This window comes from Stenotrophomonas sp. CCNWLW57 (assembly GCF_037203925.1).
Taxonomy (GTDB): domain Bacteria; phylum Pseudomonadota; class Gammaproteobacteria; order Xanthomonadales; family Xanthomonadaceae; genus Stenotrophomonas; species Stenotrophomonas rhizophila_A.
The window spans coordinates 459,894-515,335 of the sequence record NZ_JBBCBJ010000001.1; the positions used below are offsets into that span (position 1 = coordinate 459,894).

54 protein-coding genes (2 of these 54 cut by a window edge) are annotated in these 55,442 nt (G+C 66.7%); 23 read left to right on the forward strand and 31 right to left on the reverse strand.

Going from position 1 to position 55,442, the window contains the following annotated elements:
* The 4 genes from mrdA to V9K91_RS02005 form a co-directional block, all read right to left on the reverse strand.
* Positions 1-449: the 5' end (the start) of a penicillin-binding protein 2 gene (mrdA, locus tag V9K91_RS01990; RefSeq protein ID WP_093533961.1), read on the reverse strand. The gene continues 1,615 nt to the left of window position 1, outside the view; only the first 449 of its 2,064 coding nucleotides appear in the window; it begins with the start codon at positions 447-449; the stop codon falls past the left edge of the window.
* A gap of 1 nt (position 450) precedes the next feature.
* Positions 451-936 (reverse strand): rod shape-determining protein MreD, encoded by a 486-nt coding sequence (gene mreD, locus V9K91_RS01995; RefSeq protein ID WP_068854048.1) that lies wholly within the window; start codon positions 934-936, stop codon positions 451-453.
* On the reverse strand, positions 933-1,937 hold the full coding sequence (gene mreC / locus V9K91_RS02000; protein WP_210131082.1) for a rod shape-determining protein MreC: 1,005 nt from the start codon (positions 1,935-1,937) through the stop codon (positions 933-935). Before mreC ends, mreD begins: the two co-directional genes overlap by 4 nt.
* Positions 1,938-2,096: 159 nt before the next feature.
* A complete protein-coding gene (locus tag V9K91_RS02005; protein ID WP_038686189.1) occupies positions 2,097-3,143 on the reverse strand; it encodes a rod shape-determining protein in 1,047 nt (348 codons plus the stop codon).
* A 274-nt stretch (positions 3,144-3,417) separates the two neighbouring features.
* Here V9K91_RS02005 and V9K91_RS02010 point away from each other — a divergent pair, with 274 nt between their 5' ends.
* The gene (locus V9K91_RS02010) at positions 3,418-4,356 is read left to right on the forward strand and encodes a carbohydrate kinase family protein (protein ID WP_068854050.1); all 939 of its coding nucleotides are present in this window, start codon (positions 3,418-3,420) and stop codon (positions 4,354-4,356) included.
* A 274-nt stretch (positions 4,357-4,630) separates the two neighbouring features.
* On the opposite strand, the gene V9K91_RS02015 is transcribed toward V9K91_RS02010, so the two are convergent.
* The 3 genes from V9K91_RS02015 to ubiE all read right to left on the reverse strand — a co-directional run bounded on the left by V9K91_RS02015 (position 4,631) and on the right by ubiE (position 8,316).
* Positions 4,631-5,362, reverse strand: coding sequence for a hypothetical protein (locus V9K91_RS02015; protein ID WP_068854051.1), 732 nt, complete (start codon positions 5,360-5,362; stop codon positions 4,631-4,633).
* Positions 5,363-5,471: 109 nt separating this feature from the next.
* Entirely contained in the window at positions 5,472-7,403 is a 1,932-nt protein-coding gene (locus V9K91_RS02020) for a M1 family metallopeptidase (RefSeq protein ID WP_306987508.1), read from the reverse strand.
* Between the two features lie 151 nt (positions 7,404-7,554).
* Complete coding sequence (ubiE, locus tag V9K91_RS02025) at positions 7,555-8,316, reverse strand: bifunctional demethylmenaquinone methyltransferase/2-methoxy-6-polyprenyl-1,4-benzoquinol methylase UbiE (protein ID WP_306987507.1); 762 nt, start codon at positions 8,314-8,316, stop codon at positions 7,555-7,557.
* A 71-nt stretch (positions 8,317-8,387) separates the two neighbouring features.
* Here ubiE and V9K91_RS02030 point away from each other — a divergent pair, with 71 nt between their 5' ends.
* The 3 genes from V9K91_RS02030 to V9K91_RS02040 all read left to right on the forward strand — a co-directional run bounded on the left by V9K91_RS02030 (position 8,388) and on the right by V9K91_RS02040 (position 9,834).
* The gene (locus tag V9K91_RS02030; RefSeq protein ID WP_068854054.1) at positions 8,388-8,840 is read left to right on the forward strand and encodes a nucleoside deaminase; all 453 of its coding nucleotides are present in this window, start codon (positions 8,388-8,390) and stop codon (positions 8,838-8,840) included.
* A gap of 199 nt (positions 8,841-9,039) precedes the next feature.
* Complete coding sequence (locus V9K91_RS02035; RefSeq protein WP_068854055.1) at positions 9,040-9,372, forward strand: hypothetical protein; 333 nt, start codon at positions 9,040-9,042, stop codon at positions 9,370-9,372.
* A 69-nt stretch (positions 9,373-9,441) separates the two neighbouring features.
* Positions 9,442-9,834, forward strand: coding sequence for a low affinity iron permease family protein (locus V9K91_RS02040; protein WP_336442608.1), 393 nt, complete (start codon positions 9,442-9,444; stop codon positions 9,832-9,834).
* Here the strand turns inward: V9K91_RS02040 and V9K91_RS02045 are convergent, their stop codons facing one another.
* From V9K91_RS02045 to smeD, 3 genes are read right to left on the reverse strand one after another with little or no spacing between them, the layout of a single operon-like run.
* On the reverse strand, positions 9,835-11,229 hold the full coding sequence (locus V9K91_RS02045; RefSeq protein WP_336442609.1) for an efflux transporter outer membrane subunit: 1,395 nt from the start codon (positions 11,227-11,229) through the stop codon (positions 9,835-9,837).
* Complete coding sequence (smeE, locus tag V9K91_RS02050; protein WP_336442610.1) at positions 11,222-14,398, reverse strand: multidrug efflux RND transporter permease subunit SmeE; 3,177 nt, start codon at positions 14,396-14,398, stop codon at positions 11,222-11,224. The genes V9K91_RS02045 and smeE overlap by 8 nt, the downstream gene beginning before the upstream one ends.
* 12 nt (positions 14,399-14,410) lie before the next feature.
* Positions 14,411-15,586, reverse strand: coding sequence for a multidrug efflux RND transporter periplasmic adaptor subunit SmeD (smeD, locus tag V9K91_RS02055; RefSeq protein WP_249833137.1), 1,176 nt, complete (start codon positions 15,584-15,586; stop codon positions 14,411-14,413).
* A gap of 162 nt (positions 15,587-15,748) precedes the next feature.
* Between smeD and V9K91_RS02060 the strand changes: the two genes are divergently transcribed.
* On the forward strand, positions 15,749-16,417 hold the full coding sequence (locus V9K91_RS02060; RefSeq protein ID WP_068854060.1) for a TetR family transcriptional regulator: 669 nt from the start codon (positions 15,749-15,751) through the stop codon (positions 16,415-16,417).
* A 424-nt stretch (positions 16,418-16,841) separates the two neighbouring features.
* Here V9K91_RS02060 and hslU read toward each other — a convergent pair whose 3' ends face one another.
* The 8 genes from hslU to V9K91_RS02100 all read right to left on the reverse strand — a co-directional run bounded on the left by hslU (position 16,842) and on the right by V9K91_RS02100 (position 24,414).
* Positions 16,842-18,182 (reverse strand): ATP-dependent protease ATPase subunit HslU, encoded by a 1,341-nt coding sequence (gene hslU, locus V9K91_RS02065; RefSeq protein ID WP_176472600.1) that lies wholly within the window; start codon positions 18,180-18,182, stop codon positions 16,842-16,844.
* A gap of 193 nt (positions 18,183-18,375) precedes the next feature.
* Complete coding sequence (gene hslV, locus V9K91_RS02070) at positions 18,376-18,927, reverse strand: ATP-dependent protease subunit HslV (protein ID WP_017356659.1); 552 nt, start codon at positions 18,925-18,927, stop codon at positions 18,376-18,378.
* A 91-nt stretch (positions 18,928-19,018) separates the two neighbouring features.
* A complete protein-coding gene (gene xerC / locus V9K91_RS02075; protein WP_093533981.1) occupies positions 19,019-19,909 on the reverse strand; it encodes a tyrosine recombinase XerC in 891 nt (296 codons plus the stop codon).
* Positions 19,910-19,931: 22 nt separating this feature from the next.
* Positions 19,932-20,609 carry a DUF484 family protein gene (locus V9K91_RS02080; RefSeq protein ID WP_068854063.1) on the reverse strand — a complete coding sequence of 226 codons (678 nt, stop codon included), beginning with the start codon at positions 20,607-20,609 and terminating at the stop codon, positions 19,932-19,934.
* Complete coding sequence (gene dapF / locus V9K91_RS02085; protein WP_249833138.1) at positions 20,606-21,457, reverse strand: diaminopimelate epimerase; 852 nt, start codon at positions 21,455-21,457, stop codon at positions 20,606-20,608. Before dapF ends, V9K91_RS02080 begins: the two co-directional genes overlap by 4 nt.
* Positions 21,450-21,695: a lipoprotein gene (locus tag V9K91_RS02090; protein ID WP_068854065.1), complete on the reverse strand. Its 246-nt coding sequence runs from the start codon at positions 21,693-21,695 to the stop codon at positions 21,450-21,452. Before V9K91_RS02090 ends, dapF begins: the two co-directional genes overlap by 8 nt.
* A 127-nt stretch (positions 21,696-21,822) precedes the next feature.
* Positions 21,823-22,239, reverse strand: a complete 417-nt coding sequence (locus V9K91_RS02095; protein ID WP_095362982.1) for a YbaN family protein — start codon at positions 22,237-22,239, stop codon at positions 21,823-21,825.
* 57 nt (positions 22,240-22,296) lie between these two features.
* Positions 22,297-24,414 (reverse strand): S9 family peptidase, encoded by a 2,118-nt coding sequence (locus V9K91_RS02100; RefSeq protein WP_249833140.1) that lies wholly within the window; start codon positions 24,412-24,414, stop codon positions 22,297-22,299.
* Positions 24,415-24,511: 97 nt separating this feature from the next.
* On the opposite strand from V9K91_RS02100, the gene V9K91_RS02105 reads away from it, so the two are divergent.
* Positions 24,512-25,699, forward strand: coding sequence for a pyridoxal phosphate-dependent aminotransferase (locus tag V9K91_RS02105; protein ID WP_249833141.1), 1,188 nt, complete (start codon positions 24,512-24,514; stop codon positions 25,697-25,699).
* Between the two features lie 135 nt (positions 25,700-25,834).
* On the opposite strand, the gene V9K91_RS02110 is transcribed toward V9K91_RS02105, so the two are convergent.
* On the reverse strand, positions 25,835-27,928 hold the full coding sequence (locus tag V9K91_RS02110) for a prolyl oligopeptidase family serine peptidase (protein ID WP_336442612.1): 2,094 nt from the start codon (positions 27,926-27,928) through the stop codon (positions 25,835-25,837).
* Between the two features lie 34 nt (positions 27,929-27,962).
* Positions 27,963-28,319 (reverse strand): hypothetical protein, encoded by a 357-nt coding sequence (locus V9K91_RS02115; RefSeq protein WP_093533995.1) that lies wholly within the window; start codon positions 28,317-28,319, stop codon positions 27,963-27,965.
* A 164-nt stretch (positions 28,320-28,483) separates the two neighbouring features.
* On the opposite strand from V9K91_RS02115, the gene V9K91_RS02120 reads away from it, so the two are divergent.
* Positions 28,484-29,086, forward strand: coding sequence for a lipocalin family protein (locus V9K91_RS02120; protein WP_068854071.1), 603 nt, complete (start codon positions 28,484-28,486; stop codon positions 29,084-29,086).
* On the opposite strand, the gene V9K91_RS02125 is transcribed toward V9K91_RS02120, so the two are convergent.
* From V9K91_RS02125 to V9K91_RS02145, 5 genes are all read right to left on the reverse strand, one after another.
* Positions 29,087-29,389, reverse strand: coding sequence for a HigA family addiction module antitoxin (locus V9K91_RS02125; protein WP_083214286.1), 303 nt, complete (start codon positions 29,387-29,389; stop codon positions 29,087-29,089).
* A gap of 11 nt (positions 29,390-29,400) precedes the next feature.
* On the reverse strand, positions 29,401-29,679 hold the full coding sequence (locus V9K91_RS02130) for a type II toxin-antitoxin system RelE/ParE family toxin (protein ID WP_068854073.1): 279 nt from the start codon (positions 29,677-29,679) through the stop codon (positions 29,401-29,403).
* 132 nt (positions 29,680-29,811) lie between these two features.
* Positions 29,812-30,501 carry a methionine ABC transporter permease gene (locus V9K91_RS02135; protein WP_217535714.1) on the reverse strand — a complete coding sequence of 230 codons (690 nt, stop codon included), beginning with the start codon at positions 30,499-30,501 and terminating at the stop codon, positions 29,812-29,814.
* Complete coding sequence (locus tag V9K91_RS02140) at positions 30,498-31,505, reverse strand: methionine ABC transporter ATP-binding protein (protein WP_249834390.1); 1,008 nt, start codon at positions 31,503-31,505, stop codon at positions 30,498-30,500. Before V9K91_RS02140 ends, V9K91_RS02135 begins: the two co-directional genes overlap by 4 nt.
* A gap of 132 nt (positions 31,506-31,637) precedes the next feature.
* Positions 31,638-32,534 carry a DMT family transporter gene (locus V9K91_RS02145; protein ID WP_095362990.1) on the reverse strand — a complete coding sequence of 299 codons (897 nt, stop codon included), beginning with the start codon at positions 32,532-32,534 and terminating at the stop codon, positions 31,638-31,640.
* A gap of 79 nt (positions 32,535-32,613) precedes the next feature.
* Between V9K91_RS02145 and V9K91_RS02150 the strand changes: the two genes are divergently transcribed.
* The 3 genes from V9K91_RS02150 to V9K91_RS02160 are packed head-to-tail and all read left to right on the forward strand — an operon-like array spanning position 32,614 to position 34,490.
* Entirely contained in the window at positions 32,614-33,096 is a 483-nt protein-coding gene (locus tag V9K91_RS02150; RefSeq protein ID WP_249833144.1) for a YajQ family cyclic di-GMP-binding protein, read from the forward strand.
* Positions 33,097-33,102: 6 nt separating this feature from the next.
* Positions 33,103-33,696: a DUF1415 domain-containing protein gene (locus tag V9K91_RS02155; protein WP_249833145.1), complete on the forward strand. Its 594-nt coding sequence runs from the start codon at positions 33,103-33,105 to the stop codon at positions 33,694-33,696.
* Entirely contained in the window at positions 33,687-34,490 is an 804-nt protein-coding gene (locus V9K91_RS02160; RefSeq protein ID WP_249833146.1) for a glucose 1-dehydrogenase, read from the forward strand. Before V9K91_RS02155 ends, V9K91_RS02160 begins: the two co-directional genes overlap by 10 nt.
* Before the next feature lie 104 nt (positions 34,491-34,594).
* Here the strand turns inward: V9K91_RS02160 and V9K91_RS02165 are convergent, their stop codons facing one another.
* Together V9K91_RS02165 and V9K91_RS02170 are read right to left on the reverse strand one after the other, a co-directional pair.
* A complete protein-coding gene (locus V9K91_RS02165) occupies positions 34,595-36,625 on the reverse strand; it encodes a M3 family metallopeptidase (RefSeq protein WP_249833147.1) in 2,031 nt (676 codons plus the stop codon).
* A 117-nt stretch (positions 36,626-36,742) separates the two neighbouring features.
* Entirely contained in the window at positions 36,743-37,855 is a 1,113-nt protein-coding gene (locus V9K91_RS02170) for a PLP-dependent cysteine synthase family protein (RefSeq protein ID WP_093534005.1), read from the reverse strand.
* Between the two features lie 103 nt (positions 37,856-37,958).
* On the opposite strand from V9K91_RS02170, the gene gloA reads away from it, so the two are divergent.
* From gloA to V9K91_RS02200, 6 genes are all read left to right on the forward strand, one after another.
* Entirely contained in the window at positions 37,959-38,486 is a 528-nt protein-coding gene (gloA, locus tag V9K91_RS02175) for a lactoylglutathione lyase (protein ID WP_249833148.1), read from the forward strand.
* Between the two features lie 92 nt (positions 38,487-38,578).
* Positions 38,579-39,007 carry a VOC family protein gene (locus V9K91_RS02180; protein WP_068854082.1) on the forward strand — a complete coding sequence of 143 codons (429 nt, stop codon included), beginning with the start codon at positions 38,579-38,581 and terminating at the stop codon, positions 39,005-39,007.
* A gap of 90 nt (positions 39,008-39,097) precedes the next feature.
* Entirely contained in the window at positions 39,098-40,405 is a 1,308-nt protein-coding gene (locus tag V9K91_RS02185; protein ID WP_093534009.1) for a putative DNA modification/repair radical SAM protein, read from the forward strand.
* Positions 40,402-41,868 carry a UdgX family uracil-DNA binding protein gene (locus tag V9K91_RS02190; RefSeq protein WP_249833150.1) on the forward strand — a complete coding sequence of 489 codons (1,467 nt, stop codon included), beginning with the start codon at positions 40,402-40,404 and terminating at the stop codon, positions 41,866-41,868. The genes V9K91_RS02185 and V9K91_RS02190 overlap by 4 nt, the downstream gene beginning before the upstream one ends.
* Before the next feature lie 248 nt (positions 41,869-42,116).
* Complete coding sequence (locus V9K91_RS02195) at positions 42,117-42,260, forward strand: hypothetical protein (RefSeq protein WP_249833151.1); 144 nt, start codon at positions 42,117-42,119, stop codon at positions 42,258-42,260.
* The gene (locus tag V9K91_RS02200) at positions 42,257-42,961 is read left to right on the forward strand and encodes a hypothetical protein (protein WP_249833152.1); all 705 of its coding nucleotides are present in this window, start codon (positions 42,257-42,259) and stop codon (positions 42,959-42,961) included. Before V9K91_RS02195 ends, V9K91_RS02200 begins: the two co-directional genes overlap by 4 nt.
* A 40-nt stretch (positions 42,962-43,001) precedes the next feature.
* On the opposite strand, the gene V9K91_RS02205 is transcribed toward V9K91_RS02200, so the two are convergent.
* From V9K91_RS02205 to glmS, 3 genes are all read right to left on the reverse strand, one after another.
* The gene (locus V9K91_RS02205) at positions 43,002-43,433 is read right to left on the reverse strand and encodes a CBS domain-containing protein (protein ID WP_095362998.1); all 432 of its coding nucleotides are present in this window, start codon (positions 43,431-43,433) and stop codon (positions 43,002-43,004) included.
* A 228-nt stretch (positions 43,434-43,661) separates the two neighbouring features.
* The gene (locus tag V9K91_RS02210) at positions 43,662-44,120 is read right to left on the reverse strand and encodes a DUF2846 domain-containing protein (RefSeq protein ID WP_095363106.1); all 459 of its coding nucleotides are present in this window, start codon (positions 44,118-44,120) and stop codon (positions 43,662-43,664) included.
* A 211-nt stretch (positions 44,121-44,331) separates the two neighbouring features.
* Entirely contained in the window at positions 44,332-46,173 is a 1,842-nt protein-coding gene (glmS, locus tag V9K91_RS02215) for a glutamine--fructose-6-phosphate transaminase (isomerizing) (RefSeq protein WP_336442614.1), read from the reverse strand.
* A gap of 203 nt (positions 46,174-46,376) precedes the next feature.
* Between glmS and V9K91_RS02220 the strand changes: the two genes are divergently transcribed.
* The 7 genes from V9K91_RS02220 (at position 46,377) to V9K91_RS02250 (ending at position 54,132) form a co-directional block, all read left to right on the forward strand.
* A complete protein-coding gene (locus V9K91_RS02220) occupies positions 46,377-47,645 on the forward strand; it encodes an efflux RND transporter periplasmic adaptor subunit (RefSeq protein WP_093534630.1) in 1,269 nt (422 codons plus the stop codon).
* A 32-nt stretch (positions 47,646-47,677) separates the two neighbouring features.
* The gene (locus V9K91_RS02225) at positions 47,678-48,397 is read left to right on the forward strand and encodes an ABC transporter ATP-binding protein (RefSeq protein ID WP_336442615.1); all 720 of its coding nucleotides are present in this window, start codon (positions 47,678-47,680) and stop codon (positions 48,395-48,397) included.
* A gap of 11 nt (positions 48,398-48,408) precedes the next feature.
* On the forward strand, positions 48,409-49,710 hold the full coding sequence (locus V9K91_RS02230) for an ABC transporter permease (RefSeq protein ID WP_068854091.1): 1,302 nt from the start codon (positions 48,409-48,411) through the stop codon (positions 49,708-49,710).
* Between the two features lie 16 nt (positions 49,711-49,726).
* Positions 49,727-50,947 carry an FtsX-like permease family protein gene (locus tag V9K91_RS02235; protein WP_095362999.1) on the forward strand — a complete coding sequence of 407 codons (1,221 nt, stop codon included), beginning with the start codon at positions 49,727-49,729 and terminating at the stop codon, positions 50,945-50,947.
* 1 nt (position 50,948) lies between these two features.
* Positions 50,949-51,359 carry a PDZ domain-containing protein gene (locus V9K91_RS02240; RefSeq protein ID WP_095363000.1) on the forward strand — a complete coding sequence of 137 codons (411 nt, stop codon included), beginning with the start codon at positions 50,949-50,951 and terminating at the stop codon, positions 51,357-51,359.
* 77 nt (positions 51,360-51,436) lie between these two features.
* Positions 51,437-52,780 carry a sigma-54 dependent transcriptional regulator gene (locus V9K91_RS02245; protein WP_095363001.1) on the forward strand — a complete coding sequence of 448 codons (1,344 nt, stop codon included), beginning with the start codon at positions 51,437-51,439 and terminating at the stop codon, positions 52,778-52,780.
* Positions 52,777-54,132: a HAMP domain-containing sensor histidine kinase gene (locus V9K91_RS02250; RefSeq protein ID WP_249833157.1), complete on the forward strand. Its 1,356-nt coding sequence runs from the start codon at positions 52,777-52,779 to the stop codon at positions 54,130-54,132. The genes V9K91_RS02245 and V9K91_RS02250 overlap by 4 nt, the downstream gene beginning before the upstream one ends.
* Positions 54,133-54,264: 132 nt before the next feature.
* On the opposite strand, the gene glmU is transcribed toward V9K91_RS02250, so the two are convergent.
* On the reverse strand, positions 54,265-55,442 hold the 3' portion of the coding sequence (gene glmU / locus V9K91_RS02255; protein ID WP_095363003.1) for a bifunctional UDP-N-acetylglucosamine diphosphorylase/glucosamine-1-phosphate N-acetyltransferase GlmU. It continues 187 nt past the right edge of the window; 1,178 of the gene's 1,365 nt are visible here — the last part of the coding sequence; its start codon lies beyond the right edge, outside the window; the stop codon is at positions 54,265-54,267.

The following is a 55,442-nucleotide window of genomic DNA, read 5'->3' on the forward strand; positions in this document are numbered from 1 at the left end:
CGGTCGACCGCAAAGCGCGCCATTTCCTCGTCGGTGACCCGCAGCTTCAGCGTCACCGGCAGGAAGCTGCGACGCGCCTTGCGTGACTTGTTGAACGTTTCCAGGTCTTCCGGCGTGATCGTCAGGATCTTTGCCAACCCGGCCAGGGTGGCGTCCATGTCCTTGACCTTGTCCGGGGTGATGTCCAGTCGGAACGCGGGCACGTTTTCGGCCAGCAGCCGCCCGTTGCGGTCATAGATCATGCCGCGCCCGGGCACTACCGGCCGCGGCTTGATGCGGTTGGCTTCCGAACGCGTGGCGTAGGTGTCGTGGTCCAGCACCTGCAGCTTGAAGTACCACCCACCCAGCCCGACCAGGCAGACCAGCACGCCGAGGAAGCCCAGCGCGGCGCGGCGCCGGAACTGCTCGGCTTCGGCGCGCGGATTCTTGGCCTGGCGGCGCACGTACATGTCAGCGCCCGCGACGCCCGAAGCGCACGGCGTCGAGCAGCACGAACACCAGCGGCCACAGCCCCATGCCCAGCAGCGGCGCCCACCAGTACGACCACGGCAGGGTCGGTTCGCCCACGGCGATGTGGACCACGGCGCTGACGATGCGGTCGTTGAACAGCAGGCCCCCGATGGCCAGCACCTGCTGGGACATCGGGAAGAAGCGGATGCGCGCACGGAAGCGCTGCAGGATGAAGGTGAGCATCACCAGCCGCAGCGCCTGTTCGCCGAGCACGCCGCCGTACAGCAGGTCGGCGATCACGCCGCAGGCGAAGGCCACGCCCAGCCCGACCCGGTCCGGCGCCTCGATCACCCAGTACGCCAGCACCAGCGCCAGCCAGTACGGGCGCAGCGGCTGCAGCAGCACCGGCAACGGCAGCAGGCCGAGCAGCAGCGCCAGCACGATGCTGACCGGGAGCACCCAGGGTTTGTCGCGCAGGCGGCTCATGGGGTGGGCCCGGTTGGGGAAGGCTGGGGTGCGGGTTGGGCCGGTTGTGGCGCGGTTTCCGTGGGCCGGCCAACGGCCGGCGCTACCGGGGTTGCCGCCGCAGGTGCAGGCGCTGCCGGTCCGCCGGCGGTTTCGGAAAGCTGGAGGTTGGGCGGGATCCGGATCGCGGCGCCCGGCCTCAGCAGCAGTACGTCGCGGCCGCGGTCGAGCTGGGCGGCGGGCTTGAGTTCGCCGACCAGGAAGGCATGGGTGTCGTCCGGGCGCAGGGCGGTGATCCTGCCGACGGGGAAGCCGGCCGGGAAACGGCCGCCCAGCCCGGAGGTGACGATCTCGTCGCCCACTTCCACCCCGGCGCTGAGCGGAATGTCGCGCAGTTCCAGGGTGTCGCCGCGGCCGTAGACGATCAGGCGCACGCCGTTGCGGGCCACGGTGACCGGCACCGCGTGGTCCGGATCGGTGAGCAGCAGCACGGTGGCGTTGCTGGCGGTGGTGGCGATCACCTGCCCCATCAGGCCGCCGGCGTCGATCACCGCCTGCCCCATGTGCACGCCATCGCGGGTGCCGGCGGCAAGCACCAGGCGCTGCCGGACCGGGTCCAGGTCGATGTCCAGGATCGGGGCCAGCTGCACGTCCAGCCCGCTGCGTTCGGCCACGTTGAGCAGTTCGCGCAGCTGGGCGTTGTCCAGCGCGGCGGTCTGCAGGCGGGTCAGGCGCGCATTGGCGATCAGCAGCTGGTTGCGCAGCTCGCGGTTCTCATCGACCAGCTGGCCGTGGCTGGCCGCATTGTCCTTGACCTGGGTACCAAGCCGGCCCGGCAGGCCCGCCAGCGCCCACACCGGCTGCACCAGCACGTTGGCCTGGGCACGCGCGCGGGCCAGCCAGCCGGCCTGGTCATCGAGCACGATCAGGGTGATGGCCAGGGCCAGGTAGGCGAGCAGCCGCAGGGGGCTGCTGGCATCACCCTGGCGGGAGGCTACGGGAGGACCGGCGTAGGGCGGCACGACTGGCTTCGACTGGACAAGGTGGAAAGGGAGCGCGGGGCCGCCAGGTTCGGCGGCACCGGGATGCGACAACGCCCCGGCGCTGCGATGCCCGGCGTGGCAGGCACGCAGCGGGCATCACGCCGCAGGGGCGCGTCCAACACACAGGACCGGTACGGCTTACTCCGGCGCAAAGAACTCGTTGCCGTGCATGTCCACCAGCTCCAGCGCACGACCGCCACCGCGGGCCACGCAGGTGAGCGGGTCGTCGGCCACCTGCACGTGCAGGCCGGTTTCCTCGGAGATCAGGCGGTCCAGGTCGCGCAGCAGGGCGCCACCACCGGTCAGCACGATGCCGCGCTCGGCGACGTCGGCGCACAGTTCCGGCGGGGTCTGCTCCAACGCCAGCTTGACCGCGCTGACGATGCCCGACAGCGGTTCGTGCAGCGCTTCGAGCACTTCGTTGGAGTTGATCTTGATCATCTTCGGCACGCCCTCGGCGAGATTCCTGCCGGAGATTTCCATCTCGATGACCTCGGCCTGCGGGTAGGCGCAGCCCAGCTCGACCTTGATCCGCTCGGCGGTGGCTTCACCGATCAGCATGCCGTGGTTGCGGCGCACGTAGTTGGTGATCGACTCGTCGAAGCGGTCGCCGCCGATGCGCACCGAGGCCGAATAGACGATGCCGTTCAGCGAGATCACGGCCACTTCGGTGGTGCCGCCGCCGATGTCGATGACCATCGAGCCACGGGCTTCGGTGACCGGCATGCCGGCGCCGATCGCGGCGGCCATCGGCTCTTCGATCAGGAACACGTCACGGGCACCGGCTTCTTCGGCCGATTCCTTGATGGCGCGGCGCTCGACCTGGGTCGAACCGGCCGGCACGCAGACCAGCACGCGCGGGCTCGGGCGCAGGAAGCGCGACTTGTGCACCTTCTTGATGAAGTGCTTGAGCATCGCCTCGGTGTAGGTGAAGTCGGCGATGACGCCATCCTTCATCGGGCGGATGGTGGTGATGTGCCCCGGGGTACGGCCCAGCATCTGCTTGGCTTCGGCGCCGACGGCGGCCACCGAGCGGGTGCCACCGATGGCACGGTCCTGGCGCACGGCCACGACCGACGGTTCGTTCAGCACGATCCCCTGCCCGCGCACGTAGATGAGGGTATTGGCCGTGCCCAGGTCGATGGACAGGTCATTGGAGAACATGCCACGCAGTTTCTTGAACATCTGGGAGTTGATCCTGAGGGGTGTCGCGCCCAACGCGGGATGGCGAAAAATTGGGCAGAATTCGAGGTCGACAAGCCTAGCAATCCCCCTGTGCGCGAGCAAGGAGAAATGTCCGTCAACGCCAGCCTTGGCGGCCATTCAGCCCAATCCGGACAGCCGGGGTTCTGGCCCTGCGGCGCCGCACCCGTTAACCTTTGCGCCATTGGGCGCCTCAGGGCGCCGTTTCGTTGCCCGCCTGCCGGGCCTCAAACCCCTTCCGCATAGGCCTTAATCGATGTCCGCTTTGATCTGTGGTTCTCTTGCCTTCGACACCATCATGGTGTTCCCGGACCAGTTCAAGAATCACATCCTGCCGGACAAGGTGCACATCCTGAACGTGTCGTTCCTGGTGCCGCGCATGCGCCGCGAGTTCGGCGGCTGCGCAGGCAACATCGCCTACAACCTGCACCTGCTGGGCGGCGAGCCGATCCCGATGGGCACGGTGGGCTCGGACTTCGGCCCGTACCGCGAGTATTTCCAGGGCTTGGGCATCGACCTGAGCCGGATCAAGGTGATCGACGAGCTGTTCACCCCGCAGGCATTCATCACCACCGACCACGACAACAACCAGATCACCGCCTTCCACCCGGGCGCGATGATGCGGTCCTACGAGAACCATGTGAAGGACGTGCCGGGCGTGACCCTGGGCCTGGTCGGCCCGGACGGCCGCGAGGGCATGATCCAGAACTCGCAGGAGTTCTTCGAAGCCGGCGTGCCGTTCATCTTCGACCCGGGCCAGGCCATGCCGCTGTTCAACGGGCCGGAGCTGCGCACCTTCATCGAGCAGGCCGACTACGTGGTGGTCAACGACTACGAGTCCAACCTGCTGCAGGAGCGCACCGGCTGGGACGAAAAGGAGATCGTGAGCCGGGTCAAGGCCTACATCACCACCCGCGGCCCCAAGGGCGCGGTCATCCACACCCCGGAAAAGACCTACGACATCCCGCCGGCGCACGAGCGCCGCGTGGTGGATCCGACCGGCTGTGGCGACGCCTTCCGCGCCGGCCTGATCTACGGCATCGAGAAGGGCTACGACTGGCTGACCATCGGCCGCATGGGCAACCTGATGGGCGCGCTGAAGGTGGAGCATCCGGGCACGCAGAACCAGCGGTTCACGTTCGAAGAATTCAACGAGCAATTCAAACAGCAATTCGGTTACGCGCTGGGCGTTTGATTCGCCCGGTGGCGCCGGCCGTTGGCCTACGGCGCATTGTTCCAGGGTCATGAACGCCTGACGCCCGGCTCCGGTTCGTGTCAACGTTGGACGGAATACGGAGGCGGTGATTCTTCCGCCTCCTGATGCTCGGGCCGCGCTACGCGCGGCGTCCGGCCAACGGCCGGACCTACGAATTGCTACGTGCCCATTGGGATCGGGATGAATCAACCATGGGCTCCGGACACCGGTAGCGCCGGCCGTTGGCCGGCCCAGGCGGTGCCTCACCGCTCGGTTAATTCCACCAGTTGGGCATGCGGCTGGCGTCTACGCCGCCGGTTTCGAATACGGCGGTGCGGGTGCCGCCGGCCTTGACCGGGAATTCGATGGTGATGGACCTGGCCTTGCGGGCCAGCTTCCAGAGCGCCTTCTGGTCGGTGATGAACATGGCGATGGCCTCATCCGTCTTGGGGCGCCAGGCGGCCATCGAGATCGGCTTGCCGTCGTCGACCGTCACCTTCACCGTGCACTGCGGGCAGCGGAAATCACCGGCCTGGAGCACCAGGTAGGCGTGGCGCTTCCACTCGGGGTGGTCGCGGAAGATCAGCTGCACCGTCGTCGGGCCGCTGCCGTCCACGTCCACCCGCTCCTTGCTGTAGATCGAGGCCGAGACCTGGTTGCCCTTGCTGCCCACCGGCACCTGGTTGTACTGCCACAGGCCCTGCATGCGGCGCAGTTCGCGCGCGGTTTCGGCCTTGGCCTTGACCTCGGCGTAGCCGGGTTCGATCCGCGCGGCGACGTCCGTGTCCTTGTACTGATCCAACAGCGAACCGCCATGGATGCGTGCACGCTCCCAGTCCTGCCCGGCCACAGCCATGTCGTACTGCTTGGCCACGCCTTCGGCCTTTTCTTCCTGCTGCGCTTTGGCGGCGGCGGTCGCGGCTTCCTGCGCCTTGCGCTCTTCTTCCGGGTTGCTGCAGGCAGCCAGGACCAGTGCACAGGCCGCGGCAAGGATCAGTCGTTTCATTACAGGCTCCAGGTGTCAGCGAGGACGCCAAGAGGCGTCACCTGCCTACTTTAACAATGAAAAACGGCGGGGTTTCCCCCGCCGTTCCTGATCAACGCAGCGCTGGCGGTTACTTGCCCGCGCTTGCCTTGTCCAGCATGTCCTGCACCGATGCCGTGGTGATCGGGTGGTAGCTGGGCTTGGCCTTTTCAAAGGCCGCCTTGGCGAACGCCAGGCCTTCCGGGGTCTTCACCAGTTCGGCGTAGATCGGCAGGATCAGCTTGCGCCGGCCAACGCGTTCGATGAAGGCACCGGCCGCTTCATTGGCCTCCAGATAACCGCTGCGGATCGCCAGCGGGTACCAGCGCATGGCGATCTCGCCATTGGCGGTGCCGGTGAAGGTGTACGCCTTGTCCAGCGCGGCCAGCTTGTCCACGGGCAGGGTCTTGCCCATGCCGTCGATGAAGTGCACCCATTCCTGGGTACCCCACTCGCTGGTGATCTGCGCGCTCGGCAGCGTGCCACTGCCCTGCCATGCAATGCGCGCGGTATCGACGATGGAGAAGTTGCGCGAACGCGCCTTGGTGGCGAACGCCGGAATGCCCGGCTCGTCCAGCCATGCCTTCAGCTCGGCGTCGGTCACCGCGCCGGGCTTCTTGGACAGCAGGTTCTTCTTCAGGTACTCGACGAACTGGTCGGTGTTTGCGCTCTGGAACGCATGGTCATCGAACCAGCCACGCAGGAACGGGTCGAACACTTCACGACCAAAGCGCTGCTCCAGGAACTGCAGGAACCACGAGCCCTTGACGTAGGCGACGTTGCTCAGCGCCTCGTCCGGGTCGCGCTCGGTCAGCGGCGGCAGGGCCAGGGCCTGGTCGGCCGGGCTCATGTCCTTGACCTCGGCCAGCAGGTCGTTCTGGTCGATCTCGCGCTCCATCTCGGCCATTTCCTGGCCATACAGCGCTTCGGTGATGCGGCCCTGCACGTAGGTGGTGAAGCCTTCGTTGAGCCAGATGTCCTTCCAGCTGGAGTTGGTCACCAGGTTGCCCGACCAGCTGTGCGCCAGTTCATGGGCCACCAGCGAGACCAGCGACTTGTCGCCCACGATCACGGTCGGGGTGGCGAAGGTCAGGCGCGGGTTTTCCATGCCGCCGAACGGGAACGACGGCGGCAGCACCAGCATGTCGTAGCGGCCCCAGCGGTATTCGCCATAGAGCTTCTCGGCCGCACCGATCATCTTCTCGGTGTCTTCGAATTCCTTGGCGGCCTTGCCGACCATGGTCGGTTCGGCCCAGACGCCGGAACGACCGGAGATCGGCTCGAACACCAGGTCGCCGGCGGCGATGGCCAGCAGGTAGGACGGAATCGGCTGCGGCATCTTGAAGGTGTAATCACCGTCACGCGCGGCCTTGGGGTCGTTGTCGGCGCTCATCAGCACCATCACGTCCGGGCGCGAAGCCACGTGCGCGCTGTAGGTGAAGCGCACGCTCGGCGTGTCCTGCAGCGGCACCCACGAACGCGCGTGGATGGCCTGGGACTGGCTGAACATGAAGGGCAGCTGCTTGCCTTCGGTCATCGACGGCTCCAGCCACTGCAGGCCCGAGGCGGTCGGCGCGGTGTGGTAGGTCACCCGCACCTTGCCCGGCTGGGCCGGGGCTTCGATGGTCAGCTTGCTGCCGAACACCTTGTCGGCCGGCGCCAGCGCGAACTGCAGCGGCGCGGCGCTGCCATCGGCGGCGACGGCTTCAACCTTCTCGATGGTCAGCTCGCGGGTGTCCAGCACCAGCTGCTTGGCCGCCTTGTCCTTCCACTCCAGGGTGTAGGTGGCGGTGCCGCCGATCTGCCTGCTGTCGAAATCCAGCTTCAGGTCCAGGCCCAGGTCCTTGATGACGACCTTGTCCGGTTCGGCGTAGGAACTTTCATCGTGGCTGCGGTTGACGGCTTTCACGGCAGTGTCGGCGCTCGGCTGGGCGGCGGGGGCTGCGGTCGGGGCGGCGGGCTCTTTGGAGCAGCCGGCGGCAAGCGCGACGGCCAGGGGAATCAGCAGGAACGGGGATCGCATGAATCGGGACCGATCAGGGTGAAACCGCCAGTTTACCCCCGACTTCGCCCGCCCGGGATGTGACCGCCTGCCCCATTCCCCATTCAGTCACCCTCGCACAGCAGGCGCGCCCCACTGGCCGCCTCGGCTCAGCGGGAACGGGACCGGTGTCTCAAACCTTGTAGCCGGAGTGGATCGAGACGATGCCGCCGGTCAGGTTCTTGTAATGGCAGCGCGCGAAACCGGCCTCGCCCATCATGCTCTTGAGCTGCTCCTGCGGCGGGTGCTTGCGGATGCTCTCGGCCAGGTACTGGTAGCTGTCGCCGTCGCGGGCGAACAGCTGGCCCAGCTTGGGCAGGATCTTGAACGAGTGGAAATCGTAGATCGGCTTGAACCAGTCGGCGGTGACTTCGGAGAACTCCAGCACCCGCGCCTGGCCGCCCACCTTGAGCACGCGGTACATCTCGCGCAGGGCGGCATCCTTGTCGGTCACGTTGCGCAGCCCGAAGGCGATGGTCACCAGGTCGAAGCTGGCATCCGGGAACGGCAGCGCCTCGGCGTTGCACTGGACGAAGTCCAGGCCGGCCACCAGGCCGCGGTTGGTCAGGCGGTCGCGGCCCACGGTGAGCATGCCGGCGTTGATGTCGCCGACCACCACCTGGCCGTCGTCGCCCACGCGCTCCTTGAGCAGCGCGGCGATGTCGCCGGTGCCGCCAGCCAGGTCGAGCACGCTGTCACCCGGCTTCACCTGCGCGGTGGCCACGTAGTAGCGCTTCCACGCCCGGTGGATGCCCAGGCTCATCAGGTCGTTCATCAGGTCGTAGTTGCGCGCGACCGAGGTGAACACTTCGCCCACCAGCTTCTGCTTGTCCTTGGCGGCGACATCGCGGAAGCCGAAATGGGTGGTGCCAGTCTTGTAGGGGGATTCGCTCATGGCCCCGATTATCGCACCGCTGGCCGGCCGGCGGCACCTTATGATGGCCCCTTCAGTTGAACGGACCGCCCATGATCACCACCCCCGACTACGCCGCCCTGCTTGAAACCGCCATCGCCGAAGCCCGCCAGGGCCTGGCCGAAGGCGGCATCCCCATCGGCGCTGCCCTGTACCACAACGACGGCCGCCTGCTCGGCTGCGGCCACAACCGCCGGGTCCAGGAGGGCGACCCATCCGTGCACGGTGAAACCGACGCGTTCCGCAAGGCCGGCCGCCAGCGCCGCTACCAGGACACCATCATGGTCACCACCCTGGCCCCGTGCTGGTACTGCAGCGGGCTGGTGCGCCAGTTCAACATCGGCACGGTGGTGGTGGGTGAATCGGTCACCTTCCAGGGCGGTATCGACTGGCTGCGCGAAAACGGCGTGCAGGTGATCGACATGCAGAGCCAGGAATGCATCGACCTGCTGGGCGGATTCATCTCGGCCCATCCCGAGGTGTGGAACGAAGACATCGGCGAGTAAGCGCCGGTTCCTGCGCGGCCGCGTAGCGAAACATGCCAGATGCGCCACACCGCCTGCGTGTGGCGCCACGCAGTCATGAATGCTTCAGTTGAAGGGCAGTGCGCGCACGCGCGCTGCACATCGCCATGACGCGCCATGCACCGGGTTTTACGCACTATCAGGTTGCCTTTCCCTTCCTTCCTTTCGAATCGAAGCAGCCATGTCCTCCGTCCCACGCTCCATTCCCGCCGTTATCAATGTCGAGGCCGAGGTGAACTACTGGCGCGAGAAGCATGTCGCTGACGAGCTGAAATCCGCGTCCTTCGGGCATTACATCCCCTGGATCAAGTTCGCCTGCGATTCGCTGATCACCCACCCCAAGGCCTCCGACGAAGAGCGCGAAGAAGCCTTCCAGCACCAGTACGCGGCGCAGATCATGGCCAAACTCAGCGTGGATGACGCGCGGAAATTCGTCGAGGACGTCTGGGAACACGTCTACCTGATGAGCCAGCACGACCAGAATGCCCGTCCCCGCCTGAGCGCGAGCGCCTGAGCCACGGCTGCACGGCGCCTACACGGGGCGCCTGCCATTGATGGGACCCGTTCCCGCGTTCCGGTTCCCATGAAACTTCGCAGCGTGTTCAACCTTGTCGCCAAGAAGGCGTCCTACGCGGCGGGTACGCCGTGGACCTTCCTCGGTGCGGTCAGCATCGTGCTCATCTGGGCCCTCACCGGGCCCGTATTCAAGTTCAACGACACCTGGCAGCTGGTGATCAACACCGGCACCACCATCATCACGTTCCTGATGGTGTTCCTGATCCAGCACAGCCAGAACGCCGACACCGCCGCCATCCAGATCAAGCTCGACGAGCTGATCCGGGTGACCGCGGAGGCCAACAACGAACTGCTGGATCTTGAAGAACTGGACGAGGAGCGGCTGGAAGAAATCCGCCGCACCTACGAACAGATGGCGCGCGATGCGACCAACGCCCTGGACAAGGTGCGGAATCGGTAATCACCGCGCGGCCACATCCCCGCGTTCATACCACCCGCCACCCAGCACCTTGTACAAGGCCACCTGGTTGGACAACCGGTTCAACTGCGTGGTCACCAGCGACTGCCGCGCGGTGTATGCCGTCCGCCGCGCGTCCAGCAGGGTCAGGAAGCTGTCCAGCCCAGCGTCATAGCGCGCCTGCGACAGCGTCCGTGCCTGCTCGGCCGCCGCCACCAGCGCCTGCTGTGACGCCAGCTGCGCATCCAGGCTGTCGTTGAGCGCCAGTGCGTCGGCGGCCTCGCGGAACCCGGACTGGATCGCCTTCTCGTACTGCGCCAGCGCGATATCGCGGTTGGCATTGGCCACGCCCAGCCCGGCGCGCAGCTTGCCGCCCTGGAAGATCGGCAGGTTCAGCGTGGGCATGAAGCTCCACGCGCGGGTGCCGGCATCGAACAACCCCGACAGCTCCGACGAGGTGGAGCCAACGCTGCCGGTGAGGCTGATCGACGGGAAGAACGCCGCGCGTGCGGCGCCGATGTTGGCGTTGGCCGCCAGCAGCGTGTGCTCGGCCGCCATCACGTCCGGGCGGCGCAGCAGCACCTCACCGGGCACGCCCGCCGGCACCGCGCGCACGGCGGCCACGTCGGTGGCTTCGCTGGCGGGCAGCAACGCCGCGTCGACCGGGCCACCGGCCAGCAGCGCCAGCGCGTTGCGGTCCTGCGCGACCTGGCCTTGGTAGCGGGCAACATCGGTGCGCGCGGTTTCCACCAGCGTGCGGGTCTGGCTCAGTTCCAGCGCCGAGGCACCGCCCAGCTGGTGGCGCGCCTCGCTCAGGCGCAGCGAATCCTCATAGGTGGCCAGGGTGGCCTCGGCGATCTTCAACTGCTCGCTGTCGGCGCCCAGGGTCAACCACGCATTGGCCACTTCGGCCACCAGCGACAGCTGCGCGTTGCGGCGGTTGGCCGCCTCGGCGAAGTACTGCTGCAGCGCCGCCTGGCTCAGGTTGCGCACACGGCCGAACAAATCCAGTTCGAACTCGACCACGCCGAGGTTGGCGCTGAACTGCTCGGTGACCGGCACATCGCCACCGCTGCGGGTCATCTGCCCCTGCACGCCGAGCGCGGGAACCCGGTCGGCACGCTGGATGCGGTACTGCGCACGCGCCTTGTCCACATTGAGCACGGCCACGCGCAGGTCGCGATTGTTCTCCAGCGACTGGGCGATGAGCGATTGCAGCCGCTCGTCGACGAAGTAGTCGCGCCAGCCGATGTCGGCCACCTCCACCGCCGCAGCGGTGGAGGTGGTGGCCGGCCACTGCGCCGGGATCGCCGGGGCGACCTCGGTGCTGCGTGGCTCGAGCATGGCGCAGCCGGAGAGGGCGGCGGTCATGGCCAGGGCAAGGAGAGCCTTATTCATGGGTGTCACCTTCGTTGGAGTTCGTCCCGACCAACGGTCGGGACCCACCGCCCCGGGCGCCGCGGTTGAACAGCTTCTGCACCACCACAAAGAACAGCGGAATGAAGAACAGCCCCAGCACGGTGCCGACGATCATGCCGCCCAGCACGCCCGTACCGATCGCGCGCTGCGCACCCGAACCGGCGCCCGACGCAATGGCCAGCGGCAGCACGCCCAGGCCGAATGCCAGCGAGGTCATGATGATCGGCCGCAGGCGGTCGCGTACCGCGTGCATGGTGGCTTCCAGCACGCCTGCACCCTTCTCCAGGTTTTCCTTGGCGAACTCCACGATGAGGATCGCGTTCTTGCTGGTCAGGCCCACCGTGGTCAGCATCGCCACCTGGAAGTAGATGTCGCGTTCCATCCCACGCAGGGTGTTGGCCAGCACCGCACCGAGGATGCCCAGCGGCGCCACCAGCAGCACCGAGGTCGGCACGCTCCAGCTTTCATACAGCGCCGCCAGGCACAGGAACACGATCAGCAGCGACAGCGTGTACAGCAGCGGCGTCTGCGAACCGGCCTGGCGTTCCTGGTAGGACAGCGCGGTCCATTCGATCTCGAAGCCCGGCGGCAGGTCCTTGGCGATGCGCTCGATCTCGGCCATGGCATCGCCCGAGGCCACGCCCGGTGCGGGCTCACCCTGGATTTCCATCGCCGACACGCCGTTGTAGCGCTCCAGGCGCGGCGAACCATAGTCCCAGCGCTTGGAGGCGAAGGCGCTGAACGGCACCATCTCACCGGCGTTGTTCTTCACCGACCACAGGTTGAAGTCGTCCGGGTTCATGCGGAACGGCGCATCGGACTGCACGTACACGCGCTTGACCCGGCCCCGGTCGATGAAGTCATCGATGTAGCTGCTGCCCCACGCGGCGGCCAGGGTGCTGTTGATCGCGCTGGTCGACAGGCCCAGTGCATTGGCCTTTTCCACGTCCACGTCGATGCGCAGCTGCGGGGTGTCTTCCTGGCCGTTCGGGCGCACGTTGGCCAGCAGCTTGCTCTGCCCGGCGCCGCCGAGCAGCTGGTTGCGCGCGTTGAGCAGGGCCTCGTGGCCCTGGCCGCTGTTGTCCTTCAGGAAGAAGGTGTAGCCCGAGCCGATGCCCAGCTCCGGCATGGCCGGCGGCGGGAAGGCGAAGATGAAGGCGTCCTTGATCTGGCCCAGCGCGCCCATCGCGCGCCCGGTGATCGGGCCCACGCCCTGGTCGGCATCACGGTCCTTCCAGTCCTTGAGCTTGATGAAGGCCATGCCCGCGTTCTGGCCCATGCCGGCGAAGCTGAAGCCCTGCACCGAGAACACCGACTCCACCGCCTCGGTCTCGTTCTGCAGGAAGTGGTCTTCCAGCTTGTACATCGCCTCCAGGGTACGTTCCTGGGTGGCGCCGACCGGGGTCTGCACCAGCGCCATCAGGATGCCCTGGTCTTCATTGGGCAGGAACGAGCTGGGCAGGCGCGCGAACAGCACGCCCATCGCCACGGCCAGTGCCACGAAGATGGCCATGAAGCGCCACGGCCGCGCCAGGATGCCCTTGACCCCGCGCTGGTAGGTTTCGCTGGAACGGTCGAAGCCGCGGTTGAAGCCGCCGAAGAAGCGCCCGGACCAGCCCTTGTGCGCCACGTGGTGCTCGCCCTTCTTCAGCGGCTTGAGCATGGTGGCGCACAGCGCCGGGGTGAGCACGATGGCGACCAGCACCGACAGCGCCATCGCGGATACGATCGTGGCCGAGAACTGCCGGTAGATCACGCCGGTGGATCCGCTCATGAAGGCCATCGGGACGAACACCGCCGACAGCACCAGGCCGATGCCGACCAGCGCGCCGGTGATCTGGCTCATCGACTTGCGGGTGGCCTCCAACGGCGACAACCCTTCTTCGGACATGATGCGTTCGACGTTCTCCACCACCACGATGGCATCGTCCACCAGCAGGCCGATCGCCAGCACCATGGCGAACATGGTCAGCATGTTGATCGAGAAGCCCAGCGCGGCCAGGATGCCGAACGTGCCCAGCAGCACTACCGGTACGGCGATGGTGGGGATCAGGGTGGCGCGGAAGTTCTGCAGGAACAGGTACATCACCACGAACACCAGCACGATGGCTTCGATCAGGGTCTTGATGACGCCCTTGATCGAGACCTGCACGAACGGGGTGGTGTCATACGGCACTACCGATTCCAGCCCGACCGGGAAGTTTTCCTTCAGGTCCTCCAGCGCGGCGCGCACGCCGTTGGCGGTATCCAGCGCGTTGGCGCCGGTGGCCAGGGTGATCGCGATACCGCTGGACGGCTTGCCGTTGTAGCGGGTCACGAAGTCATAGCTTTCGGCGCCCAGCTCGACCCGGGCCACATCGCCCAGGCGCAGCTCGCTGCCATCGGCACCACCGCGGACCAGGATGTTGCGGAACTGTTCCGGGGTCTGCAGGCGGTCCTGCGCGTTGATGGTGGCGTTGAGCTGCTGGCCCTTCACCGACGGCGCGCCGCCGAGCTGGCCGATGGCCACCTGGGCGTTCTGTGCGGTGATCGCCGCGGTGACTTCGTCCACCGACAGCTTGTAGGTGTGCAGCTTGTTGGGGTCCAGCCAGATGCGCATGGCGTACTTGCCGCCGAACACCTGGATGTTGCCCACGCCCGGCACGCGGCTGAGCGGATCGACGACATTGGAGCCGACGTAGTCGGAAATGTCGTTGGCATCCATGCTGCCATCGTTGGAGACGAAGCCGATCACCTGCAGGAAGCCGCTGCTGGACTTGGCCACGTTGATGCCCTGGCGCTGTACTTCCTGCGGCAGCAGCGGCATGGCCAGCTGCAGCTTGTTCTGCACCTGGACCTGGGCGATGTCCGGATCGGTGCCGCTTTCGAAGGTCAGGGTGATGGTGGCCTGGCCGTTGGCCGAGCTGTTGGAGGAGAAGTAGATCAGGCCATCGATGCCCTTCATGTTCTGCTCGATGATCTGGGTCACCGAGTCCTCGACCACCTTGGCCGATGCGCCCGGGTAGGACGCGCTGATCTCGACGGCGGGCGGTGCCACTTCCGGGTACATCGACACCGGCAGCTTGAGCACCGCCAGCGCACCGGCGAGCATGATGATGATCGCAATCACCCACGCGAAGATGGGGCGATCAATAAAGTAACGAGCCATGGAATTCTCCGCTTACTGCTTGTCGGCCGCGGCCGCCGGCGTTGCCGGCTTGGCCGGCGCGGCGCCCATCTCGGTGGCCTGCACGGGCATGCCCGGCTGGATCTTCTGCAGGCCTTCAACGATGACCTTGTCGCCGGGCTTCAGGCCGTCTTCGACCAGCCACTTGCTGCCCAGCGCGCGGCTGACCTTGACCGGGCGCACTTCGACCTTGTTGTCCTTGCCGACCACCATGGCGCTGGTGTCGCCCTTGGCGTCGCGGGCGATGCCCTGCATGGGCACCAGCAGCGCGTTGTCGCGCACGCCACTACCGACCACGGCACGCACGTACATGCCGGGCATCAGCACCTGGTCGGGGTTGGCGACCTTGACCCGCAGCGCGTAGCTGCCGGTGGTGGGGTCGACGCTGACTTCGGAGAATTCCAGGGTGCCCTTGTGGTCGAACTCGGTACCGTCGTCGAGCAGCACGGTCACCGGCAGGCTCTGGTTGTCCTGCAGGCGGCCACTGGCCAGTTCGCGGCGCAGCTGCAGCAGTTCGCTGGCCGACTGGGTCAGGTCGACGTAGATCGGGTCGAGCTGCTGCACCGTGGCCAATGCGTCGGCCTGGCCGGCGCTGACCAGCGCGCCCTGGGTGACGCTGGACTTGCCGATGCGGCCACTGATCGGTGCGGTGATCCGGGCGAAGCCCAAGGTGACGTTGGCGGCGTCCAGGGCGGCCTTGGCGGCGCCGACATCGGCTTCGGCCTGTTTCTGGGCGGCCACGGCGTTTTCCAGGTCCTGCTTGCTGACTGCATCGACCCTGGCCAGCTCGGTGATGCGCTTGGCGCTCAGGCGGGCGGCGTTGGCGGTGGCTTCGGCGCGGGCCAGCTGGGCGCGGGCACTGTTGGCGTCGGCGCGGTAGCTGGCGTCATCGACCTGGTACAGCGGCTGGCCGGCGTTGACCAGGCCGCCCTCGGTGAACAGCCGCTTGGCGACGATGCCACTGACCTGCGGGCGCACTTCGGCGACCAGGAAGGCATTGGTGCGACCGGGCAGCTCGCGGGTGAGGCCGACCTGTTCGGCCTTCAGGGTGGCCACGGTGACCTGCCCCGGCCCACCCTGCGGACCCTCCTCACCTCCGCCGCCGCAGGCGGACACGGTCAGGGCGATCGCGAGGGACAGCGCGAGAAGACGGTACGGGGTACGGGACATGGGGAGGCTCGCAGCGGGAACGGAAAAAGGGGGTGGCCGGGCCCGCGCGGGTACGCGCACGCCTCACCGGTTAGCAGTGGGGCGTAAATATACATACATGCATGTTTGTTTGTAAACGGGTACAATTCATGCCGGTTTCATCCAGCACGTGCACATAGCGCCATGGCCAGAAAAACCAAAGAAGCGGCGCAGGCCACCCGGGAAGGCATCCTTGATGCGGCCCAGAGCTGTTTCCACGAATTCGGGGTCGCCAACACCAGCCTGGCGATGATCGGCGAGCGCGCGGGCTATACCCGTGGCGCGGTGTATTGGCATTTCAAGAACAAGACCGAAGTGCTGACGGCGATGATCGACCGCGAGCGGGTGCCGTTCATCGAGCGGCTGCGGCGGACGACCTCGTCACGTCGCAACACGCCGGTGCTGGACCTGCGTTCGGCGCTGTTGGTCTCCTTCCGGGAACTGGCCACGGACGAGCGGTTGCGCAACATGATGGAGATCATGCTGCGCAACGATCTTTCGGTGGAAAGCCAGGCCATGCAGCAGCTGCAGCTGGAGGCGTCGCGTGAGGAGCTGGCGATTTTCAGCGCGGCATTCGAGCGCGCGCGCGAGCTGGGGCAACTGCGCGAGGGCGTGGACGTGGACACGGTGGCCCGCATCATCAGCACCAGCCTGACCGGCGTGCTGTACAGCGCGATGCTGGAACCGGAACTGTTCGAGCTGCAGCGCGACGGCACCCAGACCCTGGACGCCGTTTTCGGCGCCTTCGTAAAGCCCGGCGTATTCGTACCGGGCGCCCCACCCGAAGCCCTGCCGACCGACGACGAGGCGTGATTGGTCCGATGTCGCCCGTGTGCCGGCGACAAAGGTGACTGGTGGGTGGTTTCGGCCTGGGTTTACACCCGGACGCATGAATCCGACCGGTCACGTCACCGGCTCCGGACATTCGGGCCGCGCTGCGCGCGGTGTCCGGCCAACGGCCGGGGCTACGAATTTCTACGGGGCCATTGGGATCGGGATCAATCAACCATCGGCGTCGGCTGGCATATCCAGATCTCCGGACGTTACGTAACAACTCGTAGCCCCGGCCGTTGGCCGGACACCGCGCGTAGCGCGGCCCAACCGTCCGAAGGCGTTTGCGCGACGATCACGGCCAACATTCCGGCGTTTAGAGGTTCCGAAGCCGCCCATCAGGCGCCATGACGTTCGAGCGAAGAGCAGCCGGGCAAAGCCCGGCTCTGCCTCGTTGACCCGCCGCTTACAGAATGTACCGGCTCAGGTCCGGATCCTTGACCAGCTCGCCCAGGTGCTTGTCGACGTAGGCCGCATCGATGGCCAGGGTTTCGCCATCGCGGTCCGGGGCTTCGTAGCTCAGCGAATCGAGCAGGCGTTCCAGCACGGTATGCAGGCGACGTGCGCCGATGTTTTCCTGGCGCTCGTTGACCTGGAACGCGATTTCGGCGAGGCGATCCACGGCGTCTTCGGTGAAGTTCACGGTCACGCCTTCAGTGGCCAGCAGCGCTTCGTACTGCTTGGTCAGCGCGGCCTTGGGCTCGGTCAGGATGCGGACGAAATCCTGCTTGCTCAGGGCACCCAGTTCCACGCGGATAGGGAAGCGGCCCTGCAGTTCGGGAATCAGGTCGCTCGGCTTGGCCAGGTGGAACGCGCCGGAGGCGATGAACAGGATGTGGTCGGTCTTGACCGTGCCGTACTTGGTGGACACGTTGGAGCCTTCCACCAGCGGCAGCAGGTCGCGCTGCACGCCTTCGCGGGAGACATCGCCGCCGCCGACGTTGTCGCCGCGCTTGGCGACCTTGTCGATCTCGTCGATGAAGACGATGCCGTGCTGTTCGCAGGCTTCGATCGCGGCGCTGCGGATGTCGTCTTCGTTGACCAGCTTGCCGGCTTCCTCTTCCACCAGCAGCGGGCGCGCGGCCTTGATGGTGACGGTGCGCTTCTGCGCCTTGCCGCCGCCCAGGCTGGAGAACATCTGGCGCAGCTGCTGGCCCATTTCCTCCATGCCCGGCGGGGTCATGATGTCCACGCCGATGTTGGCGGCCACTTCCAGTTCGATCTCGCGCTCGTCCAGCTCGCCGTTGCGCAGCATGCGGCGGAACTTGATGCGGGTTTCGTTGTCCTGGGCGGAGGGTTCGTTGCGGGCGGCTTCCGGATCAAAGCCGATGCCGCCTGCACGACGCGGCAGCAGTGCGTCGAGGATGCGGTCTTCGGCACGCTCTTCGGCCTGGTTGCGCACGCGCACCTTGGCCATTTCGCGGTACAGCTTGACGGCGGTATCGGCCAGGTCACGGATGATCTGTTCGACGTCCTTGCCGACGTAGCCGACTTCGGTGAAGCGGGTGGCTTCCACCTTGACGAACGGGGCCTTGGCCAAGGTGGCCAGGCGGCGTGCGATTTCGGTCTTGCCGACGCCGGTCGGGCCGATCATCAGGATGTTCTTGGGCATCACTTCATCGCGCAGCTCGGCTGGCAGCTGCATGCGCCGCCAGCGGTTGCGCAGGGCGATGGCCACGGCGCGCTTGGCGTCGTGCTGGCCGACGATGTGGCGGTCCAGCTCCTGCACGATTTCGCGCGGGGTCATGGTGGCGGAGGATGATTCGTTGTTGTGCGGCATGGGTGCGCTCACAAAAAATTCTGGGGAAAATGGCAGGGCTGTCCGGGCCTGCGACACTGACGTAACGGTGAGGTAGAGCCGACCGGTAGAGCCGACTGTTAGTCGGCTGCTGATCCATGCTGCCGACTAACAGTCGGCACTACCGATTTGACCCGCAGGGTCAAAGCTCCTCGACCACCACGTTGCGGTTGGTGTAGATGCAGATGTCGCCGGCGATGTTGATCGATTCGGTGGCGATGGTGCGCGCATCCAGTTCGGTGTGCGCCAGCAATGCGCGCGCGGCGGACAAGGCGTAGGAACCGCCGGAGCCGATCGCGATGATGCCGTCTTCCGGTTCGATAACGTCACCGGTGCCGCTGATGATCAGCGAGGTGTCCTTGTCGGCCACGGCGAGCAGGGCTTCGAGCTTGCCCAGGCGGCGTTCGGTACGCCAGTCCTTGGCCAGCTCCACGGCGGCACGCTGCAGCTGGCCGTGCTTTTCGAGCTTGGCTTCAAACAGCTCGAACAGGGTGAAGGCGTCGGCGGCGGCACCGGCGAATCCGGCCAGCACCTGGCCCTCGCGGCCCAGGCGGCGCACCTTGCGCGCGTTGCCCTTCATGACGGTGTGGCCGAGGGTGACCTGGCCATCGCCGGCGACGGCGACATGACCGTTGCGGCGCACCGAAATGATGGTGGTGGCGTGAAACACGTTGGGGTTCTGACTGGGGTCCATGGAGCCTCCGGGGTGACAAGAACAGAGGTGGGGCCACCGGCCGATCCTTCAAGCCGCCCTGCCCTGCGCCCGGGTGACGCAGTGGTCCGGTTCAGCTTTCGTTGTCGCCCGTGCGCCGCTTTGCCCGTGGGTGCGCGGCGTCGTAGACCTTGGCCAGGTGCTGGAAATCCAGGTGGGTGTAGATCTGCGTGGTGGCGATATCGGCATGGCCCAGCAGCTCCTGCACACCGCGCAGGTCACCGGAGGATTCGAGGATATGGCTGGCGAAACTGTGCCGCAGCATGTGCGGGTGCACGTGCTTGAACAGGCCCTGGCGTTGGGCCAGCTGGCGGATGCGGATCTGCACGGCGCGCTGGGTGATCGGCCCGCCCTTGCGCCCGGGGAACACCGGCTGCGCATCGCCGCCGCCGCTCTCCGCACGCCATCCCAGCAGCGCCTCGCGCGCGTGCGAACCAAACGGCACGCGACGCTGGCGATTGCCCTTGCCGAGCACGTTGACAAGACCGGTGGCGAAATCCAGGTCGCGCCAGATCAGCGCGCACAGTTCGCTCAGACGCAGGCCGGAGGAATAGAACAGTTCGAGCAGCGCGCGGTCGCGCAGACCGAGCGGTGCATCGGTGGGCAGTTCCACCAGGCGCACCGCTTCATCGGCATCGAGCACCTGCGGCAATTTGCGCGGTGCCTTCGGGGCCTTCAGGCCGGCAGCGGGACTGACTGCGATGCGGTGGTGCTTGAGCAGCCACGCGTAGAAACTGCGGCAGGCCGACAGCCGGCGCTGCAGTGATTTTGGCGCCAGCCCGCGGCGGTGTTCGGCCGCGATGAACTGGCGCAGCTGCGCGCCATCGAGCCCTTCCGCGCTGCCCTCCTGCTGGATCGCCCAGGCATCGAGCGCGGCCAGGTCACGGCGGTAGGCATCCAGCGTGTGCGCCGATGCGCGACGCTCCACCTGCAGGTACCCGAGGAAATCCTGGACGGCGTTCATGCGGGATGGCGCCGGCGCGGTCTCAGGCCGGGTCGAAGCGCTTGAGGGCCACGGCCAGCGCCTCGCCCATCATGCGCAGGAACAGCGTGCCCATGCCCGGGTAGAAGCGGTTGCCATCATGGCTGCCCACCGCGATCAGGCCCACGCCCGGCAACGGCAGCAATGCGCTGGACTGCACTTCATCCACGCGCCCGCCGTACAGCACCGTGTTCTTCTCCGGCTGCAGGCGGCCGCAGATCGGCTCGCCATCCTTCAGGCAATCGCGGAACGAGGCCAGCAGCGGGCTGCCTTCTTCGATCACCTGCAGCCACGGTGCCTGCTCCAGGCCCTGCACCGGATGCAACACCACCAGCCGCACGAGGTCACCGGCGAAGTCTTCCTCCAGCGAAGCGGCCATGGCGCGCAGGGTATCGGCGGCGCTGTCCTGCTTCATCAGTGCCAGCGTGAGCTGGTGGGTGCGCACGGCCAGGCGTTCGTTGACCTGCGCGTTGGCCGCCAGGTCGGCCAGCCGGCGCGACAGCTCGCGGTTCTTGTCGCGCAGCACTTCCAGCTGGTAGCTGGCCAGCGACGCGGTGGGGCCATCGTCGCGCGGCACCACCAGGGTCAAGGCCAGGTCCGGGAACTGCTTCAGGAACGCCGGGTGCCGGCGCAGCCACGCGGCGACTTCATGTGCGCCGATCTTCTCGATGGTGTCGCTCATGCGTTCCACTCCCCTTCGAAGACGAATGCAGCCGGTCCGGACATCACTACCTGGGCGTCGTCGGCCGTCCAACGCAGGCGCAGGTCGCCCCCCGGCAGCGACACCGTGGCGTCGCGCTGCAGGCGGCCGCGCTGCATCATCACCACGGCGGCGGCGCACGCGCCACTGCCGCAGGCCAGCGTTTCGCCGACGCCGCGTTCGAACACGCGCAGGCGCGCATGCTGCGGATCGACCACCTGCACGAAGCCGACATTGACCGACTGCGGGAAGGTCGCGTGCTGCTGCAGCAGGGGCCCCAGCCGTTCGACCGGTGCGGCGTCGACCAGGCCGACTTCGATCACGGCATGCGGGTTGCCCATGGAGACCGCGCCAAAGCGCACGGTATCGCCCTGCAGCGGCAGCAGGTATTCCTCGCGCGCACGGGCAAAGCCCAGCAACGGCACCTGGTCCGGTTCGAAGCGCGGCACGCCCATGGCCACCGCGTAGTGATCGGCGCCGATACGTTCAATGGCGTGGGTGGCGAGCGGGCTGTCGATGTTGAAACGTTCGCCCTGCGCCGCACCATCGCGCACCAGCCAGGCCGCGACGCAGCGCGCGCCGTTGCCGCACTGTTCGGACTGCGAGCCGTCCGAATTCCAGATGCGGTAGGCCGCCACCGAGCCTTCCGCGCGCGGCGGTTCGATGGTCAGGATCTGGTCGCAACCGACGCCGGTGTGGCGGTTGGCCAGCTGGGCCGCCAATGCCGGGGTGGGTGCCGGGGTACCGTCGCGCAGGTCGAGCACGACGAAGTCGTTACCCGCGCCGTGCATCTTGCTGAAGCGCAGCGCGGTGGAGGCGGCCTTACTCATTCCCGTCGTCGGAGTTGAGCTGCGGGTCGACCGGATCGGGCACGACCGGCGGATCGTCGGTGGCGTTGGTGTCTTCCGGTACCGCCTCGGCATCGGCGGCCGGCTCGACGGCCTGCTCTTCGACCGGCACCGGCTTCTGCGGCATGACCAGCGGGCCCTTGTTGCCACAGGCCGAAAGGAACAGCAGCGCCAGCGCTGCCAACGGAATCAGGATGCGATTGCGATGGGGGATGCTCATGGCCCGAGTATAGCGGCGCGCGAAAGGACAGGTGTGCCGATTCAATGAACGCCCAGATGGGACCGGTGCGCCCGGACCGGTGACTGCCGCCGCGGGTAGCGCCGGCCGTTGGCCGGCCCAGGCAGCGCTAGGGCGGCAACGGCCGGGTCCACAGCCACGCCGCCACCACCGTCATGCAGCCGATCGACAGCCACTTCACCCAGGCGATCGGCACGCACCACAGCATGATGCCGGCGCACACCGCCATGGTCAGGGTGGCCATCCACTTGCCCTTGCGGCTGACCGCACCATGGGCCTGCCAGTTGCCGATGGCCGGGCCGAACCGTGGGTGCTGCAGCAGCCAGGTGTGCAGGCGCTCGGAACCGCGTGAGGCGGCCCAGGCCGAAATCAGGATGAATACCGTGGTCGGCAGGCCGGGCACGAAGATGCCGACGATGCCGGTGCCCAGGCTGGCATAGGCAAGCAACCACCAGGCCCAGCGGAAGCGCACCGGCGGCCGCGCAGGCGCGGCATCGGGGTGCTCGGGGCGTTCGGGCAGGGTCATGCCGTGAGGATAGCGAGGCCCGGCGCCGACCGCGATGGTCGGCGCCGGCACGCAGCGTTACGGCGCCGTATCGACGCCCAGCTGGTCGAGCACGAACGCATACGACTCGGCCAGCTCCAGGTAACGCTGGAAGCGGCCGGACTTGCCGCCGTGGCCGGCTTCCATGTTCGTGCGGAACACGATCGGCGCGGTGCCGGTGTTGTCGTCGCGCAGGCGCGCCACCCACTTGGCCGGCTCCCAGTACTGCACCTGCGAATCCCACAACCCGGTGCCGACGAACAGCGACGGGTAGGCCTGGCGCTGCACGTTGTCATACGGGGAGTAACCCAGCATGTAGTCGTAGTACTCGCGGTTTTCCGGGTTGCCCCACTCGTCGTATTCGTTGGTGGTGAGCGGGATGCTGGCATCCAGCATGGTGGTCACCACGTCCACGAACGGCACCTGTGCCACCATCACCCGGTAATCCTGCGGGGCCTGGTTGGCCACCGCACCCATCAGCAGGCCGCCGGCGCTGCCACCGGACGCGGCCACCCGGTCCTTGGCGGCATAGCCCTGCCGGACCAGTTCGCGGGTGACATCGACGAAGTCGTTGAAGGTGTTCTGCTTCTTCAACAGCTTGCCGTCCTCGTACCAGGCACGGCCCATTTCCTCACCGCCGCGGATGTGCGCGATGGCATACACCACGCCGCGATCGAGCAGGCTGACCACGGTCTGGTTGAAACCCGGGTCCATCGACATGCCGTAGCTGCCGTAGGCGTACTGATACAACGCGCCCGTGCCGTCCTTCCTGAAACCGTTGCGGTAGACCAGCGACACCGGCACCTTGGCGCCGTCACGCGCGGTCACCCACACCCGTTCGGTGGTGTAGTGCGCCGGGTCATAGCCGATCACCGGCTGCTGCTTGAGCTGGCGGCGCTCGCCGGTGGTGGTGTTGAGCTCGTAGGTGGTGGTCGGCGTGGTCAGCGAGGTGTAGGCATAGCGCAGCCACGGCGTATCCGCTTCGGGATTGGCGGCCAGGCCCATGGAGTACGCCGGCTCGTCGGCCTTGACGTAGTCCTGGCGCCCATCGGCGAACAGCAGGCGCACCCGCTCCAGCGCGTTGGAGCGCTCGGCGATTGCGGTGAAGCCGTCGAACAGTTCGAAGCCCTCCACCAGGACGTTGTCATCGTGCGCCACCCAGTCGGTCCACTGGCTGCGTGCGGTGGCCTCGGTGGGCGCGGTGACGATCTTGAAGTTCTTCGCACCGGCATCGTTGGTGCGGATCACCCAGCGCCCACCGAAATGGTCGGCGTCGTATTCCACATCGCGCGCACGCGGCGCCAGCACCGTGAACTGCTGCGGGTCGGCGGCGGGTGCGTAGCGGCTTTCCGAGCTGACGGTGCTGTGCAGGTCGATGGTGATGAAGCGGTCGTCACGGGTGCGGCCCACGCCCATGTAGAAGCTGTCGTCTTCTTCCTCGTACACCAGCACGTCGCTACGGGTCGGAGTACCCAGCACGTGCTTCTTGACCCGCACGGTGAGCAGGGTTTCCGGGTCGTTTTCCACGTAGAACAGCGTGCGGTTGTCGTCGGCCCAGACCACGTTGGCGGAGACATTCTCAATGCGGTCCGGCAGCACCTCACCGGTGCGCAGGTCCTTGAAACGGATCACATACTGGCGGCGGCCCACGTCATCCTCGGCCCAGGCCAGCAGGTGGTTGTCCTGGCTGACGTCGGCATCGCCCACGTCGAAATAGCCCTTGCCTTCGGCCATCACGTTGAGGTCGAGCAGGATTTCTTCCGGCGCGTCCATGCTGCCCTTGCGGCGCGCCTGGATCGGGTAGTCCTTGCCGGTTTCGTAGCGGCTGTAATACCAGTAGCCGCGCTCGCGCGCCGGCACGCTGGCATCGTCCTGCTTGATGCGGCCGACGATTTCCTTGTACAGGGTGTCCTGCAGCGGCTTGAGCGGGGCCATCACCTGGTCGGTGTAGGCGTTCTCCGCATTCAGATAGGCCAGCATGGCCGGCGCTTCGCGCTTGTCGTCCCGCAGCCAGTAGTAATCGTCATTGCGGGTCGCACCGAACGGAGTGGTGACCGCGTGCGGATGCTTCTCGGCGTCGGGTGGGGTCAGCGCGGGGGCGGCATGCACGGAAGCGGTCATCAGGGTGGCAACCAGAAAAGGAATGGGGGATTTCACGAGATAGGGCTCCTTGCCAGTGAATGCAATGGTGGCCAGTCTGGCGGCGCGGCGGCACCCACGGCAAGCGCGCAGGCCCTCGCCTATCATGGGGTGCATGAGCACCCGCATCCCCACGGCCGGCTACAGCCGCCGCAGCCAGGAAATCGAACCCTTCCACGTGATGTCCCTGCTGGCCCGCGCGCAGGCGTTGGAACAGGCCGGCCATGATGTGATCCACCTGGAGATCGGCGAGCCGGACTTCACCACGGCCGCGCCCATCGTGCAGGCCGGCCAGGGCGCGCTGGCCGCCGGGCATACCCGCTACACCGCCGCGCGCGGGCTGCCGGCCCTGCGTGCGGCCATCGCCGGGTTCTACGGCACCCGCTACAACCTGGACCTGGACCCGGAGCGGATCCTGGTCACCCCGGGCGGCTCGGGCGCGCTGTTGCTGGCCAGCAGCCTGCTGGTCGATCCCGACCGCCATTGGCTGCTGGCCGACCCGGGCTACCCGTGCAACCGCCATTTCCTGCGGCTGGTGGAAGGCGCGGCGCAACTGGTGCCGGTGGGGCCGCACACCGCCTACCAGTTGACCCCATCCCTGGTGGACACCCATTGGAATGCCGCCAGCGTCGGTGCGCTGGTGGCGTCACCGGCCAACCCGACCGGTACGGTGTTGTCGGCGGCGCAGCTGGCTGCGCTGTCGCAGTCGTTGAAGGCGCGTGGCGGCCACCTGGTGGTGGATGAGATCTACCACGGCCTCACCTACGGCATGGATGCGCCCAGCGTGCTGCAGGTCGACGACGAGGCGTTCGTGCTCAACAGCTTCTCCAAGTACTTCGGCATGACCGGCTGGCGGCTGGGCTGGCTGGTGGCACCGCCGCAGGCCGTGGCGGACCTGGAGAAGCTGGCCCAGAACCTGTACATCAGCGCCTCCAGCATCGCCCAGCATGCCGCGCTGGCCTGCTTCGAGCCGGACACCATCGCCGTCTTCGAGCAGCGCCGCCACGCCTTCCAGGCACGTCGCGACTACCTGCTGCCCGCCCTTCGGGCCTTGGGCTTCCGCATCGAGGTCGAACCGGAAGGCGCGTTCTATCTCTATTGCGACGTCAGCGGGTTCACCGATGACGCGCAGGCCTTCTGCGCGCACTTCCTGGAAACCGAGCACGTGGCGTTCACCCCGGGCCTGGATTTCGGGCATTACCGCGCCAACCAGCACGTGCGGCTGGCGTATACGCAGGAAATTCCGCGATTGGAGGAAGCCGTGGCAAGGATCACGCGCGGCCTGGAAACCTGGAAGGGCTGAAAAAAAACGCCGCGCATCACGCGCGGCGTTCAAAAGGGGTGGAGCCAACCAGACGCCCCACCACCCGGAGGCGTGCACCGACCAACGGTCGGTGGCTACCGAGGGTAGGTGCCGACCGTCGGTCGGCACACCTTCTTATTTCAACTGTTCCCACAGGAAGCTGTAGGCCAGCGCCGACATGTGCGCGGCCTGCGCATTGTTCGCCGCGCCGCCGTGGCCGCCTTCGATGTTCTCGTAGTAGGTGACGTCCTTGCCCGTCTCGATCATCTTCGCCGCCATCTTGCGGGCATGGCCCGGGTGGACGCGGTCGTCACGGGTCGAGGTGGTGAACAGCACCGGAGGATACGTCTTCTTCGGATCGAACAGGTGGTACGGCGAGAAGGTTTGAATGTACGCCCAGTCGGCGGTGTCGGGGTTGCCGTATTCGGCCATCCACGAGGCGCCGGCCAGCAGGTGGCTGTAGCGCTTCATGTCCAGCAGCGGCACCTGCACCACTACCGCCCCGAACAGCTCCGGGTACTGGGTGAGCATGTTGCCGGTGAGCAGGCCACCGTTGCTGCCGCCCTGCACGCCCAGGTGCCGGGGCGAGGTGATCTTCCGGCTCACCAGGTCGCGGGCAACTGCAGCCATGTCCTCATACGCCTTGTGCCGGTTCTGCTTCAGCGCCGCCTGGTGCCAGCGCGGGCCGTACTCGCCACCGCCACGGATGTTGGCCACCACGTACACGCCGCCCTTTTCCAGCCAGGCGCGGCCCATGCCACCGGAGTACGACGGGGTAAGCGAGATCTCGAAGCCGCCGTAACCGTACAGCAGGGTCGGGTTGGACCCGTCCAGCTTCATGTCCTTGGCATGCACCACGAAGTACGGCACGCGGGTGCCGTCCTTGCTGGTGGCGAAGTGCTGCTCGATCACCTTGCCTTCGGCATCGAAGAACGCCGGCATGGTCTTGAGCACTTCCGGCTGCTTTCCGATCTCTGCCAGCGCCAGGGTGGTCGGGGTCAGGTAGTCGGTGACGGTCATCCACACCGCATCGCTTTCGTCGGCATCCACCGCGCCTACCGCTACGGTGCCGAACGAGGGCGCGCCGGTGAAGTCGCTCTTCTTCCAACCCTCGGCCGACGGCGTCAGCACCTGCAGGCGGCTCTTGACGTCATCAAGCACGTTCAGCACCAGATGGTTCTTCGTCCAGCTCGAGCCGGCCAGCGAGGTGGTCGCGGTGGGGGCGAACAGCACCTCGAAGTCGCGCTTGCCGGCAATGAAGTCGTCCAGCTTGGTGATCAGCAGCGAACCGGCCGCATAGGTCTTGCCACCCACCGTCCACGGATCGCGCAGCTCCAGGGTCAGCCACTGCTTCCGCAGACCCTTCTCGGCCGAGTTCGGCGCATCGATCCTGGTCAGCGTGCCATCGTCGGCGCGCAGGTAGATCTCGTTGTTGTAGAAGGCCAGGGTGCGGCTGACCAGGTTGCGCTCATAGCCGGGCGTATCGTCGTGCATCGCCGCGATGTACATGTCATCGGACTTGCCTTCGTAGACCACGCTGGCCGCCGACAGCGGCGTGCCGCGCTTCCACAGCTTGGCCACCCGCGGGTAGCCGGAGGTGGTCATGCTGTCTTTGCCGAAATCGGTGTAGACGAACACGGTGTCGCGGTCGATCCAGCCCAGCCCGCCCTTGGATTCGGGACGGAAGAAGCCGTCCTTGATCCAGCGCTTGTTGGCCAGGTCGAATTCGCGGGTCACGTCGGCATCGGCGCCACCGCGCGACAGCGCGATGAGGCAGCGGGTGTACTCCGGGCGCAGGCATTCGGCACCGTGCCATACCCAGTTCTCGCCTTCGGCCTTGTTCAGCGCGTCCAGGTCGAGCACGGTCTCCCACTTCGGGGCCGGCTTGCGGTACTCATCCAGCGTGGTGCGTCGCCACAGGCCGCGCTCGTGCTGCTTGTCCTTCCAGAAGTTGTAGTAGTACTCGCCGATCTTCTGCACGCCCGGGATCTTGGCATCCGAATCGAGCACCTCGCGGATGCTGGCTTCCATCTGCTTGAAGGCCGGGGTCTGGGCCAGGCGGCCTTCGGACTTGGCGTTCTGCTGCTTGACCCAGTCCAAGGACGTGTCGCCGGTGACATCTTCCAGCCAGGCGTAGGGATCGGCGGGGGTCTCAGCGGCCATCGCGGTTCCAGCGGCACCAGCAGAGAACAGGCCTGCCATCAGGCAGGCAGAGGCGAGTCGTGACATTGCGGCTCCAGGCGGTCATATCCCCCGGACGCTATCACACGGCCTGCCCCGCTCCCCCCTGTCGAAGGTCAGGGCGAAGGCGGGGAGCCGCGCGGCGCACCCGGCGCCGCGCCTGCGGGCCGCGCCGGCGGCGGGCCTGCCAGGCCAACAGCGACGTCGGCAGGCGGAAGCGGTACAGGCTCCACCACGCCAGGCACGGCATGCCGACCAGCCACATCGGCAACCACCCCACCCATTCACTGCTGCCACGCGCGGCCGGCCAGACCAGCACCACGGCCAAGCCGGCCAGGGCCACCTGGCGAACGCCCCGGAGGATGCGGGGATCGGGAGCCTGCAGAGCACGCGTGCCAGGCTGCGGGGTGCGGGAACGGCGCGAAGACGACAGGGTCATGACAGGGCTCCATGCGAAAGTGATGCGTCACCTTGCCGCGCTGCCATCTCACAGGCTGCGACCTTCGCATTCCCGCCATTGACGTTCTCTTCCGTCCCACCCACCATGCCTGCAGCCACGCTGACCGACCCATGGCCTGTACCACCACTGGAGCTTTTCGCCGCATGTCTTCGAACCGCCCGCTTCGCGTTGTCCTGCTGCTGTCGACGCTGTCGCTGCTGTCCGCCTGTGCGTTCGGCGACAGCAAGCCGACCCCGGTGCCGACGGTCAGCACCCCGGCCAGCGCGCCGATCGACCTGCAGAAGTTCATGGGTACCTGGTACGTCATCGGCCGCGTGCCGAACCCGGTCGAGCGCGGCCACGTGGCCAGCGTCAACCAGTACACGCTGCGCGGCGACCAGAAGGTGGCCATCACGTATCGCTTCCGCGATGGCTTCTCGCAGCCGCAGCAGGAACTGACCGTGCGCGCCTCCGTGGACGAGGAAAGCGGCAACCACAACTGGCGCACCTGGTTCTACAAGGTGGTGCCGACCCATACCCGCGTACTGGAAGTGGCGCCGGATTATTCGTGGGCGATGCTGGGGTACCCGGGCCGCGAGATGGCCTGGATCTTCGCGCGCAAGCCGGACATGGACAAGGACCTGTACAAGGAACTGGCCACGCGCCTGCGCGACCAGTACGGGGTCAACACCGACAAGCTCAAGCGCGTGCCGCAGCACCCCGAGCAGGTGGACCGCCTGGGCTACGAGGTTCCGAACGTAAGGTGATCAGGCCGCAACGCGCGGCATGACCCTGCGTTCGATGTCCTGCCACGTAGACAGGGTCTTGAGGTCGTATTCGGCCTGCAGTGCGAGCCACGAGGCGGCGTCACCGCCGAAATGGCGCGCCAGCCGGGCCGCCGTATCCGCGGTGACGCCCCGGGTTTCATGCACGATGGCATGCAGCCGGGTGGCCGGCACGTCCAGGGCACGCGCGAGCGCATTGATGCTCAGCTCGAGCGGCGCCATGAATTCCTCCCGCAGGATTTCGCCCGGGTGGATGGCCCTCAGTTTGTTGGCGGCACGGCTCATGGTCGGCATCCTCAGTGGTAATCAACGATTTCGACATGGCACGGACCTGCATCCGTCCAGGTGAAACACACGCGCCATTGGACATTGATGCGGATGCTGAACTGCCCTCGTCGTTCGCCCGCCAGCGCTTCAAGACGGTTGCCGGGCGGACTGCGCAGGAACTGCAGGGTCTGCGCCGCGTCCAGCATCTGCAGTTTGCGCTCGGCAACCGCCTGGATGCTGCGGAACCGCCGTGGGCATCGGCCTTCGAACAGGGCAAGCGTATGGCGGCAGCGGAAGGACTGGATCATTCCGTTTAGCGTAATACGCCAAACGGAATATAGCACAGACGCGGATCACGCAATGCCGACGCGGTCGAACGCCAGATCAATCCGATCGCCGGTTCGTATCGCCAGGCTCAAGGATTGCGCCAGGTACGCCCCTTACTTGCGCGAATACCGCCCTACCAACCAGTCACCCAGCATCTGCAGCAGCTGGACCAGCACCAGCAGCAGCACCACGGTGACCAGGGCCACGTCCGTGTGCGAGCGCTGGTAGCCGTCGCGGAACGCCAGGTCGCCCAACCCACCGGAGCCGATCGCGCCGCCCATTGCAGTGAAGCCAATCAGCGCGATCACGGTGACCGTGGCACCGGCGATCAGGCCCGGCCGTGCTTCGGGCAGCAGCACCCGGCTGACCAGCTGCCAGGTGGTGGCGCCCATCGCCTGGCTGGCTTCGATCACGCCACGATCCACTTCGCGCAGCGCGGTTTCCACCAGGCGCGCGTAGAACGGTGCGGCACCGATGACCAGCGGCACGATCGCGCCGCGTACGCCGAGCGAGGTGCCCATCATCCACAGCGTGATGGGAATCAGCACGATCATCAGGATGATGAAAGGCACCGAGCGCAGCAGGTTGACCAGCAGCGCCAGCCCGCCATACAGCACCGGCTTGCGGTGCAGCTGCGGCGAACCGGTCAGGAACAGCAGCACGCCCAGCGGCAGGCCGATGGCCAGCGTGAGCGGCAGTGAGCCGGCCAGCATCAGCAGGGTGTCGACGGTGGCCTGGCCGATATCGGCCCATTTGGCGGCGTCGAGGTGGCGGAAGAACCCGCCCGCAGTAGCGATGATCATCGGCGCAGCTCCTCCAGGTGGACGCCGGCGGCAACGAAGCCGGCCTGCGCGGCCTGAACGTCGCCGCCTACCAGCGATACCGTCAGCTGGCCATACGGGGTGTCCTTGATGCGGTCGATGCGGCCGGACAGGATGTTGTAGTCCACCCCCGTCTCGCGGGCGATGCGGCCCAGCACCGGCTCATAGGTATCGGTACCGAGGAAGGTCAGGCGCACAATGCGCCCTGCCACGGCGTCGAAATCCTTGTGCAGCTCGCCTTCGTCGACCTGCTCGGATTCGTTGACGAAGCGGCGCGTGGTCGGGTGCTGCGGGTGCAGGAACACCTCGGTGACCGGCCCGGTTTCTACCAGGTGGCCAGCATCGAGCACGGCCACGCGGTCGCAGACGCGGCGGATCACATCCATCTCGTGGGTGATCAGCACGATGGTCAGGCCCAGCTCGCGGTTGATCCGGCCCAGCAGCTTCAGCACCGAGGCGGTGGTCTGCGGGTCGAGCGCACTGGTCGCTTCGTCGCACAGCAGGATCTGCGGGCGGGTGGCCAGGGCGCGGGCGATGCCGACGCGCTGCTTCTGGCCGCCGGACAGCTGTGCCGGATACTTGTTGGCGTGCGCCTCCAGGCCCACGGTATGCAGCAGTTCGCTTACCCGTGCGTCGATGTCCGCACGCGGGGTGCCGGCCAGCTCCAGCGGGAAGGCCACGTTGGCCGCCACCGTGCGCGAGGACAGCAGGTTGAAGTGCTGGAAGATCATGCCGATCTTCCGGCGCAGCGCGCGCAGGCCGTCGCGGTCCAGCGCGGTGACGTCCTCGCCGTTGATCAGAAGGCGGCCACCGGTCGGCTCTTCCAGCCGGTTGATCAGCCGGATCAGGGTCGATTTGCCCGCGCCGGAATGGCCGATGATGCCGAACACTTCGCCGGCCTCGATGGTCAGGTCCAGCGGCTGCAGCGCGGCGATCGCGCGGCCGCCGACGGCATAGGATTTGTGCAGGCGCTGGAACTCGATCACTTCGCGGTCAACCGGGGCATCGACGGGAGGGGGCGTGCAGCCTACCAGCGCGGGACGGCCCTGGCCCGCGCGGCAGCAGCGAATCATATTCCGTTTGATTATAAGGCGGCGTCATCGCCCGCCCGGCGGCGCTCAGGGGTGGTCCAGCGGCTGCGGCGCCCGCACCTGGCGGACCCGCTCGCGGTGCAGCAGGTACAGCCCGGAGGCCACGATGATCGCCGCGCCCAGCCAGGTGAAGCGGTCCGGCAGCACGCCCCAGAACAACAGGTCCCAGCCGATCACCCAGACCAGCCCGGTGTATTCCAGCGGGGCGATCAGCGAGGCCTCGCCCAGCTGGAAGGCCCGCGTCAGCGCCACCTGGCCACCCGCCCCGGCCAGGCCCATGCCGGCGATCAGCCAGCCATGGCGCAACTGCAGCGGCTGCCAGTCCGGGATCGCCAGCAACCCGGCGCCCAGCGCCAGGATCACCAGGAACCAGACCACCATCGACTGCGGCGTATCGGTGCGGGTCAGCATGCTGACGGTGATCGCCGCGACCGCATAGGCGGTGGCCGCCAGCAGCACCATCAGGCCCGGAATGGAAATGAAGCCATCCACGCCGGGACGCAGCACCACCAGCACCCCGACCAGGCCGATGCCGATGGCGATCCAGCGGCGGGGCCCGACGTATTCACCGAGCAGCGGCACCGACAGCGCGGCGATCAGCAGCGGCGCCACGAAATAGATGGTGTAGGCGGTGGACAGCGGCAGGCTGCGCAGGGCGAACACGAAGCACCCGATCATGGCCATGCCGAGCAGCCCGCGCAGCAGGTGCAGGCCCCACCGGACCGGAATCAACGAGCGCGGGCCGGCCGTGGCCAGCACCCAGACCAGCACGAACGGCAGCGACGCCGCGCCACGCAGGAAGGTGACCTGCAGGGTCGGGTAGCTGGAGGACAACTGCTTCATGCCCGCATCCATCAGCGAGAAGCAGGCCACGGCCATGAGCATCCAGGCGACGGCACGGGTGGGGGTGCGTTGGGATTCCATGGCCCATTATCACCGCCCTTGCCGGGACGTCCATGCGGGGGTTGTTAGAATGGCGGCTTCACCTGCAGGAGTTTGCCCCATGCCCTCTTTTGACGTCGTTTCCGAAGTCGACATCCACGAACTGACCAATGCGGTCGACCAGGCCAACCGCGAGCTGTCCACCCGCTTCGATTTCAAGGGCGTGGATGCCAAGTTCGTGCTGGACGACAGCGTCATCAGCCAGTCCGCGCCCAGCGACTTCCAGCTGCAGCAGATGACCGACATCCTGCGTCAGCGCCTGACCGCGCGGAAGATCGATGCCGCCTGCCTGGAATTCGGTGATATCGAAACCAACCTCGCCGGCGCCCGCCAGAAGATCACGGTCAAACAGGGCATCGAGCAGAAGGTGGCCAAGAAGATCGCCGCCGCGATCAAGGAAGCCAAGCTCAAGGTCGACAGCCAGATCAACGGCGACAAGCTGCGCGTCACCGGCAAGAAGCGCGACGATCTGCAGGACGTGATGGCGCTGCTCAGGAAAGGCACGTTCGAGGTTCCGCTGCAGTTCGACAATTTCCGCGACTGATTGCCCATGAATGACATGCCCCTCATCGCCGACACCGCGCCGGACGGCAGCGATCCCATCGCGGAAACCCGGCGTTGGCTGGAGCAGATCGTCATCGGCCTGAACCTGTGCCCGTTCGCCAAGGCCGTGTACGTGAAGAACCAGGTGCGCTTCGTGCTCAGCGACGCCACCACCGTCGAAGCGCTGGTGGAAGAACTCGCCGAGGAGCTGGTGCTGCTGCGCGATACCCCGGCCGAGCAGATCGACACCACGCTGATCGTGCACCCGGACGTGCTGACCGATTTCCTGGATTACAACGACTTCCTCGACAACGCCGATGCCGCGATCGAAGCCTTGGACCTGCAGGGCATCCTGCAGGTGGCCAGCTTCCACCCGCAGTACCAGTTCGCCGGGGTCGCGCCGGATGACGTGAGCAACTACACCAACCGCGCGCCCTACCCGACCCTGCACCTGCTGCGCGAAGACAGCGTGGAACGCGCCGTGGCCGCCTTCCCGGACCCGGACGTGATCGTCGAGCGCAACATCGAAACGCTGGACAAGCTGGGCATCGAAGGCTGGACCCGCCTGCTCGGCCGCAAGGACACCCCCCGGTGCCACTGACCCCGGCCATCACCGACTGGCCCGCGCAACCGCTGCGCGACCGCGTGGTGATCGTCACCGGTGGCGCGCAGGGCGTGGGTCGTGGCATCGCGCAGGCGGTGCTGGGCGCCGGCGGCAGCGTGATGATCGCCGACCTGGACGCCGACGCCGGCCGCGCCTGCCTGAAGGAATGGGCACTGCCGGAGCGCGCCGCGTTCCAGCGTGCGGATGTCGCCAGCGAACGCAGCGTGCAGGCGCTGGTCAAGGCCACGCTGAAGCGTTTCGGGCGGATTGATGGGCTGGTCAACAACGCCGGCATCGCCAGCGCGCATGGGACGCCGTTGGCTGACATGACGTTGGCCGAATGGCAGCGCCGCCTGTCCAGCCTGCACGGGGCGTTCCTGTGCAGCAAGCACGCACTGCCAGCGCTGCGTGCGCAGGCCGGCGGGGCGATCATCAACATCGCCTCCACCCGCGCCTGGCAGTCCGAGCCGGACAGCGAAGCCTATGCGGCGGCGAAGGGCGGGCTGGTGGCGTTTACCCACGCGCTGGCGATCAGCAGCGGGCCCGATGTGCGGGTCAACAGCATCAGCCCCGGGTGGATCACCACCGATGCCTGGCAGGCCCCGGCACGGCGGCGCACGCCGAAGCTGTCGCGCCGCGACCATGCCCAGCATGCGGTGGGGCGCGTCGGCCAGCCGGAAGACATCGGTGCGCTAGCGGTGTTCCTGCTCTCGGACCTGTCCGGCTTCATCACCGGACAGGACCACATCGTCGATGGCGGCATGAGCCGCACGATGATCTACGCCGAGTGATTCACCGCCTTGCCGACCAACGGTCGGCACCTACCCGGATCAATGGTGCGTGCGCACCAACGGTCGTACCGGTAGGTACCGACCGTTGGTCGGTACCCATCGCATCAACCGGCCATGCCGTTGTGACGCAGCAACGCGTCCACGTTCGGCGCACGCCCGCGGAACGCCGCGAAATTCTCCGCTGCACTCCGGCTGCCGCCCCGTGACAACACTTCATCGCGGAAGCGCCTGCCCGTTTCGGCCACCTGCTCCGGCGCTTCCTCGAATGCGGCGTACGCATCGGCGCTGAGCACCTCGGCCCACTTGTAGCTGTAGTAGCCCGCCGCATACCCACCCGCGAAAATGTGGCTGAACTGGTGCGGGAAGCGGTTCCATTCCGGCGGGCGGTTGACCGCCACTTCGTCTCGCACGCGTTCCAGCAGCTGCAGCACGCTGTCCTGCACCGGATCGAAACTGCTGTGCAGCTGCATGTCGAACAGCGCGAACTCGAGCTGGCGCACGGTGAACATGCCGCTCTGGAAGTTGCGCGCGGCCAGCATCCGGTCAAACAGCGCGCGCGGCAGCGGCTCGCCGCTGTCCACATGCGCGGTCATGGCCTGCACGCGGTCCCATTCCCAGCAGAAATTCTCCATGAACTGGCTGGGCAGCTCCACCGCATCCCATTCCACGCCATTGATGCCGGCCACGCCCAGCTCGCCGATGCGGGTCAGCAGCTGGTGCAGGCCATGGCCCATTTCATGGAACAGCGTGGTCACCTCGTCGTGGCTGAAGGTCGAGGCCTTGTCATCGGCTCCCTTGCCGAAGTTGCACACCAGATACACCAGCGGCGTCTGCACGCCCTGCGCGGTATCACGGCGGTTGCGGCAGTCGTCCATCCACGCGCCGCCGCGCTTGCCTTCGCGCGCGTACAGGTCCAGGTAGAACTGGCCGACCAGCGCGCCCTGCGCATCGACCAGGCGGAAGAAGCGCACGTCCGGATGCCACACCGGCGCCTGGTCGGGCTGCACCTGCAGGCCATAAAGGCCGTGGATGACGCTGAACAAACCCTCCAGCACCTTCGGCTCGGTGAAGTACTGCTTCACTTCCTGCTCGGAATAGCTGTAACGCGCCTGCTTCAGTTTCTCGGAGGCAAAGGCGAGGTCCCACGCTTCCAGCGCAGGCAGGCCCAGTTCATCGCGCGCGAAGGCATCCAGCTCGGCGCGGTCGCGCTGCGCATAGGGCTTGGCACGCCCGGCCAGATCTCGCAGGAAACCCAGCACCTGCGGCGCGTCGTCGGCCATCTTGGTGGCGATGGAGTACTCGGCGTAGTTGGCAAAGCCCAGCAGGGTCGCCAGCTCGGCGCGCAGCGCCAGCACGCGATCGATGTGCGCGCTGTTGTCCAGCTTGGGATCGCCGAACTCGGAGGCGCGCAGCGCGTTGGCGCGGTACAGCGTCTCGCGCAGCGGGCGGTGTTCTGCATAGGTCTGCACCGGCAGGTAGCACGGCATCTGCAGGGTCAGCTTCCAGCCTGGAAGACCCTCCTTCTCCGCGGCGGCGCGCGCAGCGGCGACCACGTCATCGGGCAGGCCGGCCAGTTCGCTGCGGTCTTCCACGTGCAGCGACCACGCATCGGTCGCATCGAGCACGTTCTGCGAGAAGGTGGCCGACAGCGCCGAGAGCTCCTCGCGGATCGCGCTGTAACGCGCCTTGCCGGCCTCGTCCAGTTCGGCGCCACCCAGGCGGAAATCGCGCAGTGCGTTGTCCAGCACCTTGCGCCGGGCCGGGTCGTACTGCGTCGCTTCCGGTGAGGCGGCCAGCGCGCGGTACTGCTCGAACAGCGCCAGGTTCTGGCCGAGCGCGCTGCCAAAGCGGGTCACCTTCGGCAGGTTGCTGTTGTAGGCCTCGCGCAGCGCCGGGGTGTTCACCACCGCCTGCAGGTGGCCGACCTGGCCCCAGGCGCGCCACAGGCGTTCGGTGGCATCGTCCAGCGGCTCGACGAAGCTGGCCCAGCTGACCGGCTGCACGGTTTCGGCGGCTTTCACCGCCGCTTCGGCCTGCGCCAGCAAGGTGTCGATGGCCGGCCCGATGTGCTCGGGCTGGATCGCATCGAAACGGGGCAGGCCGGAAAAATCGAGCAGGGGATTGGCAGGGGTCACAGGGGTCTCCAGACAGCAGGGCCGGTACGCCGGCGTTTCCCACGATATGGCACCGGACCCGGCGCTGCACAAGCCCCGCCGGCCACGGGTTCGTGGCCGTTCGCCCGCCTGCGGTGCTCAGTACAGGGCTTCCAGCGCGGCGTTGGGCAGCTCCGGCAGGCCCTGCCCGGCCACGGCCGCCGCGATCACCGCATCGGCCTGCTCCACGTCGATGCCCTGCCGCGGGTACCAGTCCGGGTTGTAGTAGCTGTGCGCATAGCGTTCGCCGCTGTCGCACAGGATCGTCACGATCGAGCCGCTGCGCCCGGCCGCACGCATGCGCTCGGCGGCATGCAGCACGCCGATGAAATTGGTACCGGTGGAGCCGCCGACCCGGCGCCCCAGCTGGCGGCTGACATGGCGCATGGCCGCCAGGCTCAGCGCGTCGGGCACCTTGACCATCGCATCCACGCTGGTCGGGATGAAGCTCGATTCCACTCGTGGGCGGCCGATGCCTTCCACCCGCGAACCACCGCTGCAGGTAAGCTCGCGCCACGGTTCACCGGCCAGGGCCGCGCGGTAGCCGTCGAAGAACACCGACACTTCCGGGTCCGCGCACAGGATGCGGGTGTCATGCCGGCGGTAGCTGACATAACGACCCAGCGTGGCGGCGGTACCGCCGGTGCCGGGGCTGCACACGATCCATTCCGGCACCGGATGCGGCTCTTCGGCCATCTGCTTGAAGATGGATTCGGCGATGTTGTTGTTGGCACGCCAGTCGGTGGCGCGCTCGGCGTAGGTGAACTGGTCCATGAAGTGGCCGCCGGTTTCGCGGGCCAGCTTTTCCGAATCGCAGTTCAGGTCGCAGGCGCGCTCCACCAGGTGGCAGCGCCCGCCATGGAATTCGATGGCGGCGATCTTTTCCGGCGAGGTGGTGGCCGGCATCACGGCAATGAATGGCAGGCCCAGCAGGCGCGCGAAGTAGGCTTCGGACACCGCGGTGGAGCCGCTGGACGCCTCGATCACCGGGCGCCCTTCGCGCAGCCAGCCGTTGGCCAGTGCGTACAGGAACAGCGAGCGCGCCAGGCGGTGCTTCAGGCTGCCGGTGGGATGGCTGGATTCGTCCTTGAAGTACAGCTCGATGCCCGGGTGGCCGGGCAGGTCCATCGGAATGAGGTGGGTATCGGCCGAACGGTTGAAATCGGCTTCGATCTTGCGGATGGCGGCGGCCACCCATTCACGCTGCGACATGTCGACGACGGGCCAGGAAGATGCAGCATTCTACGTCCCCTTGCCGCCGCCCCGCTAAAATGAACGGCCAGCCGCATTGCGCGGCACCCCCACAGGATCTTCCATGAGCCTTGCCTCCCTGCAGTCCCAGCCGGGCGTTGCCGCCCAGCCGCCGGCCGAAACCACCGGCTTCGTGTTCAACCACACCATGCTGCGCGTCAAGGACGCCGCCGCCTCGCTGGACTTCTACACCCGCGTGCTCGGCTTCCGCCTGCTCGACCAGCGCGATTTCCCCGAGGCGCAGTTCAGCCTGTACTTCCTGGCCCTGCTGCCGGCGGGCACGTCCATCCCCGAGGGCGACGACGCCCGCCGGGTGTGGATGGCCGGCCTTCCGGGCGTGCTGGAACTGACCCACAACCATGGCACCGAAAGCCAGGAAGGCCGCGTGTACCACGACGGCAACCAGGACCCGCGCGGCTTCGGCCACATCTGCGTCTCCGTGCCGGACATCCAGGCCGCCTGCCAGCGCTTCGATGAGCTGCAGGTGCCCTACCAGAAGCGCCTGGAAGACGGCCGCATGAAGCACCTGGCCTTCATCAAGGACCCGGACGGCTATTGGGTGGAGATCATCTCCAACACCCCGATTGGCTGACCGCCCCGGCTTCAACAATGTGCACGCCCTGCCAAGGCGGGCGTGCACCGCCGGTGGTATACCTGCGTTCCTTTCCACCCGAAGGAACCCGCATGGAAACCATGGAACTGCACCGCGGCCGGCTGATCGACCACCTGCAACTGATCGTGCGTGACCTGCCGGCCAGCCGCCGCTTCTACCAGGCCGTGTTCGACACCATCGGCATTCCCATCGCCGGCGAGGGCGATACGTATTTCTGGGCCGATGAGCTGTTCATTTCCACCGCCGACAGCGAGGCGGCCGCCGGTGAACTGACCGGCCGCCACCACCTGGCCTTCCAGGCCCGCGACCGCGCCACCGTCGATGCCTTCCACAAGGCGGCGTTGGCCGCAGGCGGCAAGGACAACGGCGCCCCCGGCGAACGCCCCTACCACCCGGGCTATTACGCCGCCTTCGCGATCGATCCGGACGGCAACAACATCGAGGTCGTGTACCACGGCCCGGCGACCTACAGCGCCGACTCGGTGAAAGTCACGTTCTGAGTACCGTCGTTACCCGGCCGCGCCTGAACCCTTCAGCCACCACCCACGCCAGTCTCACAACGTGAGACTGGCCGCCCCTACCGTCTCTCCATGGAGACGATACGCAAACTGGCGATTCTGGCCGATGCCGCCAAGTACGACGCGTCCTGCGCCTCCAGTGGCGCGGGGCGGCGGGATTCGCGCGCGTCCGGCGGCATCGGCAGCACCGAAGGCGCCGGCATCTGCCACAGCTACACCCCTGACGGTCGCTGCGTCTCGTTGCTGAAGATTCTGCTCACCAACTTCTGCATCTACGACTGCGCGTACTGTGTGAACCGGGTCTCCAGCAACGTACCGCGCGCACGCTTCAACGTGGCCGAAGTCGTCGCGCTGACCATGGATTTCTACAAGCGCAACTACATCGAAGGGTTGTTCCTTTCCAGCGGCATCATCCGCAATGCCGACTACACCATGGAGCAGATGGTGGAAGTGGCGCGCCAGCTGCGCGAGGAACACCGGTTCTCCGGCTACATCCATCTCAAGACCATTCCGGAAGCCTCACCCGAATTGCTGGCGGCGGCCGGTCGCTACGCCGACCGCCTGTCGATCAACATCGAGCTGCCCACCGAGGAGGGCTTGAGCAGCTTCGCGCCAGAGAAATCGTTGCCTTCCATCCGCGGCGCGATGGGTGAACTGCGTTGGCGCATCGAAGAAGCCAAGGAGGCCAGGACTACCAGCGAGGCCAAGCCCACCACGGTGGCGGCACCGGCGCCGACCGCCCCGACCAAGCGTGCCGGACGCGCCCGCGCACCGCGCTTCGCACCCGCCGGGCAAAGCACGCAGATGATCGTCGGTGCCGACGGCGCCAGCGACCAGCAGATCCTCGGTGCTGCCGACAACCTGTACGGCAACTACCGCATGCGCCGGGTGTACTACTCGGCCTTCAGCCCTATCCCCGATGCGAGCCGGCTGCTACCAGTGCAGGCACCGCCGCTGGCGCGCGAACACCGCCTGTACCAGGCCGACTGGCTGCTGCGCTTCTATGGCTATGGCGTGGACGAAATCACCGACACCACGCAGAACGGCATGCTCGACCTGGACATCGACCCGAAGCTGGCTTGGGCGATCCGCCACCCCGAACGCTTCCCGGTCGATCTCAACGTGGCGTCGAAGGAGATGCTGCTGCGCGTGCCGGGGTTGGGCGTACGCAACGTCAAGCGCGTACTGATGGCACGCCGCCATGGCCGCCTGCGCGTGGCCGACGTAGCCCGCCTGCGCGCACCGATGAGCAAGCTGCTGCCGTTCGTGCAGCTGGCCGATCATCACCCGCGTCGCGCACTGGATGACCCCACCGCGCTGCGCGCGCGGCTGGCACCGCCACCGCGCCAGGCCTCGCTGTTTCCCGACGCTGCCGCATGAGCCGCTGGAGTGTGCGGGTCGACCCGTCGTGGTCGGTGCAATCCTGGCGTGAGGCCGCGCGGCGGGCGCTGCAGCACCGCGTCGCGCCGGAGCAGCTGGACTGGCTGCAGGAGGGTGAAGGTTCGCTGCTGGACGCGCCGGCGCTGGCCACCCTGTCCGCGCCTGACCCTGAAGCCGCCGCCATTGCGGTGCCGAAGGCGTTCCTCGAACTGGCCGCCACCTGCCTGTGCCACCGCGATCCTCAGCGTCACCCGCTGCTGTACCGCATGCTGTGGCGGATCACCCACGGCGAGCGTGGCCTGCTCACCAACCCGGCCGATCCGGACGTGCTGCGTGCCATGGCCCTCGCCCAGGCGGTGCGCCGCGACAGCCACAAGATGAAAGCCTTCGTGCGTTTCCGCGAAGTACCGGGCGAAGAGGATGCCTTCATCGCCTGGTTCGAGCCCGATCACTTCATCGTGGATCGGGTCGCGCCGTTCTTCGCGCGCCGCTTCGCGGGCATGCGCTGGGCGATCCTCACGCCGTATCGCAGCGCGCGCTGGGACGGCCAAGTGCTGGCATTCGGCCCCGGCAGCAAGCAGGCGGATGCGCCGGTGGAGGATGCGCGCGAAGAGCTGTGGCGCACCTACTACGCCAACATCTTCAACCCTGCCCGGCTCAACACGCGGATGATGCAGCAGGAAATGCCGGCCAGGTACTGGAAGCACCTGCCGGAGGCGAGCCTGCTGCCCACGCTGGTGCGCGATGCCGGTGACCGCGTGCAGGAAATGCATGACCGTGAAGCGCAGGCACCACAACGTCGGATACCGGAGCAGCACATTCCCCTGCGCGGCCCGGCAACCGCGAACGGCAATTCTCTCGACGAGCTGCGCACCGCGGCGGCCGGTTGCCGCCGTTGCCCGCTCTGGGAGCCGGCCACCCAGACCGTGTTCGGCGAAGGCCCGCGCGATGCGCAGGTAATGCTGGTAGGCGAGCAACCCGGGGACTCCGAGGACCTGAGCGGCCACCCCTTCGTCGGGCCGGCGGGGCAGCTGTTGAATCGTGCGCTGCAGGACCTGGGCATCGATCGCAACACGCTGTACCTGACCAACGCGGTGAAGCACTTCCGCTACGAGCGGCGCGGAAAGAAGCGCATCCATTCCAAACCTCAGGTCACCCATATCAACGCGTGCCGGCCATGGTTGCTGGCGGAGATTGAACAGGTGAGCCCGAAAGTAATCGTCTGCCTGGGCGCCAGTGCAGCGCGTGCCGTGTTTGGTCCCGGCTTCCTACTAGGTCGCGACCGTGGCCAATGGCATACCCTGGAAGACGGCACGCGCGGGTTCGCCACGGTCCACCCATCGTGGGTACTGCGGCAAAGCGCGGGCCCGGCGCAGGCGGATGCGTATCGACTGATGCTGGACGACTTGGCGAAGCTTGCGGATCACATTCCCACCCACCACCCTTCCGGCAAACACGGGTAGGTCGAAACCCACCCGATTGCCATTCGCGACAATGGGTAGGGGCTGATCCGCAGCGTGCCTGAGTGATTGAAGTCGTTCTTTTTGTGCATTTTTCAGCCTCCTTCCCATGTCCGGCACGCTGGCCGATTACAGGTTGAGGAGGCACCTGGGTGGGGCAGGCCGCGCGACGGTATTCTGCATCCATGACTACTTCAAAATCCAGTAAGCAGCCCTCTGTTGCCGAAAGGAGTGAAAGCAGACGCGTACGGATGAGCGCCGCGGACCTGCTGACCTTGAGCGACGAGGAAAGGATTCGCCGGATATATGACATGACGCCGGAGCAGGCGGAGGCGATCATACGCAAGTCCGGCATCTTGACCGCTTCTGGCAAGCTGAAGCGCGGCTACCGATGAACGATGGACATCTTCAGCTCGGTTATCACGGCTGCGACGTCACGGTAAGAGACGGACTGGTTTCCGGACGACTGTCGCCTTCGCCCAGTGGCAATCAGTACGACTGGCTCGGCCCAGGCTTCTACCTGTTCGAAGGCGATGAAGACAGGGCGATGGCATTTGCCGAAGCAGCGGCCAGCCAACCGCAGCGCAGATTGACTGCGAGACCCATTGCGACACCAGCCGTCGTTGGGTGTGTCTTCAGCGTTCACCGATGCCTTGACATGACCACAAAGGCCGGCCGTCTGGAGTTCGAGAACGCCTACCTGAACTTTCAGGCGGGCTACCTTCGTATTGGGCAGTCACTCCCTCTGAATGTCCCGGTGGACGCACGTGACGAAGAGATCCTACTTCGTGGACTGGATAGAGCGGTGATCCAATTCATACATTCAAGCCGCCAGGACGTTGCCGGGCTCGAGCAGTTCCAAGCCGTGCGGGGCGCCTTCCGGCAAGGCCCCGAAATCGCGCCGAACTCCGGATTTCACAGGGATAGCCATGTGCAGATTGCCTTGAGAGACACCGGCTGCATCAAGGGCTGGTTTCTCCCGCCGGATACGAAGGAGCTCTCTCAACCAGAGCTCACCAAGGCTCAAACCGCGATGCGTCTGGTACGAGAAAGCACTGCCAAGTCCCGCCAACGCGCGGAAGCCGCCACGCGCTGAACCAGTAGAGCGGTACTCTGCCCCGCTCTACGGCGTTCCGTTAATGTGCAGCCATGTAGATGTCCTGAAGCACCGCCTTCTCCAGCTCCAGCTCGCTGAGCAGGTTCTTGACGATGTCACCCAGGCTCAGGATGCCCACCAGCTTGCTGCCTTCGGTCACCATCAGGTGGCGGTGGCGCGAGTAGGTCATCAGCGCCATGGCCTGCTTCAGGGTCGCCTCGGGGGCGATGCCTTCCAAGCCGGCTGAGGGAAGCGTGGCGATGACCCGGCGACCCGCCTGGGGGCCATCGTCGGCCAGGCTGCGCACGATGTCTTTCTCGGAGATGATCCGGACCGGCACATCATCCTTCATCACCACCAGCGCGGCGATCTTGTGCGCGCTCATCTTGTGGGCGGCGGCGCCGATCGTGTCTTCGACGTCGATGGTGACAACGGAGTCTTTCTTGGATTGCAGAAGTTCGCGGACGTTCATTCTTTTTCCTGTTGCAGACTGGGTGAAGCCACACGCCTTGCGTGGTGGGACCGATTGACGCAGCCAGCGGCTGACACCCCGAGAATGGCATTCCGACTAGAACCGACGCTGAATGTCGCAGGCGGACTCGACTAAAGTTTTCCCGACGCCAGAAACGGCAAAGGGCGGCCCGGGTGGACCGCCCTTTGCCTGGGATGGTGCAGCGACCACCGGTCGCTACCTAGCCATTCATTTCTTGACCGAGCACGTGCCGTGCGCAGCCAGCTTGAGGCTGGCAATCTGGCGGCGCCCTTCTGCTTCCGGCACCGCCTCGAGCTTCGCACCGCCCACAAAGACGCCCATCTTGATGGACTGCCGGATGAAGTAGTTCTGGCCCGAAGCTGTGACCAGCTTCAGATCGTTCGGCGAGAACTCCGACTCGGTGGAGAAGGTGTGCTCGCGGTCGCCCGCAACCAGGGTGTAGAAGAACACCTTGTTCGCGGTCTCACCCAGGCACTCCCCGTCGATCAGGACATCCTTCTTGAGCGCCTGGCCTATTCCGCTGTTGCGAAACACATAGACGCCCGCCTTGCCCGCTTCCGGAGCGGGGAACGTCTTGGCGACATCCAGCGTCCCCTTGTCAGCCATCGGAACCGACGCGCAGCCGGACATCAAGGTGATGGCCGCAGCCACCCCCAGCATCAACATCTTGTTCAAACAAAGCCCCCTGTGGCGTGCATCCTGCACGCGATTGTTGGACATCGGATGGCGAGTCGGTGCGGTGGGGGTCGCGGCCTGTGGCGCCGTCGCGGAGTCTATCCGGGTCTCTACAAAGCTGTATAGGGGCCGGGTACCACCATGAAAAAGGGCGGCCCCTCAGGGTCGCCCTTCCCTACCCGCAACCGACCTTGGTCGCTTGCTATTCCACCGTCACGCTCTTGGCCAGGTTGCGCGGCTTGTCCACGTCGGTGCCGCGCGCCAAGGCGGTGTGGTACGCCAGCAGCTGCACCGGGATGGTGTGCACCACCGGGCTGAGCACGCCGGCGTGGCGCGGGGTGCGGATGACGTGCACGCCTTCGGATTCGACGAAGTTGCTGTCCTGGTCGGCGAACACGAACAGCTCGCCGCCACGCGCGCGCACTTCCTGCATGTTGGATTTGACCTTCTCCAGCAGGCTGTCGTTGGGCGCGATCACCACCACCGGCATGTCTTCATCCACCAGCGCCAGCGGGCCGTGCTTGAGCTCGCCAGCAGGGTAGGCTTCGGCGTGGATGTAGGTGATTTCCTTGAGCTTGAGCGCGCCTTCCAGTGCGATCGGGTAATGCAGCCCGCGGCCCAGGAACAGGGCGCTGTTCTTGCGCGCGAAGCGCTCGGCCCAGATGGCGATCTGCGGTTCCATGTTCAGCGCATGCTGCACGCTGCCCGGCAGGAAGCGCAGCTGCTCCAGGTACTCCGCTTCCTGCGCGGCATCGATGCGGCCGTGCAGCTTGCCCAGCACCACGGTCAGCTGGAACAGCGCGGCCAGCTGGGTGGTGAACGCCTTGGTCGAGGCCACGCCGATCTCGGCACCGGCACGGGTGTAGCAGACCAGTTCGCTGGCGCGCGGGATCGCGCTTTCCGGCACGTTGCAGATCGACAGCGTGTGCAGGTGGCCCAGCGATTTGGCGTACTTCAGCGCCTCCATCGTGTCCAGGGTTTCACCGGACTGGGAGATGGTGACGATCAGGTGCTTGGGGTTGGCATACGCGGCGCGGTAGCGGTACTCGCTGGCGATCTCCACGCTGCACGGCAGGCCGGCGATGGATTCGATCCAGTAACGCGCGGTCAGGCCGGCGTAGTAGCTGGTACCGCAGGCAAGGATCTGCACGCCTTCGATGCCGGCCAGCACGCTTTCGGCGTTCTTGCCGAACAGCTCGGCCGGGAAGCCTCCGGCGTCGATCGCCGCTTCTATGGTGTCGCCCAGCGCGCGCGGCTGTTCATGGATTTCCTTCTGCATGAAGTGGCGGTACGGGCCCAGCTCCAGCGAGGCCAGCGACACATCCGACTGGTGCACGCCACGGTCCACCGGCTGGTTGTGTTCGTCATACACCTGCACGCCATCGCGGCGGATGTCGGCGGTGTCGCCCTCTTCCAGAAAAATCACGTTGCGGGTGGCCGAGATCACCGCTGACACGTCGGAGGCCACGAAGTTCTCGCCCTGGCCCAGGCCCACCAGCAGCGGGCAGCCCATGCGCGCACAGACGAAGTGGTCCGGCTCGGCGCGGCTCATCACCGCCAGCGCGTAGGCACCGGTCAGTTCCTTGACCGTGCGCTGCAGCGCCGACAGGAGGCTGTCGCCGTTCTTGAGGTTGTGGTGCATCAGGTGGGCGATGACTTCGGTGTCGGTCTGCGACTCGAACACGTAGCCCAACCCGCGCAGGCGCTCACGCTGCTCTTCGTGGTTTTCGATGATGCCGTTGTGCACCAGCGCCACGCCGTGGCTGATGTGCGGGTGGGCATTGGCTTCGGTCACGCCGCCGTGGGTGGCCCAGCGGGTGTGGCCGATGCCGAGCGTAGCGTCGAAGCCTTCGGCAATGGCCGCCCTCTCCATCTCGGCCACGCGGCCGGTACGGCGCACGCGGCGCACGTCGGCCTGGGCCTGGGTCTGGTCCAGTACCGCGATGCCGGACGAGTCGTAGCCCCGGTATTCCAGCCGCTTCAGTCCTTCGATGAGTACCGGTACCACATCGCGATCCGCGATCGCCCCCACAATCCCGCACATAGATTCAGATCCCTGCTGTCGAATGCCCATTCTAGCGTGGGCGGCTGGACCGCTTGGACGCTGTCCGCTTAACAAAAGTGTCCGCTGCGGTGTCCGCGGACACCCGGACAATCGCGCCCGCTTCGCAAGCTGTTGTTTTCAAAGGGGCCAATGTTGGCACGCGGTGTGCTTGGTATACCGCAACCCAACCGCGAACGAGCCCGATGATCCGCGACACTTCCGCACAGGACCAGACCCTCTCCACCCCGGGCACGGCCGCGCCGTGGAAGCGCTGGCTGTGGCCGGGCATCGCCGCGCTGGTGGTGCTGCTGGCGATCGTCTTCGCTGCCCGCGCCTGGCTCGGGTCCAGCCGCTCCTTTGACAGCGCGCGGGTGCGTATTGCCGAGGTCAAGCAGGGCGACCTCGTCCGCGACCTGGCCGCCGATGGCCGGGTGATCGCCGCCAACAGCCCGATCCTGTACGCGATCTCCGCCGGTACGGTGGACCTGAAGGTGGTGGCCGGCGACGTGGTGAAGAAGGGCCAGGAGCTGGCCGTGATCGACAGCCCCGAGCTGCGCAGCAAGCTGGCCCAGGAGCGCACCACCCTGGCCGGGCTGGAAGCCGAAGCCAGCCGCGCCGTGCTCGATGCCACCCTGGCCCGGGCCAAGGCCAGCAAGGAAACCGACCAGGCCAGCATTGAGCGCCAGGCCGCCGAACGCGACCTGCAGCGCTACCAGCGCGGCTATGACGGCGGCGCGGTGCCGCAGATCGACCTGGCCAAGGCCAACGACAGCCTGAAAAAGGCCGACATCTCGCTGGCCAACGCCCAGACCGACGCCCGCCTGCAGGGCCAGGGCGCGGACCTCGATGCCCGCAACAAGCGCCTGCTGGCCGACCGCCAGCGCGCGGTGGTGGAAGAAGTGCAGCGCCAGGTGGACGCGCTGACCCTGCGCGCACCGTTCGATGGCCAGGTGGGCCAGGTCCAGGCCACCCAGCACACCCAGGTGGCGGCCAACGCGCCGATCCTGGGCGTGGTCGATCTGTCGCGCTTCGAGATCGAGATCAAGGTGCCGGAAAGCTTCGCCCGCGACCTGTCCATCGGCATTCCGGCCCAGCTCACCAGCGGCAACGGCCAGCCGTTCCCGGGCGAGATCAGCGCGGTGTCGCCCGAAGTGGTGGCCGGCGAAGTGAACGCCCGCATCCGCTTCACCGACAAACAACCGCAGGGCCTGCGCCAGAGCCAGCGCATGCAGTCGCGGATCGTGCTCGATACCCGCCGCAATGTCATCAAGGTCGAGCGTGGCCCGTTCGTGGAACAGGGCAACGGCCAGGCCTACGTCATGGATGGCGATACCGCGATCCGCCGCCCGGTCCGGCTGGGCGTCAGCAGCCTGGGCGAAGTGGAAATCCTGTCCGGCCTGCGCCCGGGCGACCGCGTGGTCGTCTCCGGCGCTGACCTGTTCGGCGATGCCGAATCCGTGTCCATCAACTGATCACCCTCATCACTTCAACCAAGGAAACAGCCATGCTCGATATGCGCTCGGTCGCCAAAGTATTCCGCACCGAACAGGTGGAAACCCATGCCCTGCGTTCGCTGGACCTGCACGTGCGCGAGGGTGAGTTCGTTGCGGTAACCGGCCCGTCCGGTTCGGGCAAGACCACCTTCCTCAATATCGCCGGCCTGCTGGAAACCTTCACCAGCGGCACCTACATGCTCGATGGGCAGGACGTGAGCAAGCTGGGCGACGATGCCCGCAGCCGCCTGCGCAACCAGAAGATCGGCTTCATCTTCCAGGGTTTCAACCTGATCTCCGACCTCAACCTGTTCGACAACGTCGACGTGCCGCTGCGTTACCGCGGCATGCCGGCCAGCGAACGCAAACAGCGCATCGAACGCGCGCTGGGCCAGGTCGGGCTGGGCTCGCGCATGAAGCACTACCCCTCCGAACTGTCGGGCGGCCAGCAGCAGCGCGCCGCCATCGCCCGCGCCCTGGCCGGCAGCCCGCGCCTGCTGCTGGCCGACGAACCGACCGGCAACCTGGACAGCCAGATGGCCCGTGGCGTGATGGAACTGCTGGAAGAGATCAACGCCGCCGGCACCACCATCGTCATGGTCACCCATGACCCGGAACTGGCCGCGCGTGCCCAGCGCAACGTGCACATCGTCGATGGCCAGGCCACCGACCTGGTGCGCGAACCGGTGCTGGCCACCCCGCGCGTTGCCGTCGCCACGCTCAACGACTGAGGCCCGCCACCATGCTCGCCTACTACTTCCGACTGGCCCTGCGCAGCTTCCGGCGCAACAAGGTGCTGACCGCGCTGATGGTGATCGCCATCGCGCTGGGCATCGGTGCTTCCATGACCACCCTGACCGTGTTCCATGTGCTGTCAGGCGATCCGATCCCGCAGAAGAGCGACCGCCTGTTCAACGTGCAGGTCGACCCGCGACCGATGATCGGCTACCAGCCCAGCGAAGAGCCCGAAGAACAGGTCACCCGCTTCGATGGCGAAACGTTGCTGCGTGAAAAGAAGGCCAAACACCAGGTGCTGATGACCGGTGGTGGCGTCACGGTGGAACCGGACAACAGCACGCTGCGCCCGTTCGACACCGATGCGCGCTATGCGTCCAGCGATTTCTTCACCATGTTCGATGCACCGTTCAAGTACGGCCAGGGCTGGAAGCCCGACCAGGACGAAGGCCGTGGCCGGGTGGCGGTGATCTCCAAGGCCTTGAACGAGAAGTTGTTCAACGGCCAGAACAGCGTGGGCAAGCCATTGCGCATGGATGGGCACACCTTCAACATCGTCGGCGTGCTGGACGAATGGAATCCCAACCCGCACTTCTACGACCTGGAAACCGGCCGCTACGGCGACAGCGAAGACATCTTCGTGCCGGTGTTCACCGCGCTGGACCTTAAGTTCGGCCGCAACGGCAACATGAACTGCTGGGACAACGCCAACGGCGAGGAAACCGCGCTCAATGCACCGTGCGTGTGGATGCAGTACTGGGTTGAGCTGGCCTCGCCGGCCGACGCCGGCGACTACCGGGCGTACCTGGAAAACTATTCGGCACAGCAGAAGGCCGCCGGTCGCTTCCAGCGTCCGTCCAACGTGCGCCTGCGCAATGTAATGGAGTGGTTGGACTTCAAGCAGGTGGTGCCCAGCGACGTACGCCTGCAGCTGTGGCTGGCACTGGGCTTCCTGGCGGTGTGCCTGATCAACACGGTTGGCCTGCTGCTGGCCAAGTTCCTGCGCCGCAGCGGCGAGATCGGCGTACGCCGCGCACTGGGTGCCAGCCGTGGGCAGATCTTCCTGCAGTCGCTGGTCGAAGCCGGCACCGTCGGCCTGGCCGGTGGCGTGCTGGGCCTGGGACTGGCCCTGCTGGGCCTGTATGCAGTTCGGCAGCAGCCGGTGGACTACGCCAAGCTGGCCACGCTGGACGGCAAGATGCTGCTGCTCACCTTCGGCCTGACCCTGGCCGCCAGCCTGCTGGCCGGTTTCCTGCCGGCGCTGCGCGCCATGCAGGTCACCCCCGCCATTCAACTCAAATCGCAGTAAGGATCCGGAGCACATCATGGATATCCGACCCATCCTGAGCACGTTGCGCCGGCACAAGACCGCCGCCGCACTCATCGTGCTGGAGATCGCGCTGACCTGCGCGATCGTCTGCAACGCGTTGTTCCTGATCGGCCAGCGCCTGGAAAAGATCAACCAGCCCAGCGGCATTGCCGAACAGGAGCTGCTGGAAGTGCGGCTGGGCGGCATCGGCAAGCAGGTCAATGCCACCGCCCGTACCCGTGAGGACCTGGCCGCGCTGCGCTCCATCCCCGGGGTGAAGAACGCAGTGGCGATCAACCAGCTGCCGTTCCGGCGCAACTCCTGGAACACCAGCCTGTCGCTGATCCCCGACCAGGAACGCCCCAACTTCAACGCCGCGCAGTACTTCTCCATGGAAGGTACGCTGGATACCATGGGCCTGCAGCTGGTGGCCGGCCGCGACTTCGAGGGCGACGAATTCGCCAACCTGGAAGACGTGGAGAAGGACGCCACCATCGAGCAACGCGGCTCGGCGGTGATCCTGAGCAGCAAGGCCGCCACCAAGCTGTTCCCGGATGGCCAGGCCATCGGCAAGACGATCTACAGCGGGCGCATGCCGCTACGCATCGTCGGCGTGGTGAAGGAACTGGCGCGCCCGGTGACGGTGGAGTCCGACACCGGCTATTCGATGATCCTGCCGGTGCGGGTCAACTACGATATGGGCACGTACCTGATCCGGGTGACCGACGCGGCGCGCCGCCAGGAAGTGCTCACCGCCGCCGTGGCCGCGCTGGAGAAGGTGGACAGCAGCCGCATGGTGCGCGCCAAGCTCACCTACGAAGAACAGCGCACCAAGTACTTCCAGAACGACCGCGCGATGGTCGGCCTGCTGATCACGGTCTGCGTGGCGCTGCTGGTGGTCACCGCGTTGGGCATCGTGGGCCTGGCCAGCTTCTGGGTGCAGCAGCGTACCAAGCAGATCGGCATCCGGCGTGCGCTGGGCGCCACCCGCGGCCAGATCCTGCGCTATTTCCAGACCGAGAACTTCCTGCTGGCTACGGTGGGTATCGTGCTGGGGATGCTGCTGGCGTACTCGATCAACCTGTGGCTGATGGGTGCCTACGAGCTGCCGCGCATGCCGATCACCTACCTGCCGATCGGCGCGGTGCTGCTGTGGCTGCTGGGCCAGGTGGCGGTGTTCGGCCCGGCCCATCGCGCGGCCGCGGTGCCGCCGGCCGTTGCGACCCGGAGTGCATGACATGACGAGCACGTCGATCCGCATCGCGCTCGCTGCACTGCTGCTGGTCAGCACCACGGCCTGCGCCGAAAGCACCCGCACCGAATCGTCCACCATGGACTGGCGCCAGGATGGCGCGCGGCTGACCATCGAGTCCGGGCAGGGCACGGTCAGCATCACCGCCGCCACGCCGGCCGGCCGCTTCGGCGTGCAGGCCGGTGACGAGGTACTGCGCGTGGACGGCGTGCCGGTGCACAAGGTGGGCGAGCTGACCGACGCGCTGTCGGCCAGCGACAAGGCCAGCGTACCGGTCACGGTACGCCGCGCCGGGCGCGACCAGGTGGTCAGCGTGCCCACGGCGGCATGGCGCGCGGTGCAACCGCCGCCGCCGCCGCGGCCCCCGGCGCCACCGTCCCCGCCGGACCGCCCGTAAGTCGTTTCCGGGCCCACCCTGCCGGTGGGCCCGGCGCTCGGGTACTCTCTGCCTACTTTCCGGTCCTTCGTTGCCGCATGCCTTCGATCCTGATCATTGACGACAACGCCAGCGTGGCTACCGCGCTGGAGGTCCTGTTCTCGCTGCACGACATCGACGCCGTGCACGCGCTGTCGCCAGACGAGGGCCTGGCGCTGCTGGAACAGCAGCCGGTGGACCTGGTCATCCAGGACATGAACTTCACCGAAGACACGACGTCCGGTGAAGAAGGGGAAGCGCTGTTCCAGCAGATCCGCGCCCGCCACCCGGACCTGCCGGTGATCCTGCTCACCGCCTGGACCCATCTGAGCAGCGCAGTGGACCTGGTCAAGGCCGGCGCGGCCGACTACCTGGCCAAGCCCTGGGACGACCGCAAGCTGCTGACCACGGTCAACAACCTGCTGGAGCTGTCTGAAACCCGCCGCGAGCTTGACCGCCGCCGTGCGCGCGAGCAGCGCGACCGGAGTGCGCTGGAGGCACGCTACGACCTGCGCGGCGCGGTGGTGGCCGACCCGGCCAGCGAACGCGTGGTGAACCTGGCCTGCCAGGTCGCGCGCTCTGAGCTGCCGGTGCTGATCACCGGGCCCAACGGCGCAGGCAAGGAGAAGATCGCCGAGATCATCCAGGCCAACTCGCTGGTGGCCAAAGGCGCGTTCGTGGCGCTGAACTGCGGCGCCATTCCGTCCGAGCTGATCGAGGCTGAACTGTTCGGCACCGAGGCCGGCGCTTACACCGGCGCCAACAAGGCGCGCGAAGGCAAGTTCGAAGCCGCCGATGGCGGCACGTTGTTCCTGGACGAGATCGGCAACCTGTCGCTGGGCGGGCAGATGAAGCTGCTGCGCGTGCTGGAAACCGGCCGTTTCGAGCGGCTGGGCTCCAACCGCGAGCGCCAGGTCAAGGTGCGCGTGATCAGCGCGACCAACGCCGACCTGCCGGCGATGATCCGCGACGGCCAGTTCCGCGAAGACCTGTACTACCGCCTCAACACCGTTGAATTGGCACTGCCGCCGCTGGCCGAGCGACCGGGCGACATCCTGCCGTTGGCCGAACGCTTCCTGGGCGATGGCAAGCCACTGTCCAATGCCGCCGCCAGTGCGTTGCAACGCCACGCGTGGCCCGGCAACGTGCGCGAGCTGCGCAACGTGATCCAGCGCGCCGGCCTGCTCGCACAAGGCCCGCGTATTGAAGTGGGGGACCTGAACCTGCCGCGTGTTGCGGCGCCGCCGCGTGCGGCCACGCCTGCCGCCGATCCGGACCGCAGCCGGATCGAATCGGCGCTGTCGCACAGCCACGGCATCATTGCCCAGGCTGCGGCCGAACTCGGCCTGAGCCGGCAGGCGCTGTACCGCCGCATGGACCGCTACGGTATTCCGCGCGAATGAAGCGCACCTCGTTCACCCTCCGCCTGTTCCTGCGCCTGCTGCCGGTGCTGGCGCTGGCCGCGGCCGGGCCGTGGCTGCTGGCGTACTGGATGGACCAGGGCTGGCTGGTGACGCTGGTGTCGGCCGTGGCGCTGCTGGTGTTGATGTGGTGGACGTTGCGCCGTGCCACCGCGCCGGTCCGCTCGCTGCTGCGGGCGCTGTCGGGCACCACCAGCAGCTACCGCGATGGCGAATACAACTTCAGCGTGTACTGGCCGGGCAACGATGAACTGGGCGACCTGGTCCGGGCGCACCGCGAGCTGGGTGACGTGCTGCGCGAACAGCGCCAGGGGCTGGTGCAGCGCGAACTCTTGCTGGACACCATGGTGCAGAACACGCCGGTATCGATGCTGCTGCTGGCCAACGGCGGCGATGGCGTGCAGCGCGTGATGTTCTCCAACCTGGCCGCGCGCAAGCTGCTGCACAACGGCTGGAAGCTGGAAGGCCAGGCCATGCAGAACGTACTGGAGACCATGCCGGTGGAGCTGCGCGATGCCATCGAACGCGGCGGCGACAGCCTGTTTGCGGTGCGCGGCCCGGGTGACGTGGATGACGAGGCGGATGACGATGACGAGCAGGTCTACCACCTGTCGCGGCGCAGCTTCCATCTCAACGGCCGCCCGCACGACCTGCTGCTGATCCGCCTGCTTACCGCCGAGCTGCGGCGACAGGAAGTGCAGACCTGGAAGAAGGTGATCCGGGTGATCAGCCACGAACTCAACAACTCGCTGGCACCGATTGCGTCGCTGGCGCATTCCGGGGGCGAGCTGGTGCGGCGTGGCAAGACCGAGCGCCTGGAAGAAGTGTTCGCCACCATCGAAGACCGGTCACGGCACCTGGAAGGCTTCATCCGCGGCTACGCGCGCTTTGCCAAGCTGCCGCAGCCGCAGCTGCAGAACGTGCAGTGGAAGCAGTTCCTGGCCGGACTGCAGCTGCAGATTCCATTCCGCATGACGGACATTCCCGAGGACCTTCAGGGGCGCGTGGACATCGCCCAGCTGGGCCAGGCGCTGCTGAACCTGCTCAAGAACGCGCATGAAGCGTGCAGTGAAGCGGAGCCACCCAATGATGACGTGGAGCTGCGCCTGACCCGGCTGCCGCAGTGGCTGCGGATCGAGGTGCTGGATCGGGGCAAGGGCATGAACGAGGCGGTGCTGCAGAACGCGCTGATGCCGTTCTATTCCACCAAGCGCAATGGCACGGGACTGGGCCTGGCGCTTACCCGAGAGATCGTCGAGGCGCATGGTGGCCGCGTGTCGCTGCAGAACCGCCGCGAGGGCGGTCTGTGCGTGGCGATCTTTTTGCCGGGCTGATGGGTTCGCCTGGGCCGGCCAACGGCCGGCGCTACGAATTTTTACGGGTCCATTGGGATCCGGATCAATCAACCATGGGCTCCGGATACGCCGCGGTAGCGCCGGCCGTTGGCCGGCCCAGGCGGTGCCCGGTTACTTCTTCACCGGGCGGTGCCAGCCATCAATGGTTTCCTGGCGCGCGCGCGCGAGGGTCAACTTGCCTTCCGGTGCATTGCGGGTAATCACCGAACCGGCCGCGATTGTTGCGCCCTGCCCGATCGTCACCGGCGCCACCAGCGAGCTGTTGGAGCCGATGAAGGCGTTGTCGCCAATGGTGGTCTGCGACTTGTTCACGCCGTCGTAGTTGCAGGTGATGGTGCCGGCGCCGATGTTTACCTTGCTGCCGATCACCGCATCACCCAGGTAGGTGAGGTGGTTGGCCTTGCTGCCCACGCCGAGGTGCACCTTCTTGGTTTCCACGAAGTTGCCCACGTGCGAACCGTCGGCCAGCACGGTACCCGGGCGCAGCCGCGCGAACGGGCCGATGTCGGCCGCGCCCTCGCTGACCACGCCGTCCAGGTCACAATGCGGCTTGACCACCGTGCCGGCGGCCAGCTTGACGTCCTTGAGCCGGGTGAACGGGCCGATGCTGACCCCATCGCCCAGTTCAACGGTGCCTTCCAGGATCACGTTGACGTCGATCTGCACGTCACGGCCGACCGTGACCGTACCCCGGATATCCAGCCGGGCCGGGTCGATCACGCGCGCACCCTGCGTGCACAAGGCGCGTACTTCGCGCAGCTGCCAGGCCCGTTCCAGCTGCGACAGCTGCCAGGGATCGTTGGCGCCCTCGGCTTCCTGGGCGTCGGCAACGAAGGCCATGTCGGCCGGGGTGTAGTCGGCCGCTGCCGAAGCGAACACGTCGGTCAGGTAGTACTCGCCCTGCGCGTTGCTGTTGGACAGCTGAGACAACCAGGTGCGCAGCGCGGTCGATTCGGCGGTGATGATGCCAGTGTTGATGGTGCGGATGGCCAGCTGTTCGTCGGTCGCGTCCTTCTGCTCGACGATGGCGCCGACCTTGCCTTCGGCATTGCGTACGATCCGGCCATAGCCGGTCGGGTTGAGCATATCGGCCACCAGCACGGCCAGGCGGCCCGGTTGGGCCAGCAGGTGGCGCAGGGTATCCACCTGGATCAGCGGCACATCGCCGTACAGCACCAGCACCGTGGCCGCATCGGGCACCTGCGGCATGGCCTGCTGCACGGCATGGCCGGTGCCCAGCTGCTGGGTCTGCTCGGCCCACTGCAGGTCGGGCTGGTCGGCGAACGCCG

Excerpts from the sequence above, each read along its gene's own strand:
- mreD (WP_068854048.1), bottom strand. The coding sequence starts at position 936 with ATGAGCCGCCTGCGCGACAAACCCTGGGTGCTCCCGGTCAGCATCGTG.
- V9K91_RS02005 (WP_038686189.1), bottom strand. The coding sequence starts at position 3,143 with ATGTTCAAGAAACTGCGTGGCATGTTCTCCAATGACCTGTCCATCGAC.
- V9K91_RS02010 (WP_068854050.1), top strand. The coding sequence starts at position 3,418 with ATGTCCGCTTTGATCTGTGGTTCTCTTGCCTTCGACACCATCATGGTG.
- V9K91_RS02015 (WP_068854051.1), bottom strand. The coding sequence starts at position 5,362 with ATGAAACGACTGATCCTTGCCGCGGCCTGTGCACTGGTCCTGGCTGCC.
- V9K91_RS02020 (WP_306987508.1), bottom strand. The coding sequence starts at position 7,403 with ATGCGATCCCCGTTCCTGCTGATTCCCCTGGCCGTCGCGCTTGCCGCC.
- ubiE (WP_306987507.1), bottom strand. The coding sequence starts at position 8,316 with ATGAGCGAATCCCCCTACAAGACTGGCACCACCCATTTCGGCTTCCGC.
- V9K91_RS02030 (WP_068854054.1), top strand. The coding sequence starts at position 8,388 with ATGATCACCACCCCCGACTACGCCGCCCTGCTTGAAACCGCCATCGCC.
- V9K91_RS02035 (WP_068854055.1), top strand. The coding sequence starts at position 9,040 with ATGTCCTCCGTCCCACGCTCCATTCCCGCCGTTATCAATGTCGAGGCC.
- V9K91_RS02040 (WP_336442608.1), top strand. The coding sequence starts at position 9,442 with ATGAAACTTCGCAGCGTGTTCAACCTTGTCGCCAAGAAGGCGTCCTAC.
- V9K91_RS02045 (WP_336442609.1), bottom strand. The coding sequence starts at position 11,229 with ATGAATAAGGCTCTCCTTGCCCTGGCCATGACCGCCGCCCTCTCCGGC.
- smeE (WP_336442610.1), bottom strand. The coding sequence starts at position 14,398 with ATGGCTCGTTACTTTATTGATCGCCCCATCTTCGCGTGGGTGATTGCG.
- smeD (WP_249833137.1), bottom strand. The coding sequence starts at position 15,586 with ATGTCCCGTACCCCGTACCGTCTTCTCGCGCTGTCCCTCGCGATCGCC.
- V9K91_RS02060 (WP_068854060.1), top strand. The coding sequence starts at position 15,749 with ATGGCCAGAAAAACCAAAGAAGCGGCGCAGGCCACCCGGGAAGGCATC.
- hslU (WP_176472600.1), bottom strand. The coding sequence starts at position 18,182 with ATGACCCCGCGCGAAATCGTGCAGGAGCTGGACCGCCACATCGTCGGC.
- hslV (WP_017356659.1), bottom strand. The coding sequence starts at position 18,927 with ATGGACCCCAGTCAGAACCCCAACGTGTTTCACGCCACCACCATCATT.
- xerC (WP_093533981.1), bottom strand. The coding sequence starts at position 19,909 with ATGAACGCCGTCCAGGATTTCCTCGGGTACCTGCAGGTGGAGCGTCGC.
- V9K91_RS02080 (WP_068854063.1), bottom strand. The coding sequence starts at position 20,609 with ATGAGCGACACCATCGAGAAGATCGGCGCACATGAAGTCGCCGCGTGG.
- dapF (WP_249833138.1), bottom strand. The coding sequence starts at position 21,457 with ATGAGTAAGGCCGCCTCCACCGCGCTGCGCTTCAGCAAGATGCACGGC.
- V9K91_RS02090 (WP_068854065.1), bottom strand. The coding sequence starts at position 21,695 with ATGAGCATCCCCCATCGCAATCGCATCCTGATTCCGTTGGCAGCGCTG.
- V9K91_RS02095 (WP_095362982.1), bottom strand. The coding sequence starts at position 22,239 with ATGACCCTGCCCGAACGCCCCGAGCACCCCGATGCCGCGCCTGCGCGG.
- V9K91_RS02105 (WP_249833141.1), top strand. The coding sequence starts at position 24,512 with ATGAGCACCCGCATCCCCACGGCCGGCTACAGCCGCCGCAGCCAGGAA.
- V9K91_RS02110 (WP_336442612.1), bottom strand. The coding sequence starts at position 27,928 with ATGTCACGACTCGCCTCTGCCTGCCTGATGGCAGGCCTGTTCTCTGCT.
- V9K91_RS02115 (WP_093533995.1), bottom strand. The coding sequence starts at position 28,319 with ATGACCCTGTCGTCTTCGCGCCGTTCCCGCACCCCGCAGCCTGGCACG.
- V9K91_RS02120 (WP_068854071.1), top strand. The coding sequence starts at position 28,484 with ATGTCTTCGAACCGCCCGCTTCGCGTTGTCCTGCTGCTGTCGACGCTG.
- V9K91_RS02125 (WP_083214286.1), bottom strand. The coding sequence starts at position 29,389 with ATGAGCCGTGCCGCCAACAAACTGAGGGCCATCCACCCGGGCGAAATC.
- V9K91_RS02130 (WP_068854073.1), bottom strand. The coding sequence starts at position 29,679 with ATGATCCAGTCCTTCCGCTGCCGCCATACGCTTGCCCTGTTCGAAGGC.
- V9K91_RS02135 (WP_217535714.1), bottom strand. The coding sequence starts at position 30,501 with ATGATCATCGCTACTGCGGGCGGGTTCTTCCGCCACCTCGACGCCGCC.
- V9K91_RS02145 (WP_095362990.1), bottom strand. The coding sequence starts at position 32,534 with ATGGAATCCCAACGCACCCCCACCCGTGCCGTCGCCTGGATGCTCATG.
- V9K91_RS02150 (WP_249833144.1), top strand. The coding sequence starts at position 32,614 with ATGCCCTCTTTTGACGTCGTTTCCGAAGTCGACATCCACGAACTGACC.
- V9K91_RS02155 (WP_249833145.1), top strand. The coding sequence starts at position 33,103 with ATGAATGACATGCCCCTCATCGCCGACACCGCGCCGGACGGCAGCGAT.
- V9K91_RS02170 (WP_093534005.1), bottom strand. The coding sequence starts at position 37,855 with ATGTCGCAGCGTGAATGGGTGGCCGCCGCCATCCGCAAGATCGAAGCC.
- gloA (WP_249833148.1), top strand. The coding sequence starts at position 37,959 with ATGAGCCTTGCCTCCCTGCAGTCCCAGCCGGGCGTTGCCGCCCAGCCG.
- V9K91_RS02180 (WP_068854082.1), top strand. The coding sequence starts at position 38,579 with ATGGAAACCATGGAACTGCACCGCGGCCGGCTGATCGACCACCTGCAA.
- V9K91_RS02185 (WP_093534009.1), top strand. The coding sequence starts at position 39,098 with ATGGAGACGATACGCAAACTGGCGATTCTGGCCGATGCCGCCAAGTAC.
- V9K91_RS02190 (WP_249833150.1), top strand. The coding sequence starts at position 40,402 with ATGAGCCGCTGGAGTGTGCGGGTCGACCCGTCGTGGTCGGTGCAATCC.
- V9K91_RS02195 (WP_249833151.1), top strand. The coding sequence starts at position 42,117 with ATGAGCGCCGCGGACCTGCTGACCTTGAGCGACGAGGAAAGGATTCGC.
- V9K91_RS02200 (WP_249833152.1), top strand. The coding sequence starts at position 42,257 with ATGAACGATGGACATCTTCAGCTCGGTTATCACGGCTGCGACGTCACG.
- V9K91_RS02205 (WP_095362998.1), bottom strand. The coding sequence starts at position 43,433 with ATGAACGTCCGCGAACTTCTGCAATCCAAGAAAGACTCCGTTGTCACC.
- V9K91_RS02210 (WP_095363106.1), bottom strand. The coding sequence starts at position 44,120 with ATGTTGATGCTGGGGGTGGCTGCGGCCATCACCTTGATGTCCGGCTGC.
- glmS (WP_336442614.1), bottom strand. The coding sequence starts at position 46,173 with ATGTGCGGGATTGTGGGGGCGATCGCGGATCGCGATGTGGTACCGGTA.
- V9K91_RS02220 (WP_093534630.1), top strand. The coding sequence starts at position 46,377 with ATGATCCGCGACACTTCCGCACAGGACCAGACCCTCTCCACCCCGGGC.
- V9K91_RS02225 (WP_336442615.1), top strand. The coding sequence starts at position 47,678 with ATGCTCGATATGCGCTCGGTCGCCAAAGTATTCCGCACCGAACAGGTG.
- V9K91_RS02230 (WP_068854091.1), top strand. The coding sequence starts at position 48,409 with ATGCTCGCCTACTACTTCCGACTGGCCCTGCGCAGCTTCCGGCGCAAC.
- V9K91_RS02235 (WP_095362999.1), top strand. The coding sequence starts at position 49,727 with ATGGATATCCGACCCATCCTGAGCACGTTGCGCCGGCACAAGACCGCC.
- V9K91_RS02240 (WP_095363000.1), top strand. The coding sequence starts at position 50,949 with ATGACGAGCACGTCGATCCGCATCGCGCTCGCTGCACTGCTGCTGGTC.
- V9K91_RS02245 (WP_095363001.1), top strand. The coding sequence starts at position 51,437 with ATGCCTTCGATCCTGATCATTGACGACAACGCCAGCGTGGCTACCGCG.
- V9K91_RS02250 (WP_249833157.1), top strand. The coding sequence starts at position 52,777 with ATGAAGCGCACCTCGTTCACCCTCCGCCTGTTCCTGCGCCTGCTGCCG.